At 56.6% G+C, this 41,915-nt stretch carries 26 protein-coding genes; 12 read left to right on the forward strand and 14 right to left on the reverse strand.

Going from position 1 to position 41,915, the window contains the following annotated elements; translation table 11 throughout:
- Positions 1-10: 10 nt before the first annotated feature.
- Complete coding sequence (locus EPN93_08950; protein ID TAL36104.1) at positions 11-736, reverse strand: hypothetical protein; 726 nt, start codon at positions 734-736, stop codon at positions 11-13.
- Positions 737-2,901: 2,165 nt separating this feature from the next.
- On the opposite strand from EPN93_08950, the gene EPN93_08955 reads away from it, so the two are divergent.
- Positions 2,902-4,458, forward strand: coding sequence for a methyl-accepting chemotaxis protein (locus EPN93_08955; GenBank protein TAL36105.1), 1,557 nt, complete (start codon positions 2,902-2,904; stop codon positions 4,456-4,458).
- A gap of 482 nt (positions 4,459-4,940) precedes the next feature.
- Here EPN93_08955 and metE read toward each other — a convergent pair whose 3' ends face one another.
- The 4 genes from metE to lepB form a co-directional block, all read right to left on the reverse strand.
- Entirely contained in the window at positions 4,941-7,220 is a 2,280-nt protein-coding gene (metE, locus tag EPN93_08960) for a 5-methyltetrahydropteroyltriglutamate--homocysteine S-methyltransferase (GenBank protein ID TAL36106.1), read from the reverse strand.
- Between the two features lie 322 nt (positions 7,221-7,542).
- Complete coding sequence (locus tag EPN93_08965) at positions 7,543-9,402, reverse strand: DUF115 domain-containing protein (GenBank protein TAL36107.1); 1,860 nt, start codon at positions 9,400-9,402, stop codon at positions 7,543-7,545.
- 255 nt (positions 9,403-9,657) lie between these two features.
- On the reverse strand, positions 9,658-11,511 hold the full coding sequence (locus EPN93_08970; GenBank protein ID TAL36108.1) for a PASTA domain-containing protein: 1,854 nt from the start codon (positions 11,509-11,511) through the stop codon (positions 9,658-9,660).
- Between the two features lie 48 nt (positions 11,512-11,559).
- Positions 11,560-12,642, reverse strand: coding sequence for a signal peptidase I (gene lepB / locus EPN93_08975; protein TAL36109.1), 1,083 nt, complete (start codon positions 12,640-12,642; stop codon positions 11,560-11,562).
- A gap of 172 nt (positions 12,643-12,814) precedes the next feature.
- Between lepB and EPN93_08980 the strand changes: the two genes are divergently transcribed.
- On the forward strand, positions 12,815-14,695 hold the full coding sequence (locus tag EPN93_08980; GenBank protein ID TAL36110.1) for a hypothetical protein: 1,881 nt from the start codon (positions 12,815-12,817) through the stop codon (positions 14,693-14,695).
- On the opposite strand, the gene EPN93_08985 is transcribed toward EPN93_08980, so the two are convergent.
- Both EPN93_08985 and EPN93_08990 read right to left on the reverse strand, forming a co-directional pair.
- Entirely contained in the window at positions 14,685-14,957 is a 273-nt protein-coding gene (locus EPN93_08985; protein TAL36111.1) for a hypothetical protein, read from the reverse strand. The genes EPN93_08980 and EPN93_08985 overlap by 11 nt on opposite strands.
- 14 nt (positions 14,958-14,971) lie before the next feature.
- Positions 14,972-15,856 carry a hypothetical protein gene (locus EPN93_08990; protein ID TAL36112.1) on the reverse strand — a complete coding sequence of 295 codons (885 nt, stop codon included), beginning with the start codon at positions 15,854-15,856 and terminating at the stop codon, positions 14,972-14,974.
- Positions 15,857-16,173: 317 nt separating this feature from the next.
- Between EPN93_08990 and EPN93_08995 the strand changes: the two genes are divergently transcribed.
- Entirely contained in the window at positions 16,174-18,087 is a 1,914-nt protein-coding gene (locus tag EPN93_08995) for a hybrid sensor histidine kinase/response regulator (protein TAL36113.1), read from the forward strand.
- A gap of 153 nt (positions 18,088-18,240) precedes the next feature.
- Here EPN93_08995 and EPN93_09000 read toward each other — a convergent pair whose 3' ends face one another.
- Positions 18,241-18,720 carry a hypothetical protein gene (locus EPN93_09000; GenBank protein TAL36114.1) on the reverse strand — a complete coding sequence of 160 codons (480 nt, stop codon included), beginning with the start codon at positions 18,718-18,720 and terminating at the stop codon, positions 18,241-18,243.
- 201 nt (positions 18,721-18,921) lie between these two features.
- Here EPN93_09000 and EPN93_09005 point away from each other — a divergent pair, with 201 nt between their 5' ends.
- A complete protein-coding gene (locus tag EPN93_09005) occupies positions 18,922-20,058 on the forward strand; it encodes a LysM peptidoglycan-binding domain-containing protein (GenBank protein TAL36115.1) in 1,137 nt (378 codons plus the stop codon).
- Here EPN93_09005 and EPN93_09010 read toward each other — a convergent pair.
- The gene (locus EPN93_09010) at positions 20,043-21,053 is read right to left on the reverse strand and encodes an adenosine kinase (protein TAL36116.1); all 1,011 of its coding nucleotides are present in this window, start codon (positions 21,051-21,053) and stop codon (positions 20,043-20,045) included. The genes EPN93_09005 and EPN93_09010 overlap by 16 nt on opposite strands.
- A 161-nt stretch (positions 21,054-21,214) precedes the next feature.
- On the opposite strand from EPN93_09010, the gene EPN93_09015 reads away from it, so the two are divergent.
- Entirely contained in the window at positions 21,215-21,793 is a 579-nt protein-coding gene (locus tag EPN93_09015; protein TAL36117.1) for a hypothetical protein, read from the forward strand.
- Between the two features lie 182 nt (positions 21,794-21,975).
- The gene (locus EPN93_09020; GenBank protein ID TAL36118.1) at positions 21,976-22,449 is read left to right on the forward strand and encodes a hypothetical protein; all 474 of its coding nucleotides are present in this window, start codon (positions 21,976-21,978) and stop codon (positions 22,447-22,449) included.
- A gap of 12 nt (positions 22,450-22,461) precedes the next feature.
- Here the strand turns inward: EPN93_09020 and EPN93_09025 are convergent, their stop codons facing one another.
- Entirely contained in the window at positions 22,462-23,040 is a 579-nt protein-coding gene (locus EPN93_09025) for a flavin reductase family protein (protein TAL36119.1), read from the reverse strand.
- Positions 23,041-23,051: 11 nt separating this feature from the next.
- Positions 23,052-24,902: a HAMP domain-containing protein gene (locus EPN93_09030; GenBank protein ID TAL36120.1), complete on the reverse strand. Its 1,851-nt coding sequence runs from the start codon at positions 24,900-24,902 to the stop codon at positions 23,052-23,054.
- Between the two features lie 201 nt (positions 24,903-25,103).
- On the opposite strand from EPN93_09030, the gene EPN93_09035 reads away from it, so the two are divergent.
- The 6 genes from EPN93_09035 to EPN93_09060 all read left to right on the forward strand — a co-directional run bounded on the left by EPN93_09035 (position 25,104) and on the right by EPN93_09060 (position 37,224).
- Positions 25,104-26,678: a chemotaxis protein gene (locus EPN93_09035; GenBank protein ID TAL36121.1), complete on the forward strand. Its 1,575-nt coding sequence runs from the start codon at positions 25,104-25,106 to the stop codon at positions 26,676-26,678.
- 800 nt (positions 26,679-27,478) lie between these two features.
- On the forward strand, positions 27,479-30,130 hold the full coding sequence (locus EPN93_09040) for a restriction endonuclease subunit R (GenBank protein ID TAL36122.1): 2,652 nt from the start codon (positions 27,479-27,481) through the stop codon (positions 30,128-30,130).
- 110 nt (positions 30,131-30,240) lie between these two features.
- Positions 30,241-32,235: a site-specific DNA-methyltransferase gene (locus EPN93_09045; GenBank protein TAL36129.1), complete on the forward strand. Its 1,995-nt coding sequence runs from the start codon at positions 30,241-30,243 to the stop codon at positions 32,233-32,235.
- A gap of 85 nt (positions 32,236-32,320) precedes the next feature.
- Positions 32,321-34,960: a DNA repair protein gene (locus tag EPN93_09050; protein ID TAL36123.1), complete on the forward strand. Its 2,640-nt coding sequence runs from the start codon at positions 32,321-32,323 to the stop codon at positions 34,958-34,960.
- Positions 34,961-34,969: 9 nt separating this feature from the next.
- Positions 34,970-36,211, forward strand: a complete 1,242-nt coding sequence (locus EPN93_09055) for a transcriptional regulator (protein TAL36124.1) — start codon at positions 34,970-34,972, stop codon at positions 36,209-36,211.
- A gap of 341 nt (positions 36,212-36,552) precedes the next feature.
- Positions 36,553-37,224: a phage Gp37/Gp68 family protein gene (locus EPN93_09060; GenBank protein ID TAL36125.1), complete on the forward strand. Its 672-nt coding sequence runs from the start codon at positions 36,553-36,555 to the stop codon at positions 37,222-37,224.
- Between the two features lie 227 nt (positions 37,225-37,451).
- Here EPN93_09060 and EPN93_09065 read toward each other — a convergent pair whose 3' ends face one another.
- From EPN93_09065 to EPN93_09075, 3 genes are all read right to left on the reverse strand, one after another.
- A complete protein-coding gene (locus EPN93_09065) occupies positions 37,452-38,435 on the reverse strand; it encodes a hypothetical protein (protein TAL36126.1) in 984 nt (327 codons plus the stop codon).
- A gap of 559 nt (positions 38,436-38,994) precedes the next feature.
- Positions 38,995-40,668: a DEAD/DEAH box helicase gene (locus EPN93_09070; protein TAL36127.1), complete on the reverse strand. Its 1,674-nt coding sequence runs from the start codon at positions 40,666-40,668 to the stop codon at positions 38,995-38,997.
- Between the two features lie 288 nt (positions 40,669-40,956).
- Entirely contained in the window at positions 40,957-41,664 is a 708-nt protein-coding gene (locus tag EPN93_09075) for a VWA domain-containing protein (protein ID TAL36128.1), read from the reverse strand.
- Between the last annotated feature and the right edge of the window lie 251 nt (positions 41,665-41,915).

A 41,915-nucleotide genomic window follows, 5' to 3' on the forward strand; every position in this document is an offset into this window, starting at 1 on the left:
TAACTCGCCATTATAACGAATTATTTTTTAATATATTATTAATAAAATCCATATTTACTCCCATATGTTTATTAAGGGTTTGTAGATAATCATTAAAAAGGGTGTGAAATTTATCTCTCTCTGGTACTATTTTAGAAAAAAACTGTTTAGAAATTTCATTTGTTTCGATAACAGCATTTTCATATATTTCCTTGTTTTTACTATTCATTTCATTTATCAATGCTGTTTTTACTTTTCCAAAATCTTTCCTAAATATTTCAGCAACATATGTCATTTGCACAGCAATTTTTGCTGCTGCGGCTTTAATTTCGACATTTTCAAAAAAGTATAAAAGAATTCTATAGTGATCAGCATAAATCTTTGTGAATAATTCTTCAGTTGATTTTTGATACTCAAATAATGATTTACCACCGTCAGCAGGAAAATTTCCATAATTGAACCGTAACTTTTCACTTAATAGTAATAAACAATCCTCAAAAAAGATAATTAATGAATTACGTGCATTTTCTTGAATTTTAGAATTTGAATCGGAATAAATAACAAATCTTGCTTTTAACTCTTCAATTCCAGATATATATTTATTTTTAGTGTTTTCTATTATGTCTGTAATATCTTTAATATCTTCTTTTGTGGCAAGATTCTCACCTTTTTTCTTAAAGTAAGATGAAAAGAACATAAAAAATAATACTGCGATTAAATTTATAATTTCAATTATGTGATTAAGAAAATAGTCCATTATTGTACTCCTGAATTATAGAAATAAATTGGCGAGTTATTCTGCGTAACTCATAGTCGTGTATATGGACTCACTCCGGGGAGGCATCCCCATTCACATACACACACTTGAACGAAGCCGATGCGGTACCGGCTATGGAGTTTTAAAACGCTTTCCTTTGACAAAACAAGAAGAACTGTATGCGTAATGGAAAACGAGCACGCTCCATATTCGGGAAGCGCAGGGAGAGGATACGTTAAATGTGCCTGAATTACAAGAAAAATACAAAGCTCCCGAAAGCCTTCCCGTTTCCTAAAAGAAAAGTCTTTGAAGAACCAAGTCCCGGTAATTACGGAAATTATGCTGAAGGCAGTACTCGAAGCATATTGAACGAGCAATAAGACCTAGATCGCCGCGCCAGCGGCAAACCACGATAGCCCGCTTGTTTGAGGCGAGTCCGGCGCAGCCGGCGAGCCGAGTTCGGGCGTCAGCCCCTCCGGCGAGGAGCGGGGAGAGTGGGAGCCACGAGGGAGAGAGGCCACGCGGGCCTTTCTCCCTCGTGAAAGCATCCCCTGCCAGGGGCACCCCCCCGCAGGGGACCCGCGCCCCCCGCGATTCCCATGCCCCTTTCGCTCCGTCTATCCACCAATCATCCTCCCACCATCTCCCCCAAACCTCCAATCGCGCCGGTTCGCCGATATATATTCTCACGAAAATTCCAGCCCCGCTGATAAATTTTATCCATATTTCTCCCGCCTCCATCGTAGAAAGAGACAACAGCGCTTCACAAAAGGCCGCTGTCCCGTTCCGGACATTCCAAGCCGCGGCCTCCCGGATGAGAAATCCCGAAAGGCCCGGATTTTTGTCTGATACATGAAATTTCAAGAGGCAGGTACCGCCGGCATGAAGACCGATATCGCGCACATCCTCCCCCCGTACGTCCGTACCCTCATCGTCGAGGCCCACGGAAGGTACGGAAGCCACGTCCTTTACACCAGAAACGGCAGGATCTACGCGCGCCCCCATTTCATCCCGCCCAATCCCCGCACCCCCCGGCAACAGGCCCGGCGTGCACTCATAGCGTCGGCCGTGAAGCGCTGGCAAAGGCTCGATGAAAACGAAAAGTTAATCTGGAACCGGGAGGGAAAAACGCTCGGGAGGACCGGTTATCATCTCTTCATAAGCGCATTCGTTGAAAAGGCCTCGCGGATGACGCGCCGGAAGGCAGCGTATAGAAACAGGAAACGATACGACGTGCGGGAATGTAGGGGAGTTCGGATACGCAGGGACGTTCGGGTTTGTAGAGGCGTGCCGGCGGCACGCCTCTACAAACCCGATAATTGCATGCCTCATTCCACGGGCGCCTCACCCTCCCCTGGCCCCTCCCATCAAGGGAGGGGAAGATACATAAGCATCCCCCACGAATTCGAACCAGTCACGTTTATTCGCGGTTCACGACCATGTACCAAGAATAGTTTAACCGCGAATGCACGCGAATAAACGCGAATGGCTTTCCCAGATCATTCTTGGATATGCCCGGCTGCCCTTCAACAGACTCAGGGGGCGACGTCTTAGCAGATTGCGCTGCACACATGTATTCTCTTTCATTAATCAGCGTTCCTTCCCGGTTCCCTAAAAGCAAAGCCTTGTGTGCAACACGTCCCCGGAAGCGTGGAAGAGCCCCTGAAAGCAGTACTCGGGGCATCTGGAACAGGAAATAAGACCTAGATCGCCGCGCCAGCGGCAAACCATATTAGCCCGCTTGTTTGAGGCGAGTCCGGCGCAGCCGGCGAGGCGAGTTCGGGCGGCCAGCCCCTCGCGGCGCTTGAGCGAGCGGGGTGAGGAGGAGCGCGAGGAGGAGAGGGGCTGGCCCCTCTCTTCCTCGCATACGCATCCCCCGCCCAGGGGCACCCCCCCCGTAGGGGACCCGCGGGACTCGCGTTATGCCGCGTGGATCGGCTCACGGCGACTGCGCAAAAGCTGCGGCAACTCCATTGCATTCCGCAACAACCCGAAGGATGATTGCGCTTTGAAAATAAAACAGCCCCGCCCACCCCGATTTACGGTTGACGGCCGATACGCCCTTGCCTGAAATATATACAGACAATTTATCTCATCGGTCAAGACCGGGCCGCGCAGTGCGCGCCGCTTCGGCCCTGCCGCATCCAGACTGGACGCACGGGGAGATGTTCATGAAATCATTTTTCTTGTCCCGCTATGCTGATGCAACGTACCTGATACAGAGAAAATCACTCACCCTGTTGTACCTGTTGCTGGCATTCTGCGTTATGCTTCCGGCGCTGGTCCTGGTATTTAAAATTGTCCTGAATGAAAACATATTCCTGCAGGCGAGCGCCGCGGCCATGATCATATTCGTCTCGGTGATCGTGTCGCTGGTATTTCTGCGCAAGGGGAAATATAATGTGGCCGCCAACACCATGGTGTTTACCCTAGCCATCGCGCTCACGATCGGTCTCATGTCGAAGCTGTTACTTTCACCCGAGAACGGCTATACTTCCTATATTTACTTCATGACCGGCGCCATGGTGATGGCGACGGTTTTCTGTTCCAGGCATGTGATCTGGATGACGTCCCTGCTGTTCCTGGCCGCGGATATCGTGTTCTTCATACTCGTGCGCGACCGCCTGGACCCGGTAAGCCTGAGCGCGGCGCGTGCGGGCGTGGTGGACAGCGGCTTTTCCATCGTGGTCATATTCATCCTGTCGCAGCTGATCCTGTCCATCACGGAAGGGGCGCTGCGCAAATCCGAAGAGGACACCCGAAAGAAGGACGATCAATACAACAAGATTTCCGCGCTTCTCGGTTCCGCGAGCGATTCGGCGGGCATACTGTCCGGCGCGTCCGAGAAGCTGTCCGACACCTCGATGAATTTCCTGGAAAATTCGCAGTCCCAGGCCTCGGCTGCCGAGGAGATCATGGCGACCATAGAGGAGGTTTCGGCGAGCAGCGATTCCATCGCCCAGGGCGCCGACGAGCAGGTCGCAAGCCTCAATGAACTGATGGCCAAGCTCGAAAGGCTGTCCGGGAGCATGCGGGAAATGGGCGACAAAATAGCGAAAGCCAGCGGCGCGGCCGATACGATATCGTCGCTGGCGAAGGCGGGAGAAACGTCCATCAACTCCATGAGCGAGGGAATGGGCAAGATAGGCGGCAGCTCCGACAAGATGACCGATATCATCGGGATCATCAACGATATATCGGACAAGATAAATCTCCTGTCCCTGAACGCAGCCATCGAGGCCGCCCGGGCGGGGGACGCCGGCAGGGGATTCGCCGTCGTGGCCGATGAAATTTCGAAGCTTGCGGACCAGACTGCCTCGAGTCTCAAGGATATCGACTCCCTGATAAAGCTGAACACCGATGAGATCCGCAAGGGCACGTCCAACATGAATACGACCGTGGCGGTTATAAGCGACATCATAAAAGGCGTGACCGGGATCAGCGGCATGATTGGCGATATCGCGCACTACATGACGGTCCAGCAGGGCATCAACCGCGACGTCAACGCGGACGCCGCCACGGTGCGGATTCGCTCCGATGATATACGATCATCGACGGCCGAACAGAAGAACGCGGTGGGCGAAATCGTAAAATCCATCTCCTCGGTCAACGAGATCACCCAGCACAATTCCAACGAGTCCGAAAATCTCCTGTCCCAGTCAAAAGGCGTGAAAGACATGGCAGACGACCTGAATTCGCAGGTGAAGTCGTTCATGTCATAAAATTGGTTTAGGGGACCACGCCTCATTCCCCGGGCGCCTCACCCTCCCCTCGCCCCTCCCATCGAGGGAGGGGAATAGTTTAACCGCGAATGCACGCGAATAGACGCGAATGACTTTCCCAGATCATTCCTGTTTCTGTCCAGCCACCCTTCGACGGGCTCAGGGGGCGATGTCATAGCTGATTGCGCTGCACATGAGCATCCTGATTCACTTACTTATCGCAAATACGCGAGGGCAGGAGGCCCGAGCGGAAGGCTGCGCGCGAGCCACACAGGAGGTGTATCGCAGCGCGCATGCGCGAGCAAGATCACCAGCACCGACTCAGACACCACGCCGCCTGAGTGGCGGCTTTCTTTGGCCGCACAAAGAAAGTCGCAAGCAATGCCCCTGCCAGGGGAAGCGGGTGATGGGATAGCCAAGTGCGGCCCACGCAGGCGTTACGCATAACACTCCCTTACAACGCCCGGCGCGCCGTGCCACCCTTACCCCCCCAGGGTCCCCCTGAGCGCGCGCGACACCTCCACCATGTTCCGGAGCGCGGCGACGGTCTCCTTCATGCCCCTCGTCTTGAGACCGCAATCGGGATTGATCCAGAAGAGCTTTTTATCAATCAACCGGATCGACCGCTCGACCACGGCGCGCATCTCCTCGACCGGGGGAACCCGCGTCGAGTGCACGTCGTACACACCTACGCCGATACCGTGGTCGTACTTGAACTTCTCGAATGCCTCGAGCAATTCGCCGCGGCTGCGCGACGCCTCGAACGAGATGACGTCGGCGTCCATGGCGTAGATCGAATCGATGATCTCGTTGAATTCCGAGTAGCACATGTGCGCGTGAATCTGCGTGTCTTCCCTGACGGAATCGCACGTGAGCTTGAAGGCCTTGATCGCCCAGTTCAGGTAGTCGCGCTGCTTCTCCTTTTTAAGGGGAAGCCCCTCGCGAAACGCAGGCTCGTCCACCTGGATGATCCCTATCCCGGCCTTCTCGAGGTCGAGCACCTCGTCGCGCAGCGCGAGCGCGATCTGGTAGGCCGCCTCCTCCCGGGGGATGTCCCTGCGGCAGAAGGACCAGTTGAGAATCGTAACAGGGCCCGTGAGCATCCCTTTAATGGGCTTCTTCGTGAGTGACTGCGCGTACACTACCTCCTTCACGGTCATGGCCTCCGGGCGCGAGATATCGCCGTAGATGATGGGCGGCCTCACGCAGCGCGTGCCGTACGACTGCACCCAGCCGTTCGCGGTGAAGGCGAACCCGTCCATCTTCTGCCCGAAAAATTCCACCATGTCGGTGCGCTCGAACTCCCCGTGGACCAGAATATCGAGCCCTATGTCCTCCTGGAGCGCGACGAGCTCGCGGATCTTTTCCCGGATAAACTCGTCGTAGTGCGCTTGGGTGATCGCCCCCTTCACGAGCTCGCCCCGCTTCGCGCGGACCTCCTTCGTCTGGGGAAAGCTTCCTATCGTGGTCGAGGGGAAAAGGGGAAGCGCGAACCGCGCCCTCTGCTTTTCGTAGCGCGCGGAGAACGGGTGCGGGCGCCCCACGCTTGACTCGCGCGCCGCGGCCGCCTTCGCCCGCACGTCCGGTTTCGTGAACGCCTCCGCGAGCGCCGCGCTATAATTCACGGGCACGGGCGCGCCCTCGTTCAGGACCTGCTTCAGAAACCTGAGCTCCTCGAGGCGCTCGTCGGCGAAGGAGAGCATGTTCAGGACCCGCTCGTCCAGGTGGCCCCGTTCGGCCTTCACGGTCACGGGAAGGTGGAAGAGCGGCGCGGCGTTGGAGAGGATCACGCGCTCCTCGTCCACGATGCCGGTGATCTCCCGGATGACGGCGAGCGTGCGGATGAAATCGGTCCTCCACGGGTCGCGGCCCGATACCACGCCCGCCAGCAGTATCTTGTCTTTTGGGAATCCGTGCTTCACGAGCTTCTTTAAATTGTCGCCGTTCACCGTGAAGTCGAGCCCTATCCCCTTCACCGGGAGCTCGTTCACGATCCGCTCGTACGCCGAGAGGCTCTCGTAATAGGTGTGCACCAGTATATCGGGCCCCTCAAGGCCGCGCGTGATAGCCCGGTACGTCTCGATGAGCGTATCGATCTCCGCATCGGTCCGGTCCTGGACCAGGGCGGGCTCGTCCACCTGCACGGTCCGCACGCCCTGGGCGCGGAGCTCCTCGAGTATCTGCCGGTATATCGGCGCCAGCGCCTTCATCATGGCCGCGAACGGCTTTGCGTTTCCGTTGCCGGCGGGCCCGCTCCCCGGCTGGACCTTTCCCAGCGAAAGGAAGGTAAAGGGGCCGATAATGACCGGCTTCGAGTCCCGGCCCGTTTTCTCCTTCACCCAGCGCCAGGATTCGAGCGGCCTGTTCTTTACGAGCCTGAACTCGCCGGTAAGCTCGGGGACAATGTAATGGTAATTGCTGTCGAACCACTTGGTCATCTCGCAGGCCTGGACGCGCTCGTTCCCGCGCCCCATCGCGTAGTACCGCGCGAGCCCGTCCTTGACGTCCGCGAAGCGCTCCGGTACGATCCCGAACATCGTCGCGTGATCGAGCATGGAGTCGTAGAGCGAAAAATCGTTGGAGGGCAGGAGGTCCAGCCCCGCCGCCGCGAGCTTTTCATACCGGCGCGTATTGATCCGCTCCAGCGCCTCCATGAGGCTTTTCTCGTCTATCCGGGACTCCCAGAAGCTTTCGGTTCCCGTCTTGAACTCCCGCCTGTCCCCGATCCTGGGGTAGCCGAATGCGGTTATGGATATGGCCATATGCGTCTCTCCTCGACATGATGATTTTCTATGCCCGCTTTTTTTGACGGGGGTCCGATACCGCCCGCCGGCGGATTACGCCGTTTACGAATATCAGATAGAATTTATGTAAAATTGTGCGTGGGGTAAATAGCCGGTTCGCATAAAATGCGAATTCCCGGGAAAAGCGCCGTTACCTTAAAAAACAGCCCCCTAAACCCCCCGGAGGGGGACTTCAGCAATCGGCAGAATATGCATTTGGCAGATGTCGTTGCCCCTCGATGAGGGACTTGAATTTCCTTGCCCCCTCCGGGGGTGCGGGGGGCTGCTTCGTGATACGCTTTCAGCGCAGCAGGGCGTGCATTTTCCCGATCATCTTTTTGTTGAACACGCAGCCCTCCAGGAGCCCGCGGTAGAGGTAGAGCGATCGCTGGGCCACGCGCTCGTCGTTCGCGAGCTCGCACTCGCCCTCCGCGCATTCCCAGCCCTCGGTGATGGTGTGGATGACCCGCTGGGCCGCGAAGCCGATCATCTCCTTGAGCGTGTGCGCGGACTCGATGATCCGGTCGGTCTCCTCGAGCTTCTTCACGATGTACCCGGTCTTCCCGGGGTCAAGCCGGCAGGTGCGGGTCCTCGCGAGAAGGTCCTCCGCGAGCGTAACGGCGCGCTCCAGGACCGGCAGGAGCAGGTCCAGTTCCGCGCTCATCTGCGCGCAGCGCACGGCGAGCCTTTCGCGCGTCTGGGCGTACGCGGGCCGGCCGGCCTGTGCGGAGCCCAGGAGGCCGTCTATCTTCGGGAAAATATCGACCCCCGCCGCGGGGAACGCGAGCTCGTCGTGCGGTACGTGGCGCACCGCGCCCATCCGCGCACCGTCCCACGTGGCGTTCACGAGCGAATCGTCCGCGCGCTTCTCGAACCAGGAGTGGAAGATCATCATCTTCTGGTTCGTCCGCACCCGCGCGGTGCGTATGCCGCGCACGTACACGGGGGGGAGCGCCGTGAGCTGGAAGCGGTTGAACATGAGCGGGGTGTAGAAGCGCCTCGTGCGCAGGAACACCTGTTCGTCCAGGTAGGAGCCGCGCGCGTGCGCGAGGCCCCCCGTGAAGGCCAGGTCCTGGGCGACCATCACGACGGGGGACGCGCCCAGGCGCCGCGCGAAATCGTACGCGTTCGTCGACACGGAGCCCCCGTAGGCGAGCTCGCCGCGCGGGCCCGTGATCTCCTCGATCCACTTCATCATCTGGAAGGCCAGTCCCGTGAGCGCCCTCTTCCCCTTGAACAGCCTGAACACCGAGGGGTGCACGGTGGGATCGGCGACGAGCACAGTGCGGGAGGGGGTATCTCCCTCGAAATAGCGCGCGTTCACGAGCTGGGGGTCCACGCACATGCAGAAATGGGGCTCGATCCCGTGCCGGCGCAGCACCCGGTACGAGGTGTCGACCGCGACTATGAGCGCGCGGTCCGCGTTCGCGCGGATGAAGTCGATGCTCATGGAGAGCGAAGGCCCCGCGGCGACGACGATCGCGGGCATTCCTTCGAACACGCCGTAAAACGCATCGGCCCCCGGCGCCCCGACGAGCTCCAGGGCGTTGCGCGCGATGTTGGCGCACCAGGTCTTCTCGAATTTCGCGAGCGTCGCGATGTTCACTTCCTTCGTCGAAAGGTAGGATTTCGCAATGCGGACCAGGTTGTTGTAGTACGCGGGATCGGTCTGGTGCGAGCCGCGGTGGGTGAGGAAGGAGACCTTCATGCTCGACTTGCCCTTGAGCTCCTCCGCGACGATGTCCTCGGTGGGATCGATGAGCACGTGGAGCCTGCGGTCCGCGAAGAGCGCCGATAAATCCCTGCATTCGCAGGCGAGCCGGATGACCGCGGCGTCCTTCTCGAGGACGAGCACCGTCGAACCGGCGGGGGCGCGATCCATGAGATCCTGCACGTGGTAGGCGAAGGCGAACCCGCACACGACGAACAGCGTGAACGCCGGCGCGTCCACCTCGTCGATTAAGCGCGCGGCCTCTTTAAGGGGCTCGTAGCGGCTGTGCAGGAGAAGCTTCTTTCCGGCCAGGGTAATTTCCGGCACGGGGCTCCCGTCGCGTGCCTGGACGCAGCGCATCGAGTCGTCCGGCGCCGCCGCCTCCACCGCGTCGTGAAGGCGCGGCTGGAACTCTTTCAGGACGGCGAGGTTTTTTTCGAGAAGTGTCATTGTGCCCGTACTATTTATCGGCAAGGCGGAGAGAAGCTCTTGTAACTAAATTGAATTTATGACCAATCTTCACCTCTTATAAGGCAGCCCCCTAAATCCCCCAAAGGGGGACTTGAATAGGACATCTTTCATTTTGTACATCAAAACCAAATATAATATTCAACTTATGCTTTGCCCCCATTGGGGGTGCGGGGGATTTTCGAATGGTTGAGGGGGCTATTCTTACACGCTTATATGCGTCCTCCCCACAGCCCGCTACCGGTCATTCAGCTGCAATGTGATCGCCTGGTTGGGCTTCAGGGCGCTTCCCGGTTCCGGGCTCTGTTTATACACGCGGCCCGTCCCGGTGAGCGTATAGCTCACGGGCACGATGAGCTGGAGCTGGGCGAGCGTGCGCAGCGATTCGGACAGGAGCATGCCGCGGAAATCCGGCACCCGTTTCCCGTCCGGCTGCTTCTGCGACGGTCTGCTCGCCAGGGGCTCCTCCGCCTGCAATTGTTTCGACTTCACGCCGAGCAGGGGCAGCGCCCGGGAGGCTATCCGCGTGAAGACCGGCGCCGCGCCCTCGCCGCCGGATGCGTAATTCACCGGTTCGTCAATCACGACCGTGATGCAGAGCTCGGGGTCCTGGTAGGGGACGATGCCCGCGAATACCACGGTATAGCGGTCGGAGTAGTAGCCCCCCCGTTTCATCGATTTCTGTGACGTCCCGGTCTTGCCCGCGACCTCGTAGGCCGCGAGAGCCCCCTTCGCACCGGTCCCCCCGTCCACGACGCCGCGCATCATCTTGAGCAGGCGCGCGGCGACCTCCTCGCTCAGGACGGGTCCCTTCGTGCGCGCGAAGAAGTTCTGGCTCACCGTCCCGTTCTCCCGTTCGATCTTCTCTATGATGGACGGGACCACGTAGACCCCCCGGTTCGCGATCGCGGCGAAGGCCGCGGTGAGCTGCAGCGACGAGACCGATATCTCCTGCCCTATCGACATCGAGTATTTCGAAAGCCCCGACCAGTCCGCGGACGGGTAGAGGATACCCTCCGTTTCGCCGGGGAAATCGCTCCCCGTGGGCTTCCCGAAACCCATGCGCGCGAGCATCTGATGGTACTGGTCCTTGCTCACGTGCTTCATCGCCTGGATAATGCCCACGTTGCACGAGTTCTTGATGATGCCGTCCAGGTTGAGTTTGCCGTGCTCGCCCGTGCACTTGATGGTCGCGTCGGCGATGTCGATCTTGCCGTCGCACGAATAGAGCTCGTTCTGCGCGGAGGGGGCGAACTCCAGAAGCGCCGCCATCGCGATTACCTTGAGCGTGGAGCCGGGCTCGAAAGAGTCCACGATGGAAAAATTCTTCCTGTTCTCGTCGGTGTAGGCGGAATAGTTGTTGGGGTCGAACGGCGGGTATTTCGCGAGGGCCAGGATGCGCCCGGTCTTCACCTCCATCACGACGGCCGCGCCCTGGCGCCCGTCCGCGCGCCGTACCCCCCACTCGAGCTCGCGCTCGGCCTGGTACTGGATGACCCTGTCGATGGTCAGGGTTATGCTGCTCGCGCGAATCACGTCGGCCTCGTCCCGGTCGAACGGGCGCTCCCGTTTCCCGGTGAGTATATCGTCGAACTTGTATTCCATGCCCTCCAGGCCGCGGTTGTCGATCCCCACGAAGCCCGTGATGTTCGAGGCGAGTGGACCGTTCGGGTAGACGCGCTGGTATTCCTTTCTTAAATGCAGTCCCTTGAGGGAGAGCTTGCGCACCTTCGCCGCGGTCTCGTCGTCAAGGCGCCTTTTTATCCAGACGAATCGCTTAGGGCGGGAGAGCCGCTCGACGAGCACGTCGCGCGGGAGGTCGATCAGGTCCGCGAGCGCGGCCGCGGTTTCCACGGGGCGCGCGACTTCCATGGGGTTCGCGAAGAGGGACTCGCGCTCGATGCTGAGCGCGAGAATATCGCCCATGCGGTCCCTGATGAGGCCGCGGCGCACCGGCCTGTCATCCTGGGGGCTTATCTGTATCCTGGGGGAAAAGTGGAGGTCCCCCAGCCTGAAGACGAACACGAAGGCGATGAGGGCGACGAGCCCGCCGGCAATGTACACGCGCCGCGTGAAAACCTGCTGGTTCATGCGCTCGTGCCGGCGGCGCGGTATCGGCTCACGGGAGGCCTTCCGCAGCTATCGAATGAGCTTGAGCCTCGAAAAATCGAGGGAGAAAATCTGCTTCGTGTTCCAGTAGAGCACAAACGCGCGTCCCTTGATGCGCTCCACGGGCACGTACCCGAACGCGCGGCTGTCGCTCGAGTTCTTGCGGTGATCCCCCATGGCGATGACCATCCCCTTGGGGACCGTGCCGTCGAGCTTCTTGTCGGGGAAGCCGAAGTACGAGGTGATGCCGTCCCCTCCCTTCACGTAGGGCTCGTTCATCTTTTTCCCGTTGATCCAGATATGTCCCTCCTGGATCCTGAACTCGTCCCCTTCGACGGCGACGCAGCGCTTTATGAAATCGCGCGCATCCTCGCCGGGGGGCATGAAGATTATGATGTCGTTTCTCTGCGGGGCGCGGCTCCAGGGCCACTTGAGACAGACGGGCTTGTCCATGCCCAGCATTTTCGGTATGGTGGGTCCGTAGGTGAGCTTTTCCACGAGCAGGTGGTCTCCCACGAGGAGCGTGTCCTCCATGGAGCCCGTGGGGATGAAATAGGCCTGGATGATGAATTGCCGTATGTGCATGGCCAGGATGAACGCGACGAGCACGGCGTCGCAGAAATCGTACACCTTCCTGAGCCGGGCGCTGCGCCGGGGCGCCATGTCCTCGAAACAGGCGAGCACGCGGTCCTTGTCCTCGCGGGAGAGCAACTCGATGGGGAACGCGTTCGCGACGAATTTCTGCCGCACGACGAGGTTCCCGAGCACATTCACCTCTACGTAGGTGATGTCGTCCAAGGGTACGCGCACGCCCTTTCCTCCCGTTTCGTACAGCTCGACCGCCGCGGGGGAAACGACCATCTTGCCGCCGCTGAAGACGAAGTACTTCATGAAATGGTTTACGAGCCGCACCAGCACGATCGCGATGAGAGCCCCGCCTATTGCGTAGGTCCCGTCGAAGGGAATGACGACCGCGAGGAATATGGACGAGTAGGCGAGCAGGAATATATAAAGAAGCCTCCTCCCGAAAAACCTGAGCGCGTTGGCGCCCGAAATAACCGGACACTCGACGGTTTCCGAGAGGGATTTGTTCACCCGCAAAAACTGCAGCATATGTATCTCCTTGTGAGCCGCCCCGCTGGTGTACGGTCCGTTCCCTGGGTGGTCGGGGCGATCGTCCGGAGAGGGTGCGGCGGGCCGTCTTTCTCCGGCAATGAAATTTTATTGCGCGAATAACTGCAACTATATAGAATAGGCTAATTTTGATGTCCACCATTTTTTTGAAATGAGAAAACTGACCGAAGCCATCTCAAGGCTCACCCCCGAGGAAGCCGCGGAGCTTTCGCGGGTCCTGCACATCGACGGACTGTCGGGTGACAGGTCCGCCGCCCTGGGGGAGATGCTGAACACCTACAGCGGGATTCACGCGCTGCTGTCCGGTCTCGCGCGCGACGAGCTCCTGCTCCTGCGCGCCGCAATCAGGATGCCCGACGGCATAACCTACGGCGACGCCGAAAAAGCGCTCAAGCTGGACGGCGCGGCCATCGAGCGCAACGCCGCATCGCTCGCAAAACGGGTGCTGGCGTACGTATTCAAGAACCGCCAGCGCCTGCACAACAAGCTGGACAAGGTGCACATCTACCAGGAGATACAAGACCTGCTGGTGCCCGTGGAGCCGGACGAGCTGCGCGACCATTTCAGTGCGGCGCGCGCGCTGCTCCGCGAGATTCCGCCGCAGGGGATAAAGCCCGAGAAGCCGGCATCCCCCGACGAGGAGCGCCTGCTCCAGATGCTCTTTCTCCATGGCGGGGTGATAAGCATCGAGGAGGCCGGACGCGCGCTGTCGATCGACGCGCTCGAAAAGGCGATCGCCGCGGTGCGTGCGCGCGGGAGCGCAAACGTGCGCCACGTATTCACGGTCCCGTTCCAGACGCTCATCGTGCTCGAGCCCGACCGCTTCCCGGGGCTGGCCGCGCGGGGCATCACGCCGTCGGCGCCGCCCGCGCACCGGGTGCAGAATCACTACAATTTCCTGCTGAACATCCTCAGCACCTTCGACACCGTGTCGTCGTTCGGGCTCTTTTACACAAAGCAGCGCGAGTTCAGGAAGGTTGACTGGAAACGGCTCTGCGACGCAATGATGCGCATGGAAGAGCTCTCCGGAGAGGATTTCACCGCGAACCGCACCGCCGAACTGTGCCTGAGCGTGCTCCACGCGCTCAAGTGCTGCACCCTCACCAGGGACGCCGTCGTGATATCGCTCAAGCCCATCGAGCGCGAGCTCGACAGCCCGCAAAAGCTGCTCCTGCGCGTCCTGCGCGCGCTCGACACCGCCGATTCCGAGGGTGCGCCCGCACCGTCCCCGTTCCAGATGCCCGCGCTTGCCGCCGTGAGAACGCTCTTCGAGATCATTTCCGATACCGCCGCCGGGTCGATCGGGATCCTCCTGGCCGAATTCGTGCTGGGGGCGCTATCGGCGCAATCGGAAAACCGCATGTCGCTGATAGACCGGAGGGACCGGGCGATCGCCCAGTGCATGGGGGGGCTAAGGCTCATGTGCCTGTGCGGCATCATCGAGGCGCACGGTGCCGTGGTGGAGCTGAGCGATATCGGCGCCGAGCTCGCGTACCGCTTCGTGAAGACAAGGAAGCCCGTCGAACCGGGGACGGACGGGGACTGCAGGAAGGTCTATATCAACCCCGATTTTACCATGATCATTCCAAAGGACGAGATAAGCTCGGAGGCCGGCTACCACCTCCTGGCGCGCGCCGAGATCGTGCGCGACGACATGATCCTGCATACGCGCCTGAGCCGTGCCTCGATTGTGCGCGCGAACAAGAGGGGCATGTCGCCGGACGAGTTCCTCGCGACGCTGGAGCGCTGCTCGAAGAACGAGATCCCCCAGAACCTTCACTTCGTGCTGAACGAATGGGAGCACCAGACCATTCGGCTCAAGATCCTGGACGCGACCGTGATTCGCTCGAGCCACCCGTCCCTTCTCGACGAGCTCGAAAACAACGAGCAGCTCGCGGGCTTCTTCGAGCGCATCGCCCCGGCATACGCGATCATCGACCGGGGACACCTGGACACCATCATCAAGATCGCTCAGAAACGCGACGCCGTCATTACGCTGTTCGAGGACGAGGGGGCGGGGATCAGTCCTTGATCACCCGTATCTGGAGAGCGATTTTCCAGGTGATAAACTCGGAGAGGGCAATGATGATCTTTTCGGGCACGAAGTAAATCTTTCCATTGAGCTTGGCGAGCATCCCCTTGTAGTGGCTGTGTGTCATCGGGTGATCCACCCATCCCAGGGGCTCGACCTCACGCCAGTTGTTGCAGGTTTTGAGCACCGGTATCTTCTTGAGGTATATTTCCTTGATGGTTCCGTTGACCACCGAGGAGGCGAGAATTTTCTCCCATTCCATATCGGCAGGTCGCCTTATTTCTTCCCGCTGGTGCGGTCTTTGAGCTGCCGGCGAAGCCTGTGCACCTCTTCGGTGAGCTTTTCGCTCTTCGCCATTTCCCTGCGTAATTTTTTATGAAGCTCGATCGCCTCCTCCCTTGACAGCGCCTCGACCTTTTCCCGGGCCTCGATGATGCGGTTTGCCTGGTGGAGCTCCTGCGCTGAAAAATCGATGAGGGACTCCTGCGCCCTGATCACGCTGTTCGCGTCGAGGAGCTCCTTGCGGCGAAGCTCGGTGAGGACCTCCTCGGCCCGGATCCGGTCCTTCATGTCGAACATCTCCCGGCGCCGGAGATCGGTGAAATTGCGGATGGCGCCGTTCAGCTGGTTCTGCTCCTGCATGAGGTGCTTTTCGTGGTGGAGGATTCGCTCGAAGGCCTCCTTCTCCCGCCCGGTCACCAGGAATTCGCGGCGGTTGATGCTCATGAGGCTTTCGAAGGTTTCGATCCGTTCCTCGGCGTCGCGCGAAATGTATTTCATCATCTCGCGGTAGCGCTCGACCACGATTGATTTCTCGAGGAGGAGGATGAACTCGCGCTTGTTGAGCGGACGGCCCAGGATCTCGACGTGCAGGAGGTTCATGCTTGCCTTGATCGCCGTCTTGATCTCCTGCCGGCCGAAGACGAGGAACTTCAGGAAATTCCTGAGCCTGGTGTCGGCCTGGATGGACGCGATCACTTTCTCCGGGGTGAGGCCGCCGATATCGACAATGAAAATGTTTATGGTGCCGCTGATTATCTCGCAGGCGGAGAAATCGGTTCCCTCCACGAGCGTGCACGAGAGCCCCAGCTCCCTGATCGATTTCCCCATTTTCCTGCCGCGATCATTGTCGGAAAGAAACCAGATGTCCACTCGTTCCACGTTATTCCCTCTACCGTTATTCAATCCTATAAGACGGTACGCGAAATGACAACAGTTTTTTGGGAAGTTTTATTATTGATTTAACCGTCTCCGGGATTTACACTGTGAACAGGTTGATTGCCGCAGACGGACCCGGGTAATCGCATGGGCGCGCACGGAAGGAAACGCGATGCGGGGGTTCCGATACCACAGGGTCCCGACCACCGGCCCTGGTCCTATCGGTCCCCGGCCACCTCCCCCCCGATGCGCGGCGGAGCGAACACGAACACCGATTCGCGTGCCGGGGAACCAAATCGATCATCACGCATTCGAGAGGCATGTACAAAACGCAGATACTCATAGTCGAGGACGAACCGATCCTCGCGCTCGACATAATGGAAACGCTGGAGCGTCACGGGTTCAGCGACATCCACATGGTCTCCTCGGGCGAAGAAGCCTTGAGGCACATCGAGCGCAACAGGGTAAGCCTGGTCCTCATGGACATCTACCTGCAGGGGAGCCTTGACGGCGTCCAGACCGTCGAGCTTCTGAAAAAACACGGCGATTTTCCCGTCATCTACCTTACCGCCTCAACCGACGACGCGACCATGCAGCGCGCGAAAATCACCGCGCCCTTCGGTTACATTCACAAGCCCTTCAAGGAGCGCGAGCTCCTGGTGACGATCGAGATGGCGCTGTACAAGCATGACATCGACGAGCAACTCCGGGAGCGGGAAGAGCAGTACCGGAAATTTTTCGAGGAGGACCTCACCGGCAATTTCATCGCCCGCGCGGACGGGGCGCTCACCGCGTGCAATCCCGCGTTCCTGCGGCTCTTCGGCTTCGGGAGCGTGGAGGCGGCCCTGGGCGCGAACCTGGGGGAGCGCTTCCCGGAGGGGCACTCGTGGGAGACCTTTCTCCGCGCGGTTCGCGACCGGGGCAAGCTCGAGTATTTCGAATCTGAGCTGCGGGCGCTCGACGGCACGATCATTTACACGGTGGGAAATTTTATCGGGCGCTTCGACGGCGAGGGCGTGCTGGCGCATATTCACGGATACATCTTCGACGACACGCGCAGGAAGACCCTCGAGCAGCAGTTCCTCCAGTCGCAGAAGATGGAGGCGATCGGCAGGCTCGCCGGGGGCATCGCGCACGATTTCAACAACCTGCTCGCGGTCATCAGCGGTTACAGCGAGCTTCTCGCCTCGCACCTGCGTCCCGAGGACCCGCTCTCGAAGGACGTGTCGGCCATCGTGCACGCAAGCGAACAGGCCTCCATGCTCACCCGGCAGCTCCTCGCGTTCAGCCGCAACTCCGTCATGCGCATGGAGATCGTTAACATAAACACGGTCATCGCGGGGATGGAATCCATGCTGCAGCGGCTTATTGGCGCCGCGATCACGCTCAAGACCTCGCTCGCGCCCCGCGCGTGGAAGGTCGAGGTTGACCCGGGACAGATCGAGCAGGTGATCATGAACCTGGTCATTAACGCGCGCGACGCGATGGCGAAGGGGGGAACGCTCACCGTGAGCACCGCGAGCGAGGTCATCCGCGACGACCCCGCGCTGCATTTCATCGTGCGACCCGGCGCCTACACCGTGCTCTCCGTGGAGGACACGGGCACCGGCATGGACGAAGCGACGATATCGCGCATCTTCGAGCCCTTTTTCACCACCAAGCCCAAGGGCGAGGGGACCGGACTGGGCCTCTCAACGGTGTACGGTATCGTCACGCAATGCGGGGGCGGCATCCGCGTGACGAGCGCGCCGGGCGCGGGGACGCGCTTTGACGTGTACCTGCCGCGCGCCTCGCGGACGGATGCGCGCACGGCGCCCTCGACGGAAGCGGCGCATCCGGCTTTGGGCACCGAAACGGTTCTCATCGTCGAAGACGAATCGGTGATCCGCTCGCTCATCGCGAGGCTCCTGCGCATGAGCGGCTATACCGCGATCGAAACCGCCGACGGCGAATCGGCGCTCGCCCTGATCGGGGAGCGCGAGGGAAACGTGGACCTCCTGATAATCGACATGGTCATGCCCGGCATGAGCGGGGGCGATTTCAGCAGGAAGGCCGCGGAGCGTTTCCCGGATATAAAGAAGCTTTTCATATCGGGATACGTCGACGCAAAGGTCATGGAAGCGGTTGAACCGGAAAGCCGCGGCAATTTTCTCCAGAAGCCCTTCAAGTCGGATCAGTTCATCGCCCGCGTCCGAGAAATTCTCGACCGCCCCGGGAACACGCGCCCGCGCTAGGCGTTTCCGCGCAGGAAGCGGTGTGAATCACTTTCTGAAAGACGGAGGCGGGAAGACATACCTTGCCAAGCGGAGTGTGAATTTTTTCCGGTGATGTGGGCGTAAATAGGCAGACCTCACCCATGGTTTGGTGTGTGCGTGGACGAAAGATGCTTAATGTGAGGAGATGCGGCGGAGTATTTTCGTGGGTGAAGCTCTTGTAGGGTGGTTTTCGGTGTCGCCCCAGTAGAATTCCCAGCACAGAATGCCACCTGTGCTCCTTTGGCCGATGGCATAATGGGGGAGCCGAACATAATTATGCCTTCCGGCTGAATCGCGCAGCAGCTCGTGCAGGTAGCGCTTCGTCGCAATGGCTACCAGATGCGCGACCGAGAACCGGCTCAACTTACGGAAATCCGAAGCAAACTCATTCTCATTCTTCCTGAAGCGAATCGGAAAACAATGCCATCGTTTCCAAGGGTCACGGGGCTGATACTTTACCAAAGTAAACCCTCCCTGAAACCGATCAATATCGCGCAAAACGCGCTTCAAGAGCATAATGACGACCTGCTGGCGGCTTGTTTTGAGCTTTGCCGCGACAAGGGCAATATTCACGTAGACGATATGGCTCATGTTTATAGAAGTGCGAAGCATTCCGTATCCTCCGGGACAAAGGCGTCCAAAGTGAATACGAATGGGGAATGAGAAATATGAACGGTTTTTCCGGCTATAAACCGGGCGCCCGAAAATTAATTCGCACATTGCTAAGCGCGCGGTCCGGTTCCGAAATTCCGCTTGATTTATTTTTCATCACGGGCACCCTTGGGGCAATTCCAGCTCTCCGGGGGTGACATAATGCGGATTACGATCAAGGCCGTTGCGCTTGCGGTCCTCACCTGCATTGCCGCGATACCCGCCATGGCCCGCGCCGACTGGGGACTTGTCGCCCTTCTCTCCGCCGATACGGAGGCCGCCGATATCCGCGCCGCGCGCGACGCCGCCCTCTCCCGGCTCCCGTCCCTGGAAAACAAGGCCTTCTTCGAATCCGTGAAAGACCTTTCGATCCTCAGGCGCAGGGAAGTGCGCGATGCGGTCTGGCATTACCTGACGGCGGGACGCGGCTATATCATCGCGGCGCACGAACGCGCGGCTCTCTGCATGGACGCGATCCGCGAAACGCTGGCCGAAGAAAAAGACGTCCCGGCCGAGCTCGCCTATCTGCCCATAATCGAGAGCTGCTACAACCCGTTCGCGGTATCGCCCAGTTGGGCCACGGGACCCTGGCAGTTCATGCCGGCGACGGGGGCCGCCTACGGCATGAAGGTGAACGCGTGGGTAGACGAGCGGCGCGACATCCGCAAGTCGACGCGCGCCGCCGCCGTGTTTTTAAAAGACCTTTACGCGGGATTCGGCACGTGGGAGCTCGCGCTCGCGTCCTACAACGGCGGGCCCGGCCATGTCCGTTGGGCCATGGCGGCGAGCGGAAAGACCGATTACTGGGAGCTGCGCGCAAGCGGGCGCCTCGCATGGGAAACCGCGGAATACGTCGTCCGTTATGCGGCAGCGATGATCGTGTTCACGCACGGAAAGGAGTTCGGGCTGTGGGGGGACGAAATCGCGGCCCCGGTGAAGTGCGCGTCCTTCACCCTGGAGCTTCCCGCGAGCATCGGGCAGGTGTCCCGGCTTTCGGGAACGCCCGTGGCCGTGCTGCGCGCCATGAACCCCGAGCTGAACGGCGAGTTTACGCCGCTCTACGAAAAAAACTACCCGCTACGCGTCCCCGAGGGGTCGCTCAAGATGCTCATCGAGCAGAAGGAGACGCTCAAGACCTTCCGGTTCAACGCGGTGAACATGCACATCGTGCGCGAGGGCGAGTGCCTTAACGCGATCGCGGCGATGTACCACACCTCGACACAGACGATCATGCTCTTCAACGACATTCGGAACCCGCACCTCCTGAGGCCGGGACAGGTCCTCTACATTCCTATCTGATCCGCGTAAATCCTGGAGGTGAGGCGCGCCCCCACCTGCGCGACAACGAGGGCCGCCGCGTGGCTGGCGATGCGCCCGCACCGCTCCAGGGGAAGCCCGTGCGCGAGCCCGTACAGAAACCCGGCCGCGTACATGTCGCCCGCGCCGTTGGTGTTCACCGCGTCGACCTTATATGAAGGAATTTCGATGGACCGCCCTCCGCTGTGGACGATGCTCCCCTTTCCGCCCAGTTTCACGACCGCGATGCGGCTGTACCCGCCGAGCACCTCCGCTGCCTGCGCGCCTTTTTTCCCGGTAAAGGTTTCCGCCTCCTCCTCGTTCACGAAAAGGATGTCGGCGCGTTCCTTCGCCAGCGTGTGGAACTCGTCAAAATTGCGCTGGATGAGCGCCGGGTCGGCGAGGTCTATGGAAACCTGGGCGCCGCAGCGATGCGCGATCTCCATCGCCCTTAGGCTCGCGGCCTTGAGGTCTGGATCCTCCAGGAGGTAACCTTCGATATGCAGTATCCGGGCCTGCGCGATATCCGCTTCCGCGATGTCCTCCTTCCTGAGAAAAAGCGCCGCGCCCAGGTGCGTGGCGAAGGTGCGCTCCCCGTCGGGGGTGATGAGCGTGATCGCGTGTCCCGTGAGCCGCTCGTGACCCGCGAGCCTCACGGCCACGCCCACGCGCTCGCTCTCGCTGCGGTACAGCGCGCCGAAATCGTCGTTGCCCACCTTTCCGATGAAAAGCCCCCTGCCCCCCAGGACCGAGACGCCGGCCACGGTGTTCGCGGCGCTTCCCCCCGGCGTTTTCTGCATGGGGTACGACGCGAGCACCGCCAGGACCGACCTGCTTCGCTCCTCGTCCACGAGCTGCATGGTACCCTTCGTGAGGCCCAGCCGGCCGAGTACGGCCTCATCGACCTCTATCGTAAAATCCATGAGCGCCGACCCGATTCCCGCTACATCGAACATGATTGGTATCCCTTCAATATTTTGATTGCGCCTAACGCGCATGGCGCGCGTGCGCCCGCGTGTTCATATCCGCACCCCGCACGCTAAAAAGTCAAGGAGGATTGGATCGCGGAGCGCCCGGAAACGGGAAAAGGAACCCAATTGGGATTGCATTTTTTCACGGGCGGGGGCACAGTGCAAAAAAAAGCGGAGAGGGCATATCCATGAACCAGGTCACACTGCTCAGGCTGGACCACGTCGCGATCGCGGTCCGCGACTACGACAAGGCGCACGCGTTTTTCACGAAGGTGTTCGGCGCGATCGAAGGAACATTCGCCGAGATTCCGGGGATGAACTATTACTGGAAAAATTACGCCCTGGGCGACCTCTCCCGCCTGGAGCTGCTCGCCCCCACGGGCCCCGGCAGCTTCCTGGACGGGTTCCTGAAAAACCGCGAGGGCGGCGTGCACCACATGACCTTCCAGACGCCCGACATACAGGAGGCGCGCGCCTCCCTGGAAGCGAACGGGATACCTTATTTCGGGTACAACGAGTACGTGGGCGGGGTATGGAAGGAGCTCTTCATTCACCCCAGGGACGCCTTCGGCGTGCTCATCCAGATCGCCGAGTTCACCGCCGACGACTGGCTCGCGGAAGGGGTGAAGCTTCCCGGCGGCAGGCGCTTCCGCGTCGAGAAGCACGCGAAGGGCGCGGTTCTCACGATGGAGCATCCCGGGGGCGGCATGGCGCGTTTCGAGCTCTCGTCCAAGGAGGTTGCCGCACTGGTAAAGGAGCTTTCCTGAGGCGCACGGCAAGGGGGTCCGATACACGGACAGGCGCGCGGAAATGCCCGGCGTGAATCGGCGCCCCGCCCCCGTGCCCCGGGAACCATTCACCCGTGCCATGCGCGCCCTGCAAAACCGGCCCGCGTACATGCGCGCGGGCGGCGGACGTTTGTGAATCGACTCAACAAAGGAGGACCACAATGAGGATCGTACGAATCGCGGTTGCGGCGCTGGTGATGTCGGGGATTGCGCTCACCGCCGATGGGGCGCCCCGGGGGCGGGACGACCGGCAGGACGCGGCGAGAAAGATGATCAGGCGGACCGGTGCGGTCATCCTGCTCGCGCAGAAAAAGGTAAGGGAGAACAGGGTCTTCACGGGCGATCTCGCGAAGGCCGCCGCGCACCAGAAATTAGCGCGCAGGCTTTTCAGGGAGGGCCATTACCTCCGGGCCATGTTTCACACGAAACGCGCCCGCGCGCTGGCGGTGCTGGCGATAAGGGCGAACCGCGGCGCGGACCCCTCCGATGCGGATATAAGCGCGGATGAAGCCGGGGCGATGGGCAATGCGCCCGCGGACGCCGACCTGGACCTGAAGCTCGCGGCGGACATGCCGGGAGAGCCGGTCAGGGACGAGGACATTGTCGATACGTCACTGGACGCCGGGGAGAACTGACACGCCTGCGTGTCAGCGGACGCGGGATCGTCCCTTCTTCCGCACGGAAAAGCCGAATTTCTCCAGGGGCTTGAAAATGGTAAAGTACTGCCCGTGGCTGTAGCACAAGAGGTGCGCATCCTCCAGCCGCAGCTTCCCTCTCCGGTCGATGAATTCCTCCTCCACGTTCACCGCGAGCACGTCCGCGATGAACATGTGGTGGCTCCCCAGCTCGACGATGCGGGAGACCCTGCATTCGATCGCGACGGGGCATTCGGCGATGAGCGGCGCGGCCACCTTGTGCGCCCTCTGCTTGGAAAGCCTGTTCGCCGCGAACTTGTCGACGTTCCGTCCCGACTTCACGCCGCAGAAATCGACCGCGCGCGCGAGCGTGTCCACCGGCAGGTTGACCACGAACTCACCGGACTCCCGGATCATGGCGTAGGAAAGCCGTTCGGGCTTCAGCGATATCGAGAGCATGGGGGGCTCGGTGCAGACGGTGCCCGCCCAGGAAACGGTGACGATGTTGTCCTTCCCGTCGTGGCGGGAGGTGACGAGCACGGCGGGCGCGGGGTAGAGCATGGTTCCCGGTTTCCAGACTGTTTTGGGCATGGTGTGCGGTCCTATTCCTCGTGAAAGGTAATGATGAATTCCGTTCCGCCGTTCTGGAGCATCTCGATGGAGCCGTCAAGCTGAATCACCAGGTTGTTCACGAGGTCGAGTCCCAGCGTGTCGGTGCCGCGCCAGTCCACGTCCGGCGGAAACCCGGCGCCGTTGTCGCGCATCACCAGCCGGTATTCGCTCCCCGTCTTGCGGAATTCCACGCGGATCTCGCCCCTGGACTCCCCGGGGAACGCGTGCTTGTACGCGTTGGAAATAAGCTCGTTGATGATCAATCCGCAGGGGACCGCCCTGTTGAGGCTTACCTGCGTCCCCGGGATGTCCACGGACAAGGTTACGCGCCCGTCCTCGAGACCGTAAGAGCGCGAAAGCGCGGCGGCGAGCGACGCCACGTACTCGTGGAAATTAATTTCGTCAAGGCTGGGGGACTGATACAGCTTCTCGTGGACGAGCGCTATCGAACGCACCCGGTTCTGGCTCTCCCGGAAAAGCTCCAGGGCCTCCCGGTCCCGGATCTTCCGCGCCTGCAGGTTGAGCAGGCTCGAGATGATCTGCAGGTTGTTCTTCACGCGGTGGTGCACCTCTTTAAGAAGCACCTCCTTCTCGCGAAGGGACGCGCCGAGCTGTCGGTTCACGCGCTCGCGCTCGTCCGCCCGCCTCTCCAGTGCCTCCGCCATGTCGTCGAACGCCCGCGCGAGCGTCCCAAACTCGCCGTGGGCGTAATCGAGCCCCGTGCGCGCGTTCAGGTTGCCGTGCATGAGCTCGTTCGCCTCGTCGACCAGCCGCTTCATCCGGGCGATGATTATGTTCGCGCCCAGGATGCGCGCGATCCCCAGCGACACCGCGAGCACCAGGAGCAGGAGTATGCCGTTGCGGATGAGATCGTTTTTCACCCGCGCGAAGATGACGCGCAGGGGAATTCCCACGCGGATGAACAGGTAAGGGTCGCCGCCGCCCCTGGATACGCGGGAAAAGCCGTAAAGCCTGCTCACCCCGTCGATGCCCGTCGCGATGAAGGTTCCCTCGTTTTCGGGCCCGGCCATCCTCTCCTTGATATCGGGAACGTCCGGATTCCCCTCGTACCTTTCGGGATTGGGATACCGGTACAGCCGCGTTCCCTGCCAGTCGGTGATCGAGAGGGCGCTGTTTTCGGGAAGGCGCATCTCGGAAAACAAGGTGCCGTAATGCCCCAGCGTAAAGGCGATCGCGAGCACCCCGGACAGGGCGCCCCGCGCGTCGTACACGGGATGGGCGAAATGGATGACCGATTGTTTCGCATATTCGCTGCGCACGAATTCCCCGATCACGAAGCCCCCGGTCGTGACGGCGTCCTTGAAATATTTCCGGTGGCTTACGTTCTGTGTAAAAACCGGGACGGCCGACGCCCGGACCTCGCCTGTCATGTCGGCAAGGCTGATATTCTGGTAATGCGGGTTATGCTCCCGGAGCGTCGCGAAGAGTTTCCCTACCGGATCGATCCTGAATTCGCGCACCTCGCCGAACCACGAGAGCGTCGCCAGGAGCTGGTGGGCGCTGTCGACTACCTGCGATTGCAGCGAAGCCGCGCTATGGGTCATCTGGAATGCGTCGCGGCGCGCCGCATCCAGCTCGTGATTCCACATCCCGAACGTGCTGTAGAGCGTGATCAAGGTGCACGGGATCACCACGATGAGTACCATGAGCAGCAGGTACACCCGCACGGGCAAGGACGAGAAGCGGATCATTCGGTCTCCCCCTGAATGGGCGGACGACGGCGGACATGCAGGCAGATCGCGGCAGGAAGATGACGCCGTCTTCGACGCGCTCACGAGATCGCCCGGCCGGGCAATCCTGTATTCACGTGATCGTATCATATGATCGATCGCCGCGAATGTCAATGTAATTAGCGGGCGCGCCGCGGGCGGGGCAGCCCGCCCCCCAAAGCCGATAATTCACGAAGGTTTTGACCCTTCTCATGTAAATTTTACTGGACAGCCCCCAAGGAATCAGCCCACGCTTAAAGCGTACCTGTTTCAATTGTGGCCCTTTTGGCACACCCCCCGGGAGAACTCGATATGAAGTCAAAAGGTCAATCGGCGCCCGCCGCCAAGCCGCTACACCAGTCCGACATACTGAGCAGTGTCATCATCCGCAGCCACAAGAGGCTCTTCGTCGCCTTTGCGAGTATCGTCCTTCTTTCCAATGTGTCGGCAGTGCTCATAAAGCTTGGGGGGATCGGCTCCGATTACCTCACCTACGAGGCGATAATCCTGGAACTGGGGCTGGCCGCCGCGTTCTTCACCGTTACGGTGTTCTCGTCCATGCGCATGAGAGGAACCGTTGCCTCCGCCTATGTCGCGATCTCCGGCGTGATGCTTTGCCTCTTCATATTCCAGTATTTCATATACGGGGGAAAGGAGCTTTTCGCGTCGCATTTCATCCTGCTCATCCTGAGCGTATTCTATTTCAATCCGCGGCTGAGCCTCTACACCTTCGTCATCGTCATCGTTTCCCAGATCGCGCTCTTTTACGCGCACCCCAGCCTTTTACCTGACGGGCCTAAAAGCAACATCGCGATCCGCTTCCTCATCTACATCTGGGTCGGGGCCTTCGCGATGGCGGGTGCGAAGACCACGCGCGAGCTTCTCCTTCTCGCGATCTCGAAGGCCGACGACGCGGAAAAGAATTACCTGAGCATACAGGAGATCGCGAAGGCGGTACGCCATTCCGTATCGGTGCTCAAGGACGAGTCATTGAACCAGGATTCCATGGTGAGCGGCATCCACGACCTTACCCAGTCCCAGGCCTCTTCGCTGGAGGAGATTACCGCCGCAATCGAGGAGCTCACGAGCAACACCGACTCCATCTCCGGCGTCGCGCGCAGCCTGGTCGAGGAGGTGCAGATCACCTCGTCGTCCATGGACGACCTGCGCATGGTCTATGGCAAGATCCAGACGAGCTCCGACGCGATCACGGGAACCATCAACGAGATCCGCGGCTACTCGGACAACTCCTCCTCCCAGATGGGCAAGACCCTGGAGCAGTTCCGCGTGCTCGAGGAGAAGGGGGGCGAGATGTCGGGCCTGGTACAGGTGATCAACGAGATCGCGGACAAGGTGAACCTGCTTTCGCTCAACGCCTCGATCGAAGCGGCGCGCGCCGGCGATCACGGCCGCGGGTTCGCGGTGGTCGCCGACGAGGTCTCGAAGCTCGCCGAGGCTACGGCCCTGAACTCCGGCCAGATCGAAAAGCTCATCAAGGAAAACCGGGGCATGATCACGAGCAGCGGAACCCTTCTTCAAGAGTCCTCCTCGATGCTCACGAAACTCAACGCGTCCATCGCCACCATTACCCAGGAGATCACCGAGGTGGGCGGCCTGCTCACCGATATCGGCAACACCATCAAGATCATCACCAACCTGAACGTCCGCATCTCCGATACATCGCACGCCACGGAGACGTCCCTCCAGGAACAGCAGATCGCGACGGAGGAATCGAGCAAAACGATCCTGCACATCTCCGAAACCGCGCAGGACGTGGTGATCCATTCCCTGCGCATCGCCGAGTCGACCAAGGTGGTGAACCAGCTCGCCGACGAGCTGGGCGGGCTCATAAGCCAGATGCTGGGGGAAAAGGAAGGCGCTGCCTGAGTTCCCCTTGGCGCTCAGGCCCCATGTAGCATTAAAGTCCCCCTGGCCCCCCGAACAGGAGTAAAGACCAGGGCCGGCTGAAAGGTGCCGTTCCGCCGTGTGTTGTATCGATGATACATCGACACGAGATGCCTTTTCCTCAACAACGCGCCCTTCGCGAAGTCCCTCCCACATGAACAGATTATACCCGGTCATGTTTTTCCCGCGCGCCTTACTATCCCACGCGTCTCGTTCAATAGCGGAGAGCTTTCTCCACTCATGGGCGCGCAGGGCGAAGGTGGTCCGTCCCTCCTGCTGGCGCTTCGTGCGCGGGTTGGAAGGGATTACATGACGGCGGACACAGGCTTTGCCGTTGCGCGTATAGTAGACAAGACCGTCGAGTGTACCTGAGAGCTCCTTGAGGATCGAGATTAATCGGACCTGTGCCATTGTTATATCCCTCCCGTGTATCGGCGAATTTTCATGTCTCACTGGTATAGTGACGGGAGCGGGGCGTATCCGACAAAATAAATAACGAAAGTGAGGGAAATATTTGGTTATTGAGGGGGAGAAGGCGAGGGAGATAGGAGGGGATCCCCGGATAAAATCAATACTATCAAATCGAGGTGATGCAGTACCGGTCGCGGGCGGCAAAGGAAAATATGTTGACAGAGCATAAAAAATGCACCATGAAAGTGAGATATAAACAAATGCAAGTAGACCAACCATGAATCTCTAATGGCGACATTGCAAGACATCCAAAGCAACTGGACCTGTTATAGCTGCCATCGACATTCTGTTATGCCGTATAAGGTTAAACAATGAACCACCTTCACCAGCATCTTGAATTACTGGTTGCAGAATGGCGAGACGACGGCTATCCCACCCGGAAATATAGCGCCATAGCAGAAATTCTTGAATGGTCCCATGAATCCGCAAACAATACTCTGCGCTTTCTTCGCCGACCGCAACTACGGGCGCTGGAAACGTACTGGTACCTTCGTCTTGTTGAGGAAACCCCGCATATACTGGATTTATACAGGAAACTTATTCCGAAACAGTCTCAGCTCCTTGAGGCGCTTGGTCTGAATACCAAAGGGATCAACGATCTGGTCCTCGATGAAGGAATCGATTCTCTCTGGGAACGAATAAAAAAAGATGATGGTTTCGTCAGAGACTTCAAGCTTGAATCTCTCCGCGAGACGATTACCCTCGACTATCCCAGCTATATTCTCGCCCTGGCCATGGGAGCGGGGAAAACAATCCTTATGGGCGCGATCATCGCGACGGAATTCGCCATGGCGCTGGAATATCCGAATGGACCTTTTGTACGGAACGCATTGGTCTTCGCTCCCGGAAAGACGATACTTGAATCGCTCCGGGAACTGGTGGAGATTCCCTTTGATCGCATTCTGCCGCCGCGCATGTACAAATCATTCGCCGCATCGGTAAAATTCACATTCACCCGCGATGGAGAAAAAGATATCCCGGTAATCCGCCGGTCGTCGTTCAATGTGGTGGTGACAAATACTGAAAAGATTCGCATCCAGAAAGAGAGCATTCGTAAAGCCGACCTGGGACCTCTCCTTATAAAGCCGGAGGCCGAGGACGAAGCGCGCACCGAGGTCGCTAACCTAAGGCTACAGGCTATCGCAAGTCTCCCGCACCTGGCGGTTTTTTCCGACGAAGCGCACCACACCTATGGACAGTCGCTTGACAGCGAGCTCAAGAAAGTGAGAAAAACCGTGGACTACCTTAACGACGCCACCAATGTCTACTGCGTGGTGAATACTACCGGAACGCCCTATTTCAAGAAGCAGGCGCTCAAGGATGTCGTGTTCTGGTACGGACTGTCCCAGGGAATAAAAGAAGGCTATCTAAAAGATCTTGCCGGAAGCATACAGGCCTACGATTTCGACGGTAACGCCGCCGTTTACGTAGAGCACGTGATCAAAGATTTCTTTTCCGAGTACGGCGATGTAAAACTCCCCGACGGCAGCCCGTCAAAAATAGCGTTGTATTTCCCCCAAACCGACGATCTCAGGGAGTTGCGCCCTCACGTGGACAAAGCGCTTATGGAATCGGGCAGGAGCCCTGCGCTCTGCCTTGTTAATACCTCAGATGAGAGCCTCACGAAAAGCGCCGATATTGACGCATTCAACCGCTTGAACGATCCCGCGTCGCCGCACCGCGTGATGCTATTGGTCAACAAGGGCACTGAGGGATGGAACTGCCCGTCCCTCTTCGCCTGCGCACTGGCGCGGAGGCTTCGCAGCTCCAACAACTTCGTGCTCCAGGCGGCGACACGCTGCCTGCGCCAGGTGCCGGGTAACGAGCGGAAAGCCCGCGTGTACCTTTCTACCGACAATTTTTCCGTGCTGGACCACCAGTTGCAGGAGACCTTTGGTGAGAGCATCACCGATCTGAACCGCGCGGGCCAGGAAAGCCGGAGAGAACGTATAGTGATTCGCAAGCTTGACCTTCCGCCGCTTGTAGTGACCAGGATGGTGCGCACGGTCGTTAAAAAGGAAGGCGCTTCCGGAAGCGGACGGATAAAACTTGCCAGGCCAAAGGACGGGGCCGGTGCAACCATGGAAAAGAAGACCTTCACGCTGAAAGAACAGCTTTCAAGCTCCGGCGTGTTGCAACAGATGGGAGACGCCGTCGTCATTGAGCACCTTCCGGAAGCTGCCGACGCCTACATGACGGCCCAGATGCTCGCGGCGCAGTACCGGCTTGACTTCTGGATCGTCTATGATGAACTGAAGCGGCTCTACGGTAACGATGATATTCCTCTTGCTCACTGTGAGATGCTCGGGAAACAGGTCGAGGAACAGACGCGGTTTTATGACATTCATGAGGAAAAGGTGGACGTGGCGCTGGCCCTTATCAAACCGGAGGGCTTTGAAAAGGAAATCGACGCGGGCGGCGCCGAGATCTACACCGCTGAGATCGTATACCCCAAAGACCGTGAAGCGCTCATCGCGCGCTACGCCACCTGGAAAAGCCGCGCCGGGGAATTCGGATTTCACTATGACCCTTACAATTTCGACTCGAAGCCGGAGCAGCATTTCTTCGAGCAGATGCTCCATTCCATCAACCTGAAGCCCGGCGATATCGAAGACATTTACTTTACCGGGGCGCTCACCGATCCGGGAAAAACCGACTTCTTCGTGGAATACAAGGATGAAAAGGGCAAGTGGCGGCGCTACACGCCCGATTTTATCATCCGTAAAAAGCCGCCGCGCGGGGGAAAGCCGGGTACGGGCCGGGTATTCATTATAGAGATAAAAAGCGAACGTGAACGAAACCACCCCACCGACGGAGAAAACGGTCGCAAGGCAATGGCCGTCAAGAAGTGGCAGGACCTTGATCCCAAAAGGCTTCGTTATGAAATGATCTTCACCGCCACCGACACCGTCACGGCCGATCAGGCGAAGCCCGCGCGCGAATTCATTGAGGAGACCGAATAGTGAAAAAGGCCAAAGATACCGGAAGAAAGGCCGCCCCGGAAAAGGAGAACGCCGAGAAACCCGGCAGCGAAGGAAAACCCATAAAGATCGCCGCAGCAAAGGGACGGCCCATGCTAAGCTGGGTGGGAAAGCGCCCGCTCACGCACGTGACCGCGTTTCCCGCACAGCACGTTGAAACTTTTGATCCCGAACATACCTTCAGGGCGAGCGCAACTCCCCCGTCATTAAAGGGGACCGGTGACGCGTATAAAGACTGGCCCGCCGGTTACCCCAAGGGCGGACTTCTTTTTCACGGCGACAACAAGGAGGTGCTTGCGCACTTGCTGGCCAACGGTTTCAGGGGAAAGGTCGACCTTGTATACATTGACCCTCCGTTCGATTCGGGAGCGGATTACGTGCGCAAGGTGGAGCTTCGCGGTGCGAAGGGAACCACCAAGATTGACGGAGAGAGCTATACGCTGGGAGAGCAGATTCAGTATACGGATATATGGGCAAATGATAATTATTTGCAGTTTATGTATGAGAGATTTTTATTATTGAAAGAACTTCTTAGTGAAAAGGGAAGCATATTTGTACACTGTGATGATTCTAAAAACTATTTATTAAGGATCATCTTGGATGAAGTTTTCTCACCTGAAGGATTCAGGAACGAAATAATATGGAAAAGATCTACTTCCACTGGTCTTTCAATGAAACGATGTGGAACTTTGCACGACACGATATTTTGGTACACTAAAGGGCTGGACTATAAATTTCTTATGCAGTATCATGATCATGATGAGGAATATTTAAAACGTGCGAAGAAAGATGAGAATGGCCGCCTATATATACCTATTCCAACAGGCAATCCTGGGCCAAGACCTAACCTATATTACGAATATAAAGGATACTTGCCGCATCCAAACGGATACAAGTGGAAAAAAGAGAAGATGGAAATGTTTGACAAACAGGGCCGACTTCTATTTCCAGAATCCAAAGATGGGCGAATTCAATATAAACAGTTTTTAGATGAGATGGATGGAGTCAAACTTCAAGATCTTTGGCTTGATGTTTATTCGGTCAATCCTGTAGCGATCGAAAGAATTGGGTTTCCAACCCAAAAACCTACCGCACTTCTTCAGCGAATAATTTCAATGACTACTGATCCGTTCGATTTGATTCTTGATTGTTTCATCGGTTCTGGAACAACGATTGAGGCAACTCAGAAGCTCGGTCGTCGCTGGATAGGCTGCGACATCAACAAGGGCGCAATCCAGACAACTGCCAAACGATTGCAGGGAATCATTACCGAACAGATTGAAGCATTAAAACAACAAGCGGAGGAAGATTCGCAGGGAAAGCTTATTGAAACCGACGAACCGGAAGAGGAACCCAAGCCTGCGCAACTGGGATTTTCCGTGTGGCGCGTCAACGATTACGACCTGGCCATCCAGCACAACGAGGCGGTCAACCTGGCATGCGAACACATAGGTATAGTACGCACCCGCGCGAACGCGTACTTTGACGGCACGCTGGGGAAAAAGCTCGTGAAGATAGTCCCGTTTTCCCATCCCCTCACGCCGCTTGATCTTGAAGAGCTGAAGCGGGAACTGGACGCACGCCCCGAGGAAGACCGGAACATTACGATGGTGTGCCTTGGGATGGAGATCGCCGCGGCGGCATGGGTAGAGGACTGGAACAGGCTGCGCAAGGGATCGGGCGCGGTGAACAAGGTAAATGTCATAGAACTGCGTACCGACCCAAAATACGGCGGCTTCATTTCCCATGAACCGGCGAAGGCCCGGGTGAAGATCGCTCGAAAAAAAGAAATGATCGGCGTCGAGATACTGGATTTCGCAAGTCCCTCGATCATCGAGCGCCTGCGTTTGTTGAGCGGCGTAAGCTCCCCGAAGATCAACGACTGGCACTCCATGGTGGATTGCGTCATGATCGATACGGCGTACGACGGCAATGTGTTTAATGTTGTCCTTTCGGATATTCCCGTCAAGAAAACTGACCTTGTTTCGGGGAAATACGAGCTTGCCGTGCCCAAAGGCGAGACCACGGTGGCGGTTAAGATCGTGGATATGCTGGGGGAAGAGGTGCTGGTGACGGAAAAGGTGTGAAAACATAAAGAGGACTTATACAAATTACTTCATGATTTCTTAAATCTGATCATTATACCGATTATACTATAGGTGGCGATAAATTATGAGTGAAGCCTATACAGTAGCAAAATTCTGGAAGTGTGCCCTCCAGGTTAATCCATATGATTATATCGGTTATCGTGGAAAAAGTCATGGCTTGACGGAAAAGGAGTACAACCAAAAGCTCCTTGAAATATGCAAAGAGCAGGACATAAAAATTATCGGAATCGCAGACCATGGCAATGTAAAAGCGATCGACCCGATCAGAACGCTCTTGAACCGGAACGATGTTCTGGTATTTCCCGGATTTGAGATAGCCACGACTGAAAAGGCTCATTTTGTCTGCCTTTTCCCGGAAAGCACACCAACCGAACAGCTCACAAGGTATCTTGGAAATCTCGACCTGACCGACCCCGATGAATGTGTCCGTCCATCAAAACTCAGTGCCGAAGAATTGATCCGAAGAGTGGATAAACTTGAAGGATTTACCTACGCGGCGCATGCGACCCTGGACAGCGGACTTCTCAAACAGAAATTGAATCATATATGGCGCTTGCCTTTGCTGCGTGCGGCGCAGATTCCCGGGAAGGTGGATGATCTCCCGCAAAATTTTCTTAATATTATCCGAAATATGGAATCTGAATACATTCGTACGCACCCGATTGGAATAATAAATTCAAAGGATGTAGCTGTTCCGGAAGATTTAAAGGACCCATCAGCGTCCTGCCTGATAAAGATGACGACACCCTCTTTTCAGGCTTTCAAAATGGCGTTTTTAGACTCAGAATCTAGGGTGCGCTTAAACTACGATGTCAGGGAACGATATTATTCAACGATCAATTCGATCAGCATCTCCGGAGGATTCCTTGACGGACTTTCAATCGAACTTTCCGAACACCTTAACACGGTAATCGGGGGACGGGGAACCGGTAAATCGACGCTCCTGGAATGCATACGCTATGCACTGGATAAGGCGCCGGTCGGGAAGGAAGCCAGGAGGAAACATGAAGACATCATTAAAACGAATCTTGGACTGGAAAAAGGCCGAATTGAGCTGAAGATTCGCTCTTCAGCGAAAACCGGACGAACTTTCATACTTTCAAGACGTTACGGCGAGCCGGTTATCGTCAAAGATGGAGATGGTGCAGTTTCCAGGTTCAGCTCCGGCGATATTCTGCCGCATGTGGAATTATACGGACAAAACGAAATACTTGAAATCGCGGATAACCAGGAATTACTGTTCGAATCGCTCCAGCGCTTCCTGCCCGATGATTTCAGAAAATCAACCCAGGACCTCGCGCTAATTGAGAAAAAACTGACTGACAACGCCGATAAATTAATGAAAGCGATGGAAAACACCGCTGATATACAAGACAAGATCGCGACCTTGCCCAAATTACAGGAAGAGGAAAAGCAATACCCGAAAACCGGTCTTGAAAAATTGAAAATCATCCCGTATCTCGAACGCGAGCGCGGTCTGTTGTCACGAGCTGCTGAAGAATATGAACGGGTTTCCGACTCGCTGGAATCCCTGAAAGAGGGCATTCCCGATATATCGTTTTTAGGAGACTCCGTATTAAGCGATCTTCCGCACAAGGAACAGCTTAAAAGTATACGGAAGCATATAACTTCTTATATAAGTTTGCTTTCAGAACAGGTGGATGCTTTCGACAAAGCTTATCATGAATCATTTTCCGGATTCACAACGCTTCAGAAGGCCTGCGGCAAAGATATAGAAAGCAACGAAGCGGAAATTGAAAAGAGCTTTAAAAAGCTTCCATCGCTCGAGGGAAAGTCCGGTAAGGAAATCGGCATTGCGTACCAGAATCTGTTGAAAAGAATTGAACAGATACGCCCCTTTGAGGCACGCTTAAAATCACAAATAAAAGCTCTTGAGGTAATCCAAAAAGAGCGCGAGAACCTGCTCGCGGAATTATCAGACCTTCGTTCTCAGCGGAGCGCGCAGCTTACACGCTCGGTTAAGAGCCTGAATAAAAAGCTTTCGGGGAAATTAAGAGTTACAATCATCCCCGAGGGAGAAACGGCTCCCATAAAGCGTTTCCTGCTGGATTGCGGTCTTGAGGGCATAGGCGAGAAGAGGCTTTCCTGGATCGATTCAGCTCAAGGCCTTACGCCGATATCGCTTGTGAAGACCATTCGCGAAGGGAAGGAGAGTTTAAAATCCCAGCCGTGGGAAGTGACTCCGTCAGTTGCGGAGGCGCTTGGAAAGCTCGATTTCTCTGACTTGCTCAAGCTTGAAGCCCTGTCACTTCCGGATCGCGTTTCAATCGAATTGAACGTTTCACATGCCGCGGAGGCATATCGGCCGATTGGCAACTTGTCGACTGGCCAAAAATGTACGGCGATTTTACATCTGCTCCTTCTGGAGAACAGTGATCCTCTCATTATGGATCAACCTGAAGATAATCTTGACAATGCGTTTATTGCCGAAAGAATCGTAACCGAATTACGGGCTTCAAAGATGCAACGGCAGTTTATTTTCGCCACGCATAACGCTAATATTCCCGTATTCGGAGACGCGGAATGGATAGGTATTCTGGAATCGAGCAGTGAAGACGCCACGCTTCCGCCGGAGAGGCAGGGCTCGATAGATTCTCCCTTCGTTCGCGATAAAGCGGCGGAAATATTGGAGGGCGGTAAAGCAGCGTTCATGCAGAGAAAGGATAAATATGGTTATGAATAGGGATGGATTATGCTGAAAACCGAATTATTAGAGCTCATCGCAAATGGAGAGAATTCCGGCGTGGAATTCAAACGCGATGATTGCAGGCCGGAGGAGTTAGCTATTGAAATTGTCGCTCTGGCGAACCATAAAGGAGGAATAATTCTTCTTGGAGTCGAGGATGATGGGACGACAAGTGGAATACGCAAAGACAGGCTTGAAGAGTGGGTGATGAACATATTTTCAGACAAGGTTCACCCATGGATATTACCATATTATGAAGAAATCAAAATTGATGATTCCACCCGTGTTGCTGCTATATCCCTGTCTCAAGGGATTTCCAAGCCGTATGTTTTACGCCATTCGGGCAGGGAAGAAATCTATATTAGAATTGGCAGTACATCTCGCAGAGCAACCCGTGAACAACAAGCCCGGTTGTTTGCCACCGGCGGTTTGCTGCATTCTGAACTACTGCCTGTTTCCGGCAGCGGTTTCGATTCACTGGATGTATATCGGCTTACCGATTACATAAATAATATAATTGGAGATACAGCAAAACCGGGAAATGATGAAGAATGGATAAAGCGCCTGACTGGAATGGGGCTGATGTCTGAAAATGAACATATTCCACCATGCTGCACAATTGCCGGACTGGTTATTTTTGGGCTTCGACCAAGAAGTATTCTTAAACAGGCTGGAATCAGAGTAACGGTTTATAAGGGAACTGAGAAGGATTACGCAACGAAACTTGATAAAGTGTTAGATGGTTCAATCGTCGGCCTATGGGAGCATGAGGCTGGAAAAGGGCGCGTAATGATAGGCGATGGTCTAATTGAACATTTCATTGATATGATCGAACCATATATTTCCAATGATACTTTGGAGGAAGGAGACATTAGAAGGGAGAGAAAATACATATACCCGCTTGAAGCAATCAGGGAAATCATTGTAAATGCACTAGTCCACCGCGATTGGACCAGATCTGTGGATATAGAAGTATCAATCTATGCTGATAGAATGGAAATCATTAGTCCCGGCGGTCTTCAAAACTCCATGACCATAGAAAAGATGTTAGCCGGGCAGCGATCGCACCGTAATCCTGTTTTAGTCGAAACGACAAGAGATTATGGATACATGGAAGCACGTGGCATGGGTATTCGAAAAAAGGTATTGCCATTGATTCGCGAGGCGTCCGGTAGAGACCCGGAATTTATTGAAACCGATGATTATCTTAAAACGATACTATTCCCTTTGGCCGCAATTAACCGATAGTCATATTTCCCATTCATCAAATTATTGGGTAAATGTCTTTATAATTAATCAACAGATATTAAGCCTTCTCCTTGTTTTCCAGTCCCTCTTATATGAAAACCACGTTTTATTATTTTTCATGAACAAAGGAACCGTGGTAAAAAATCTCAATCTGGTCTGTATCACTGCATTATTGATTAAGCGTTCAAAAACAATTTTCGAGAAAGTTTCTGAAAAGCCGGCAATGCTCAGGAATAGTAAAAATAATCCCCTTTTTTCTACTGGCATTTGCCGCGGGCAATCCAAAGGGTGCCAAGACCGCGGTTAAAATCGCCGATTACTTATTAAAGAGGATATGATTCATGGCATACAATTCGTCGATTGAATGGACCGGTTCGAGCTGGAATCCGATAACCGGGTGTTCCAGGCTCAGCGAGGGCTGTAAAAATTGTTATGCCGAAAGAATGGCCGCCAGGTTAAAAGCGATGGGCCAGAAGAATTATAGCAATGGATTCGATCTCACTATACATGAAGACATGTTCGCCCTTCCCCTGAAATGGATAAAACCGCAGAGAATATTCGTTAACTCGATGAGCGATCTATTCCACGAGGAAGTTCCTTTGCCGGTCATTCAAGCCTTATTCAAGGTGATGAAAGCCGCCCATTGGCATACTTTTCAGATTCTGACAAAGCGCTCGAATATTCTTCGCGAATACGACAAGTTCCTTGAATGGTCCGATAACACCTGGACGGGGGTGACAATTGAGAGCCGGGCTCATATGGACAGGCTGGATGATTTAAGGCAAACAAAGGCAAGGTTGAAGTTCATCTCTTTTGAACCGCTTCTTTCAAGGATCGAAGATGTCGATTTACAATCCATAGACTGGGTCATCGCCGGTGGTGAATCCGGCCCGGGGGCTCGCGCAATAAAAGAAGAATGGGTAATTGAAATACGAGATCAATGCATTACTCAAAAAGTTCCCTTCTTCTTCAAGCAATGGGGCGGGGTGCGGCGGATAGCTGGCCGGCGCTGACGCGACCTCCTGTCGCAGCACCGGGTGCGCACACGAGGTGCGCCTGTGCGCCTGTGCCCATGCGCCAGGATGGCGCGTTAGTGGGCACCATTAGGACATCGTGTCCGTCACGCGCGAGTCACACAGGGGGTGTATCGCAGGCGCATGCGCTAACAGGGTGTTTGATAATTTTGCTAAATTAATATCGTATTTTCCCAGAAGGAACTGTTTATTAAATTTTCAATAAGTCAGTTTTTAATTAATCTGTTCAGGGCATTCCAGTCCATCTTTGCCAGGATACTCCTGGTACGCTGTGGATCCGCCTGTACCGACACCATGATAGACTGCACTGTAGTATATGAAACACCACTCAGGCCTGTAACGTCGAAAACCACTCCATCCCCACTGCTTTTTACCTGCCACTTATTACCAATCAGAACATATGTTGTTTCCTCACTCCATCCCCTTTCCTCGTTGTATTTCCCCTGCTGGCGGAATGCCTGGTTGCCTGAAACCGGTTCACCCTGCACTGTAGGCCCGTACGTTTCCTTCCCGAAATAATTAATGTAGAACGTCACAGTCACCCTGACATCATGCGGGCTCATCTTCTGTATTATATTTTTTTCTCCGTTGGTAAGCTCCTGCATCTTTATTGCAAGTTCCTCCATTTCCAACTTCAGCTTTTCAATGGCTGTCTGATCGTTATTCACGACGGCCTTTGCAAATTCCTCAGAAAGCTTTCCATTTTTCTCAGTTAATATTTTCAGTTCCCTCTGCTTCGATTTTGTCCAGTATTCATTTACTGCTTTCGGTACTGCAACATTCGCAGCATCTTGCCTGGCATTGTCGTTCCACTCAACATTGTATACAAACTGGTACGGGAAATCCCCGTCAGGAATATTTTCATTCGGTTCAGGAAAATTATCTTTATTTTCCTTCCATCCTTCAGGGCCTGCCGTAATAGAACCGGCAATAGCCTTCTTCACTTCCCTGTAGAGGTTCACCTGGTCCGGCGTGGCTTTCCAGGTTTTACTGTCAGCGACGGAAGAAAAAACAACGGCGATAAATACAACGATTGATAATTTCTTAATTACACCTGCAGTCCTGTTAAATAATAACATAATTGCACCTCCCGATTCTGCAGCGGAAAATTTCCTTCTGGAATAATTTTTTCTCAGCCGCTGCTGCTGTTTTCCTCTTAGTAATCTTCGATAAAACATTTTAATTAACATTTGCTGTTAACATACTGAAAGTCAAGAATAATCGTTTATTTTAAACTTCCAGTTTTAATATATTGGGAGCTTTTCCCGGAAAGAGGACGCACTTGATATTTATTCTTTAAAAGATGGAGACATTAACGCATACCACATTTTACCGTATTCGGTTTTTCGAAGTGAGTCTTTTATTTGGTCTTTAAAATTGTCGTAGTTGATATCTTTTGAAAGCTCAAGGGAGGGGAAACAGGTTCGATGCTTGCAAAACGCGTTGGCACCCTTCAACACCGACACGTGAGGGCAGGAGGCCCGAGCGGAAGGCTGACCGGCGCTGACGCGACCTCCTGTCGCAGCACCGTGTGCGCACACGAGGCGCGCCAGCGCCCATGCGCCAGGATGGCGCGTTAGTGGACACCATTAGGACGTCCTGTCCGTCACACGCGAGATGCGAAGAGAAGCCACAGATTGAAAAACAATTTGGCTGGAAACAGATTCGATGTGAATTTCGATAAGGCTTTGTCTGATACCAGGTTTTATGCGTGCGGTTTATACGCCCGCCGCCGTGCGTATCGGCCCCCTATCCCCTTTTCTTATTCGCCTGCCAGGGATTGGATCTCCCGACGTTGGGCTTCCCTTTGCCCTTTGGCTTCGAGGGACCTGAGGGTTTCGACGAGCCCGCCGGTTTCTTGTCGCGGTAGACGAGCGGGCGATTGTGCACCGTGTGTTCCTTGAACGCCTGGATGATGAGCTCCGCCTCGGCGAAGGGAACGGTGAGGAAGGAAAAGGTGTCCTTCACCACCAGGCCCTTGATGGCGTCCACATCCACGTCCGCTTCGGTCTTGATGAGCTTGAGGAGCTTGCGGGGCGTGATTCCGTCATTGGAGCCCTTTCCCACGAAGATGCGGGTCGTTCCCTTCCGGTCGACCGAGGCCTCGTGGATCTCGTTGTAGCTCGCGCTGTCCAGCTCGTTGCGGAATGAGTACCGGAGAAGCGCGGCGAGCACGTCGTGCGGCTCCTGCCCGGACATGAGCTCCCGGGCCGTGTCGAGGTAGTCGCGGTGGTCGCCCTTTTCTATGAGCGCGGCGATCTCCGTGGCGATGCGCATCTTCTTCGCGTGGATGACATCGGCGATCTTGGGGAGCTGTTTCTTCCTTATGGAGGCCTTCGTGACGTTGATGATCGCCTGGAGCTTCCGGTACTCGGAGGAGCTTATGAAGGTGATCGCGATCCCCTTCTTGCCCGCGCGCCCCGTGCGGCCTATGCGGTGCACGTACGCGTCGTGATCTTGCGGCAGCGCGTAGTTAATCACGTGCGTGAGGTCCGCGACGTCGATACCCCGCGCGGCGACGTCGGTCGCGACGAGGATGGTGGTGTGCTTCTTCCGGAATTTTTCCAGGGTGCGCTCGCGCTGGTTCTGCGAGAAGTCGCCGTGCAGGCCCTCGGCGTCGTAGCCGCGGTCGATGAGTTTGCCCGCGAGCTGGTCGACGTCCACCTTGGTGCGGCAGAAGACGAGCCCGTAGAACTCCTCCTCGATGTCGATGATGCGGCAGAGGGACTCGAACCGGTCGGCCTGGGAGACCTCGAAGTAAATCTGGTCGATCATGTCGACGGCGAGCGCGTCCTTCTTTATGGAAATGGTGACGTACTCGTGCATATAGTTCCGGGCGATCTTGAGTATGTGCGAGGGCATGGTCGCCGAAAACAGGAGCGTGCGCCGCGCCTGGTTGGTGTGGCGGAAGATCTCCTCGATGTCCTCGACGAAGCCCATGTTGAGCATCTCGTCGGCCTCGTCGAGCACGGCATAAGAGATGTTATCGAGCTTCAGTGTCCGGCGGCGCAGGTGGTCCATGATGCGCCCGGGGGTTCCCACCACGATGTCGACGCCGCGGGCGAGCCTGCGGATCTGGTCCTGCATGGACTGCCCGCCGTAAATGGGCACCACGTGAAGCCGCTTGCTTCCGCGGAAGGAGTTGAGCTCCTCGGAGACCTGGATCGCGAGCTCGCGCGTGGGCACCACCACGATCGCCTGTACGCAGCCCGCGTGCTCGCTCACCATCTCCATGATGGGCAGGCCGAACGCCGCGGTCTTTCCCGTTCCCGTCTGGGCTTGGCCTATGATGTCCTTGTCGGTGGAGAGCAGGAGGGGGATCACCTTCGCCTGTATTTCCGTGGGCTCCTCGAAGCCCTTGATTTCGATCTCCCTGAGGGAATGCTCGGAGAGACCAAGATCCCTGAATGTGACTCGTTCCATGTACGTACCCGTCGTCCTTAGAATTCCGTTATGCGAAAGCCGATGACGAATAATTACCCGCTTTCCTTTAAGAATTCTTCAGCGTGAGCGAACCGGGATGCCTGGGGGAGAGAACGGCCAACGGCGCTGCGTGATGTGGAAAGACCCGAACTATTTGATCATCCGTTTATACGGTGTGTGACCAGAGGCGTCATGGGGGCGGTTTTGTCCAGCGGAATTTTTCCTTGCCCTGCACGCCCTTGTGAAGGCGCGGAAGCGTTTCCGCGCCTTCACAAGGCATAACACGGACTAGCCTTCTATATACTTCCCGCCGTTTTCCTTCGCGAGCTTCTTCAAGAACTTCTCGTCCTTATCGTCGCCCAGGCCTATGGTGTTCACCTGGATGCCGCGTCCCTGGTTCATCGCCTTCACCGCCTCGACGATCTGGTCGCCGCCCGCGTCGGAGGGGTAGCCGTCGGAGAGGAAGAAGATGGTATCCACGCCCGGGACCATGAAGGCGCGCGCGATGCCGGCCATCGCGCTTGTTCCGCCCTGGGTCGAGAGGTTCATGACGAAGGCGTACCCGATCGCCTTGTCGGACTTGGTCGCGACGGTGAGATCGTCCTTCCAGGTGGCGACGCCGTCCGAGAAGGTCACGATCGTGAACCTCGTGGTCTCGTTAAGGCCCATGATCGCGGGCTTGAGCTCGCGTTTCGCGCTGGCGAGCTTGGTCGTCTCGCTCGCGATCCCCGACGATACGTAGCCCCCGATGCGCCCCCCGATCATGGAGCCCACCTTGCCGGCGAGGCGCTCGGCCGCCTGGGCGCGGAGCTGGTCGCTAATGTTGCCCTCGGCCCTGCCCTCCATGCTGCCAGAGATGTCGATCACGAACACAATGTTTTTGCCGCCGGTTTTCACCCCGTAATAGGAGTCCGATACGAAAAAGCTCGAGCACGCCACCAGCGCCCCGAGCGAAACCGAAAGTATCGTTCCCCTGAAGAACCTCATTGTTTTCATTAAATGCCTCCGCGATCCCGCACGCAAAAATGGCCCGGGGACCGATATTATTGATAGAATTCCAAAACTTCGTGTACGTTAGTAAGCGCGCCCGGTTTGGCAAGCCAATTTTCAGGCCGGGGGCGGCGCCGCGTGCGGAGTGTGAATTTTTTCCGGTGATGTGGGCGTGCATGAGCATACCTTACCCCTGGTTTGGTGTGCGTGCGGAGCTGTGATGATTAATCTGAGGCGGTGCGGCGGAGTATTTTCGT

This window comes from Spirochaetota bacterium (genome assembly GCA_004297825.1).
Taxonomy (GTDB): domain Bacteria; phylum Spirochaetota; class UBA4802; order UBA4802; family UBA5368; genus FW300-bin19.

Coding starts and splice junctions, on each gene's coding strand:
- EPN93_08950 (TAL36104.1), bottom strand. CDS start 736: ATGGACTATTTTCTTAATCACATAATTGAAATTATAAATTTAATCGCA.
- EPN93_08955 (TAL36105.1), top strand. CDS start 2,902: ATGTTCATGAAATCATTTTTCTTGTCCCGCTATGCTGATGCAACGTAC.
- metE (TAL36106.1), bottom strand. CDS start 7,220: ATGGCCATATCCATAACCGCATTCGGCTACCCCAGGATCGGGGACAGG.
- EPN93_08965 (TAL36107.1), bottom strand. CDS start 9,402: ATGACACTTCTCGAAAAAAACCTCGCCGTCCTGAAAGAGTTCCAGCCG.
- EPN93_08970 (TAL36108.1), bottom strand. CDS start 11,511: ATGAACCAGCAGGTTTTCACGCGGCGCGTGTACATTGCCGGCGGGCTC.
- lepB (TAL36109.1), bottom strand. CDS start 12,642: ATGCTGCAGTTTTTGCGGGTGAACAAATCCCTCTCGGAAACCGTCGAG.
- EPN93_08980 (TAL36110.1), top strand. CDS start 12,815: ATGAGAAAACTGACCGAAGCCATCTCAAGGCTCACCCCCGAGGAAGCC.
- EPN93_08985 (TAL36111.1), bottom strand. CDS start 14,957: ATGGAATGGGAGAAAATTCTCGCCTCCTCGGTGGTCAACGGAACCATC.
- EPN93_08995 (TAL36113.1), top strand. CDS start 16,174: ATGTACAAAACGCAGATACTCATAGTCGAGGACGAACCGATCCTCGCG.
- EPN93_09000 (TAL36114.1), bottom strand. CDS start 18,720: ATGCTTCGCACTTCTATAAACATGAGCCATATCGTCTACGTGAATATT.
- EPN93_09005 (TAL36115.1), top strand. CDS start 18,922: ATGCGGATTACGATCAAGGCCGTTGCGCTTGCGGTCCTCACCTGCATT.
- EPN93_09010 (TAL36116.1), bottom strand. CDS start 21,053: ATGCGCGTTAGGCGCAATCAAAATATTGAAGGGATACCAATCATGTTC.
- EPN93_09015 (TAL36117.1), top strand. CDS start 21,215: ATGAACCAGGTCACACTGCTCAGGCTGGACCACGTCGCGATCGCGGTC.
- EPN93_09020 (TAL36118.1), top strand. CDS start 21,976: ATGAGGATCGTACGAATCGCGGTTGCGGCGCTGGTGATGTCGGGGATT.
- EPN93_09025 (TAL36119.1), bottom strand. CDS start 23,040: ATGCCCAAAACAGTCTGGAAACCGGGAACCATGCTCTACCCCGCGCCC.
- EPN93_09030 (TAL36120.1), bottom strand. CDS start 24,902: ATGATACGATCACGTGAATACAGGATTGCCCGGCCGGGCGATCTCGTG.
- EPN93_09035 (TAL36121.1), top strand. CDS start 25,104: ATGAAGTCAAAAGGTCAATCGGCGCCCGCCGCCAAGCCGCTACACCAG.
- EPN93_09040 (TAL36122.1), top strand. CDS start 27,479: ATGAACCACCTTCACCAGCATCTTGAATTACTGGTTGCAGAATGGCGA.
- EPN93_09045 (TAL36129.1), top strand. CDS start 30,241: ATGCTAAGCTGGGTGGGAAAGCGCCCGCTCACGCACGTGACCGCGTTT.
- EPN93_09050 (TAL36123.1), top strand. CDS start 32,321: ATGAGTGAAGCCTATACAGTAGCAAAATTCTGGAAGTGTGCCCTCCAG.
- EPN93_09055 (TAL36124.1), top strand. CDS start 34,970: ATGCTGAAAACCGAATTATTAGAGCTCATCGCAAATGGAGAGAATTCC.
- EPN93_09060 (TAL36125.1), top strand. CDS start 36,553: ATGGCATACAATTCGTCGATTGAATGGACCGGTTCGAGCTGGAATCCG.
- EPN93_09065 (TAL36126.1), bottom strand. CDS start 38,435: ATGTTAATTAAAATGTTTTATCGAAGATTACTAAGAGGAAAACAGCAG.
- EPN93_09070 (TAL36127.1), bottom strand. CDS start 40,668: ATGGAACGAGTCACATTCAGGGATCTTGGTCTCTCCGAGCATTCCCTC.
- EPN93_09075 (TAL36128.1), bottom strand. CDS start 41,664: ATGAAAACAATGAGGTTCTTCAGGGGAACGATACTTTCGGTTTCGCTC.